Source organism: Acetobacter indonesiensis (genome assembly GCF_000963945.1).
Classification (GTDB): Bacteria; Pseudomonadota; Alphaproteobacteria; order Acetobacterales; family Acetobacteraceae; genus Acetobacter; species Acetobacter indonesiensis.
This window is the reverse complement of record NZ_BAMW01000063.1, coordinates 1-42,738: the sequence shown is the minus strand read 5'-3', so window position 1 is coordinate 42,738 and position 42,738 is coordinate 1. Positions and strand designations below refer to the sequence as shown.

General features: G+C 51.8%; 31 protein-coding genes and 1 tRNA gene. 11 read left to right on the top strand and 21 right to left on the bottom strand.

Going from position 1 to position 42,738, the window contains the following annotated elements; translation table 11 throughout:
* Positions 1 to 289: 289 nt before the first annotated feature.
* The 3 genes from Abin_RS13825 to Abin_RS13815 all read left to right on the top strand — a co-directional run bounded on the left by Abin_RS13825 (position 290) and on the right by Abin_RS13815 (position 4,246).
* The gene (locus tag Abin_RS13825; RefSeq protein ID WP_084593658.1) at positions 290 to 2,617 is read left to right on the top strand and encodes a TonB-dependent receptor; all 2,328 of its coding nucleotides are present in this window, start codon (positions 290 to 292) and stop codon (positions 2,615 to 2,617) included.
* Positions 2,618 to 2,986: 369 nt separating this feature from the next.
* The gene (locus tag Abin_RS13820) at positions 2,987 to 3,358 is read left to right on the top strand and encodes a helix-turn-helix domain-containing protein (RefSeq protein ID WP_048847940.1); all 372 of its coding nucleotides are present in this window, start codon (positions 2,987 to 2,989) and stop codon (positions 3,356 to 3,358) included.
* Positions 3,359 to 3,607: 249 nt separating this feature from the next.
* Positions 3,608 to 4,246, top strand: a complete 639-nt coding sequence (locus tag Abin_RS13815) for a YceI family protein (RefSeq protein ID WP_255319397.1) — start codon at positions 3,608 to 3,610, stop codon at positions 4,244 to 4,246.
* A gap of 21 nt (positions 4,247 to 4,267) precedes the next feature.
* Here Abin_RS13815 and Abin_RS13810 read toward each other — a convergent pair whose 3' ends face one another.
* Complete coding sequence (locus Abin_RS13810) at positions 4,268 to 5,377, bottom strand: serine hydrolase domain-containing protein (protein WP_255319399.1); 1,110 nt, start codon at positions 5,375 to 5,377, stop codon at positions 4,268 to 4,270.
* 331 nt (positions 5,378 to 5,708) lie between these two features.
* On the bottom strand, positions 5,709 to 6,359 hold the full coding sequence (gene alkB / locus Abin_RS13805; RefSeq protein ID WP_048847956.1) for a DNA oxidative demethylase AlkB: 651 nt from the start codon (positions 6,357 to 6,359) through the stop codon (positions 5,709 to 5,711).
* A 194-nt stretch (positions 6,360 to 6,553) separates the two neighbouring features.
* On the opposite strand from alkB, the gene Abin_RS13800 reads away from it, so the two are divergent.
* Positions 6,554 to 6,955 (top strand): hypothetical protein, encoded by a 402-nt coding sequence (locus Abin_RS13800; protein WP_052948238.1) that lies wholly within the window; start codon positions 6,554 to 6,556, stop codon positions 6,953 to 6,955.
* A 108-nt stretch (positions 6,956 to 7,063) separates the two neighbouring features.
* Here the strand turns inward: Abin_RS13800 and Abin_RS13795 are convergent, their stop codons facing one another.
* From Abin_RS13795 to Abin_RS13740, 11 genes are all read right to left on the bottom strand, one after another.
* A complete protein-coding gene (locus tag Abin_RS13795) occupies positions 7,064 to 8,554 on the bottom strand; it encodes a sodium:solute symporter family protein (RefSeq protein ID WP_048847933.1) in 1,491 nt (496 codons plus the stop codon).
* Positions 8,551 to 8,730 carry a DUF3311 domain-containing protein gene (locus Abin_RS13790; protein WP_048847931.1) on the bottom strand — a complete coding sequence of 60 codons (180 nt, stop codon included), beginning with the start codon at positions 8,728 to 8,730 and terminating at the stop codon, positions 8,551 to 8,553. The genes Abin_RS13795 and Abin_RS13790 overlap by 4 nt, the downstream gene beginning before the upstream one ends.
* 182 nt (positions 8,731 to 8,912) lie before the next feature.
* Positions 8,913 to 9,380 carry a hypothetical protein gene (locus tag Abin_RS13785; RefSeq protein WP_048847953.1) on the bottom strand — a complete coding sequence of 156 codons (468 nt, stop codon included), beginning with the start codon at positions 9,378 to 9,380 and terminating at the stop codon, positions 8,913 to 8,915.
* Between the two features lie 53 nt (positions 9,381 to 9,433).
* Complete coding sequence (locus Abin_RS13780; RefSeq protein ID WP_218026285.1) at positions 9,434 to 10,627, bottom strand: anhydro-N-acetylmuramic acid kinase; 1,194 nt, start codon at positions 10,625 to 10,627, stop codon at positions 9,434 to 9,436.
* Positions 10,624 to 10,953 (bottom strand): hypothetical protein, encoded by a 330-nt coding sequence (locus Abin_RS13775; RefSeq protein WP_244895129.1) that lies wholly within the window; start codon positions 10,951 to 10,953, stop codon positions 10,624 to 10,626. The genes Abin_RS13780 and Abin_RS13775 overlap by 4 nt, the downstream gene beginning before the upstream one ends.
* A gap of 250 nt (positions 10,954 to 11,203) precedes the next feature.
* Positions 11,204 to 11,761 (bottom strand): cupin domain-containing protein, encoded by a 558-nt coding sequence (locus Abin_RS13765; protein ID WP_048847928.1) that lies wholly within the window; start codon positions 11,759 to 11,761, stop codon positions 11,204 to 11,206.
* A 135-nt stretch (positions 11,762 to 11,896) separates the two neighbouring features.
* Complete coding sequence (locus Abin_RS13760) at positions 11,897 to 12,631, bottom strand: pyridoxine 5'-phosphate synthase (RefSeq protein WP_048847926.1); 735 nt, start codon at positions 12,629 to 12,631, stop codon at positions 11,897 to 11,899.
* Positions 12,628 to 13,599: a 4-hydroxythreonine-4-phosphate dehydrogenase PdxA gene (gene pdxA / locus Abin_RS13755; RefSeq protein WP_048847924.1), complete on the bottom strand. Its 972-nt coding sequence runs from the start codon at positions 13,597 to 13,599 to the stop codon at positions 12,628 to 12,630. The genes Abin_RS13760 and pdxA overlap by 4 nt, the downstream gene beginning before the upstream one ends.
* Before the next feature lie 14 nt (positions 13,600 to 13,613).
* Complete coding sequence (locus tag Abin_RS13750; protein ID WP_048847922.1) at positions 13,614 to 15,011, bottom strand: M20/M25/M40 family metallo-hydrolase; 1,398 nt, start codon at positions 15,009 to 15,011, stop codon at positions 13,614 to 13,616.
* Positions 15,012 to 15,114: 103 nt separating this feature from the next.
* Positions 15,115 to 15,777 (bottom strand): hypothetical protein, encoded by a 663-nt coding sequence (locus tag Abin_RS13745; protein WP_048847921.1) that lies wholly within the window; start codon positions 15,775 to 15,777, stop codon positions 15,115 to 15,117.
* A gap of 54 nt (positions 15,778 to 15,831) precedes the next feature.
* The gene (locus Abin_RS13740) at positions 15,832 to 16,335 is read right to left on the bottom strand and encodes a protein-export chaperone SecB (RefSeq protein WP_048847919.1); all 504 of its coding nucleotides are present in this window, start codon (positions 16,333 to 16,335) and stop codon (positions 15,832 to 15,834) included.
* Between the two features lie 234 nt (positions 16,336 to 16,569).
* Between Abin_RS13740 and Abin_RS13735 the strand changes: the two genes are divergently transcribed.
* The 5 genes from Abin_RS13735 (at position 16,570) to Abin_RS13710 (ending at position 22,711) form a co-directional block, all read left to right on the top strand.
* A complete protein-coding gene (locus Abin_RS13735) occupies positions 16,570 to 16,917 on the top strand; it encodes a lipopolysaccharide assembly protein LapA domain-containing protein (protein ID WP_048847917.1) in 348 nt (115 codons plus the stop codon).
* A complete protein-coding gene (gene pyrF / locus Abin_RS13730; RefSeq protein WP_048847913.1) occupies positions 16,917 to 17,621 on the top strand; it encodes an orotidine-5'-phosphate decarboxylase in 705 nt (234 codons plus the stop codon). The genes Abin_RS13735 and pyrF overlap by 1 nt, the downstream gene beginning before the upstream one ends.
* On the top strand, positions 17,621 to 18,289 hold the full coding sequence (locus tag Abin_RS13725) for a phosphoribosylanthranilate isomerase (RefSeq protein ID WP_048847911.1): 669 nt from the start codon (positions 17,621 to 17,623) through the stop codon (positions 18,287 to 18,289). The genes pyrF and Abin_RS13725 overlap by 1 nt, the downstream gene beginning before the upstream one ends.
* A gap of 60 nt (positions 18,290 to 18,349) precedes the next feature.
* A tRNA-Ser gene (locus Abin_RS13720) sits at positions 18,350 to 18,440 on the top strand.
* Between the two features lie 1,172 nt (positions 18,441 to 19,612).
* Entirely contained in the window at positions 19,613 to 22,711 is a 3,099-nt protein-coding gene (locus Abin_RS13710; protein ID WP_048847905.1) for a TonB-dependent receptor domain-containing protein, read from the top strand.
* Between the two features lie 216 nt (positions 22,712 to 22,927).
* Here Abin_RS13710 and Abin_RS13705 read toward each other — a convergent pair whose 3' ends face one another.
* The 3 genes from Abin_RS13705 to Abin_RS13695 form a co-directional block, all read right to left on the bottom strand.
* Positions 22,928 to 24,184, bottom strand: a complete 1,257-nt coding sequence (locus tag Abin_RS13705; RefSeq protein WP_048847903.1) for a serine hydrolase domain-containing protein — start codon at positions 24,182 to 24,184, stop codon at positions 22,928 to 22,930.
* Between the two features lie 117 nt (positions 24,185 to 24,301).
* Positions 24,302 to 25,411 (bottom strand): acyltransferase family protein, encoded by a 1,110-nt coding sequence (locus tag Abin_RS13700; RefSeq protein WP_048847901.1) that lies wholly within the window; start codon positions 25,409 to 25,411, stop codon positions 24,302 to 24,304.
* Positions 25,412 to 25,499: 88 nt separating this feature from the next.
* Entirely contained in the window at positions 25,500 to 28,358 is a 2,859-nt protein-coding gene (locus tag Abin_RS13695) for a TonB-dependent receptor domain-containing protein (RefSeq protein ID WP_084593656.1), read from the bottom strand.
* A 454-nt stretch (positions 28,359 to 28,812) separates the two neighbouring features.
* Between Abin_RS13695 and Abin_RS13690 the strand changes: the two genes are divergently transcribed.
* Positions 28,813 to 29,544 (top strand): M15 family metallopeptidase, encoded by a 732-nt coding sequence (locus Abin_RS13690; RefSeq protein WP_255319398.1) that lies wholly within the window; start codon positions 28,813 to 28,815, stop codon positions 29,542 to 29,544.
* Between the two features lie 18 nt (positions 29,545 to 29,562).
* Here the strand turns inward: Abin_RS13690 and Abin_RS13685 are convergent, their stop codons facing one another.
* From Abin_RS13685 to Abin_RS13665, 5 genes are all read right to left on the bottom strand, one after another.
* Positions 29,563 to 31,476 carry a CocE/NonD family hydrolase gene (locus tag Abin_RS13685; RefSeq protein WP_048847944.1) on the bottom strand — a complete coding sequence of 638 codons (1,914 nt, stop codon included), beginning with the start codon at positions 31,474 to 31,476 and terminating at the stop codon, positions 29,563 to 29,565.
* Between the two features lie 69 nt (positions 31,477 to 31,545).
* Entirely contained in the window at positions 31,546 to 34,071 is a 2,526-nt protein-coding gene (locus Abin_RS13680; RefSeq protein WP_048847898.1) for a TonB-dependent receptor domain-containing protein, read from the bottom strand.
* A gap of 268 nt (positions 34,072 to 34,339) precedes the next feature.
* Positions 34,340 to 35,755, bottom strand: coding sequence for a PAS domain-containing sensor histidine kinase (locus Abin_RS13675; protein ID WP_048847896.1), 1,416 nt, complete (start codon positions 35,753 to 35,755; stop codon positions 34,340 to 34,342).
* A 195-nt stretch (positions 35,756 to 35,950) separates the two neighbouring features.
* Positions 35,951 to 37,471 carry a carbohydrate porin gene (locus Abin_RS13670; protein ID WP_237596007.1) on the bottom strand — a complete coding sequence of 507 codons (1,521 nt, stop codon included), beginning with the start codon at positions 37,469 to 37,471 and terminating at the stop codon, positions 35,951 to 35,953.
* A gap of 373 nt (positions 37,472 to 37,844) precedes the next feature.
* A complete protein-coding gene (locus Abin_RS13665; RefSeq protein ID WP_048847893.1) occupies positions 37,845 to 39,521 on the bottom strand; it encodes an alpha-keto acid decarboxylase family protein in 1,677 nt (558 codons plus the stop codon).
* A 626-nt stretch (positions 39,522 to 40,147) separates the two neighbouring features.
* On the opposite strand from Abin_RS13665, the gene Abin_RS13655 reads away from it, so the two are divergent.
* Positions 40,148 to 42,583, top strand: a complete 2,436-nt coding sequence (locus tag Abin_RS13655; protein WP_048847889.1) for a membrane-bound PQQ-dependent dehydrogenase, glucose/quinate/shikimate family — start codon at positions 40,148 to 40,150, stop codon at positions 42,581 to 42,583.
* Positions 42,584 to 42,738 lie beyond the last annotated feature (155 nt).

Here is a 42,738-nt window from a genome sequence, read left to right as displayed (position 1 = left end):
GTGAAAGGGCGGTGTCCTAGGCCTCTAGACGAACGGGACTGGAGGCGTGAGCGGTGCTTTACGGGAATTTAGGTGGGCGCGCAAGGGTGAAAATGGGGTTTCACAGAAAACAGTCTAATTTCTGCGAACATACCCTCAAGTCCCCAGAAACCCGGCTGGGGTAGAGTGCGGCAGAAATGAAACACATCTGAAGAATGAACGTCTTTATGTCGAAATATGATTGAAATGTTATACCATAACAAATTATAGCGACCAGACATTCATTCCTCATGTGTGAAGGCGTTGTTTGATGCGGGTGGCCCGTTTCTCTATTCTTTTGGCATGCTCAACTCTTTGTAGTTCAGTTGGCTTTTTAACATTCGTGAAACAGGCTCATGCCCAAGACGATGCTGTGCAGCCAAAGACGGCGTATACAACGGGCACGGCACCACAGACCGCCAAAGGCAAATCTGCGGTCTCTGGCAAAGCAACTGCACCCGTAACGTCGCAACGGGTGGGGAATGAAACCGTAACAGTGCAGCCGGGGCTGGCGTCTACACCGGAGCGCGTGACTGTTACTGCGCATCTGGACCGTGCACGGTCTGAACTACAGCCTGATACGGGTGCCACGGTTTATAAATTCAGCCGTAAGTCGATAGAGACCATCCCGGGTGGGGATAATGTTCCGCTTAATCAGGTTCTGCTTCAGGCCCCCGGCGTGGCACAGGATAGCTATGGCCAGATCCATGTGCGCGGTGACCATAATGAAGTGCAGTTCCGGTTGGACGGTGTGCAGTTGCCAGAAGGGCTGAACGTGTTTGGGCAGGCGCTGATGACGCGTTTTGCAGATAGCATGTCTCTGACAACAGGTGCGCTGCCGAGCGAGTTTGGGTTTTTACAAGCTGCTGTTGTTGATATCACAACGAAAAATGGCACGACAAATGCGGGCGGGAATGCCTCCATTTATGGCGGTGCGCGCGATTACTTCTTCCCTTCGCTGCAATATGGTGGTCATACGGGCAAGTGGGATTATTTTGCCACAGCCGATTTTGTGCATGATCGTGTAGGTATTGAAAATACGACAAGTTCATTCAATGCCATACATGATTTGACAAATCAGTATCATTTTCTAGGTCATTTGCGTTATACGGCCGATGAAAATACCCGTATCAGCTTTATTGCCGGTGTGTCTAACGCAGAATACCAGCTTCCTAACAACCCGGGCCAGCAGACGCAGTTTTCCGAACCGTCTTATAGCGGTAGTGATCTGGCCCAGAAGCTGAACGGGAGTGTTGACAGTTCAAGCCTTGATGAACGTCAGAAGCAGATTACAGATTTTGCAATTCTGGCTTTGCAGAAAGAAATTGGTCGTTTCAGCCTGCAAAGTTCTGTTTTCTCCCGATACAGCAGCCTGAGATACTCGCCAGACCCACTCGGGGATCTGGTTTATAACGGTATTTCGCAGCGTGCAGCGCGGTCCGTATTTTCCATGGGCACGCAGCATGATGTGACTTGGCGTGCAGCATCTGATCATACCGTGCGGTTTGGATTTCAGGTTTTTGTCGAACGCTCAGTCTCTAAAACAGACTCTCGTGTTTTTGCTCAAACAGGCGAAGACGATGACGGAAACGCCGTTTTTGGTGATAACCCCATTGCCGTTTATGACGGCAGCGGCAAAACCGGAACCGTTTATGGTTTATATGCGCAGGATGAATGGAAGCCGCTGCGTAACCTGACAATCAACTACGGCTTGCGGTTTGATGGTGTTAGCCAATATACCAGCGAAAAGCAGGTTAGCCCGCGTCTGAACATTGTCTGGACACCCTGGCACGGTGGCACACTGCATGCGGGGTATTCCCGCTATTTTACGCCGCCGCCGTTTGAAGTTGTCAGCAGCACATCACTGTATAAATTTGCCAATACCAGCGCGGCTGCGGCAAATTACCAGAACAGCACGGTGCGGGCAGAGCGCGATCACTATTTCGATGCCGGTTTTCAGCAGCAGATTCTACCCGGCTGGCGTGTGTCGTTTGATGCATATTACAAACTTGCGCACAACCTGATTGATGAAGGGCAGTTTGGTGCCCCGATTATCCTGAGCGGCTTTAACTATCGCCGTGGACAGGTCAACGGGTACGAAGTCAGCACATCTTACGATACCGGGCCGCTGTCGCTGTATGGGAACTTTGCGTGGTCTCGCGCCATCGGCAAGGACATTACCAGCGCGCAGTTCAACTTTGAGAATGAAGATCTTGCTTACATCAAGCATCGCTGGGTGCATCTTGATCATGATCAGAGATGGACGGCATCGGCAGGAGCGTCTTACACCTTCTTCCAGAAAGGATGGCATCCGCTGCGGGTGTCTGGCACCATGGTCTACGGCAGTGGCTTGCGTGCGGATGGGGACGTGCCGAACGGCGTTGCGTTGCCGCAATATGCCACGTTCAATTTTTCTGCGGTGCAGACATTTAGAAACCTGTTTGGTCACTCTTTCCTGGGCAACACACAGATCCGTCTGGATGTCATGAACTTGTTTGATCGCACATACATGCTGCGTGACGGCAGTGGCATTGGGGTTGGTGCGCCACAATATGGGTTGCGCCGTACCATCCTGACCGGGATTTCACAGAATTTCTAAACAGGAATGTCAGAGAAAGTCAGACATTAAGCGAATGTTAGAAAAAGCATCAAAATATTGGGAAAATAATAACATTTTTCTGTAATCGTTGCCGCTTTTTTTGAAATGATTAAACTTGGGCACATTATCCTCATCCGGTCTTGGTTATGCCACCTTTATCGGATGAGGATGGTCTGGCAACGCTGCTTCCTTAAGTTCGTTCTTGTGGAGAGCAGCAGCTTGGCTGTAGAAGGCCCGTGGAAAGACACGGGCCAGTGTCCGGTGGTTTCTTTTGGAGAGGCGGAGAGTGCACTCACAAGCATATAGGCTGGAGGGTTTTTCTTTTCCGTGCGCCATAGTCCCCCGGCAGGTGAAGCACAGGATAAGACGATGAATAGCGAAGAAATGGCTTCTCCCGGATCAGACCTTGGTCAGAGAATGAAAATTCTACGCAAAGCAGCCGGGATGACACAGCAACAGGTTGCCGATGCGCTGGGTGTATCACGCCCCGCTATTGCCTTTTGGGAAACAGGGCGGGAAGGCAGCGCGCGCAAGCATATTCCTAATCTTGCAAAGCTGTTTGGTGTTGACCCGGAAATCTTCCTGACGGGCTATGTGCAGGCTGATATTACGCTAACGGTCTCTCCTGATGAAAACGATATGATCAAGCTTTATCGTATGCTTGACGCATCGCGCAAAGTATCAGCCCAGAAATGGATAGAACGACAGGTAAAAATGCTTCAGAAAAGCGGTGGAAAGTAAATTTCTGATCCATAGTTTTTAAGTGCGTTTATTTTAATAAAAGGCCACATCTTTTTCATAGAAAGGATGCGGCCTTTTTATTTGGATTTTTTCCAAAAGTAGAGGTTTTAACATTCCTATCCTTGCATTGTGATTTTATGTCAGTCTTAATCTGACATAAATGAATGGTTAAGATTTTAATGGGAACCAATGTGGTCCTGAACAGTCTTATCCTTTCAAGATAACATGATGGGATGTGCGGATAGAGAAATGGGAAGGGTGGTTTCGACCTGTGTGAGGATGCTGGCAGGATGGAGTGCCGCCCTGACTGTGTTCATCACGACATCTCACGCCGCAGGGGTTTCCTCTGTCATGGCGCGAAGCCCTTTGGTTGAGGCAGGGCGCTATCATGTTGATACCCTGCGCTCGCAGATTGTTTTCTCTGTGTCCTGCCTAGGCACTAGCCAGTATCGCGGGTTGTTCTCCGGCGTATATGGGGATTTGCAGCTAGACCCGCAAAACCCTGAAAAATCGCACGTCGCGCTGAAGTTGCCCTTGGCGTCTCTTGCCACAACCGCGGTGGACGTCTCGCGCATGTTGCGGGGCGAGAACTGGTTTAACGCCAAGGCCTTTCCAATAGCAGAATTCGTTTCGACCGAAATTCACTCGAACGGTGCGTCAATGGCCACCGTTTCCGGTAATCTGACATTGCACGGCGTCACACGGCCCGTGACTCTCCGGGCGCATTTTGTGGGCGCAGGCCAGAACCCGATCAATCATTCCTACGATGTCGGGTTTGAAGCACAGGGTACTATCCAGCGCAGCGCATTTGGGCTGACAAACGCCATGGTCGCGGTCGGGGATGACGTGACCCTGACCGTTAGTGGCGTCTTTGAAAAAGACGAATGATCCTGCGCTGACGGGGTGCAGCTAGCTTTGCTGTAACGCCAGTGCCGCTGCCGTTGCAACGTCACGTCGCAGGGCAATGACATTGCCTTTCCCATCGGGATGCACGCGGTTTGTGAGGATGAGCACAAAGGTTTCGTTCTCCGGCACCAGCCAGAGTGACGTTCCCGTAAACCCTGTATGACCGAATGATGACGCCGGAAAGACCGTGCCGCGCGGGGTGGAATAATGGGTGGCAATATCCCACCCTAGTCCCCGTAGGTCTGATTTCCCTTTTGGTTGCTGGGGTGTGGACATCAACACCAAGGTCTCGGGCTTTAACGGAAAGGCAGATGGTTTGCCCGCTCGTCGTGCCAGAAGGGCTTTTGCGTAAATCAACATATCATCTGCGCAGGAGAACAGGCCGGCATGCCCAGCAACGCCGCCCATGCGGCGCGTTGTCGGGTCATGCACCACACCGCGTAAGAGCGTGTGAGACTCATCAAACTGGGTGGGTGCAATGGCGCTAGCCAGCACGGGGTCAGGGCGGAAGAAAGAGCGTTTCAAGCCCAGTGGCGCAAGAATGGCGCGGGCCGCATACTCATCCAGCGGCAGGCCGGATAGTTTTTCAACAATCAAGCCCAACGTGATGAAGTTGATATCACTATAAACAAATCGTTCGCCCGGAGGGTGTTCGGGCGTTGCGTTCATTGCCAGGGAGACCGCGGTATCTTTCCCGGTCCACGGCGTTGAAAGGTCCACATCGGCAGGCAGACCTGAATAATGGGTCAACAGCAGCCGGATGGTGATATCCTGTTTACCGTTAGCGGCAAACGCAGGCAGGTAGCGGCAGACCGGGTCATCAAGCTGCAACAGCCCTTGTTCATAAAGCTGCATGATAGCAGGAGCCGTAATCAGCACTTTGGTAAGCGAGGCCATGTCAAACAGAGTTTGCCATGTCATGGGTTCTGCTGTGGGCAGAAGCGCCTTGTGTCCGAACACGCCTTTCCACACGGTCTGGCCATTTGCGCCTACGGCAGCGACAGCGCCGGGTGTTTTGCCCTCTGCCACGGCAGATTTGAACAGGGTTTCAACAGGGAGAAAGCGCGTATCGGGGCTTTGGGCCTGCGCCGGAATGGCGCGGCGCACGATCATGCTTCCTACAGCAGCGGTTGCAGCCTGTAAGGCAAATCGGCGAGAGAATGGGGTTGAAACAGGCATGCGATGACGTATCCCGAACCGCTGGAAAGTTGTGTTGGAAGTGTAATAGAAAAATGTCGCCTTGTGCCAGTGCCCGAATGAGAAGGAGTGCCCCCATCGTCTTATAGCGGGCAGTATTTCCGCGTTTGGATACGTGGCTGTCAGTTTCGCTTTTGGTGCGGAAGGCGGCTTTGAGAATGTTTCTTTACGGGGAGGAGAGAAGCGAAGCCGTACGGACGATATAAAAATAGCGGAACGTCCGAGGTAATTTTTGGCATGGTGTGCTTCAGGATCGAGGGGCTACAAACCGGAACGTCAGGTTAAACCGTGCTCTGCCTGTTAGCGGATGAATGCCATCAGCCAAGGGTTTGACGCCATGATAATGCAGTCTGGCCTTGCCTCCCCATACCAGAACATCTCCGTGTTCCAGCAGGATCGAATGGGGTGCTGTACTGCGTTTCAGGCCGCCCCATAAAAAAGCGATTGGAAGCCCAAGGGATACGGACACAATGGGCTGGGAGAAATCGCCTTCATCCTTATCCTGATGCAGGGCCATGCGGGTATGCGGTTCGTAGCGGTTTATCAGGCAGGCATTCGGCGAAAAATTATCAAATCCCGCCGCTTTGGCAGCGCGTGCGGCCAGAGCGTGCCACGCCGGTGGCATGTCCGGCCAAGCCGCCAGTGTCTCCGGGTCAGTTGGGGTGTAGCGGTAGCCAGAACGGTCCGTGACCCATCCAAGGGGGCCGCAATTGCTCATGGCAACAGACATTCTGCCGCCGCCGGGCGTTTGCATGGTGCGAAAGGGCGATAGGGCTGTCAGGTGTAAAATGGCATCCAGAAGTTCGGTGCTTTCTGGCAGGGCGAAGCCACGCAGTAATACAGCACCCGGGCTAAGTGTGACACGGCTTGGCCGCGTATCAGTAAGACCAAGCTCCATCTGCGGAAGCAAAGGGGGCGGGGAAGGGCGCATACCGCAACTCCTGTAAACCGTGGCTTCAGTAATTTGGGCTTCAGGGGCGGTATGGGCAATGTGGCTTGAAAATTTATTTACGCGCAGGCCCTCTTTCTGGCAGAGGACATGGCACTGTAGGCGGGAACAATCCTGTTTTTCAAAGATTGGGGTGGAAATCCATGCGTGACATTCTGATCGTCGGTGGTCTGCCAGCCGTTGTAACGCTTGACCCGCTAACGTTCGTGTTTCGGGGGGTGTTTGTGGGGCTGGATGGAAATGTGGATTTCTATGCGACCCGTCCCTCCGAATTGCCAGAAAAAGGGGCGGAAGCGCTTAGAGTATTTCTGGCCGCATGCAAGGCACGGAACAAACACCCGCTGCAACGCCGTAAGGGAACGCCCCCCGGTTTTGTGCTGGAAGATATTTACGCGCAGTTTGAAGCCATAGCGGAAGAACGCGGCCAAACGCTGGAAAGCTTTGTGCAGGAGCAACGCCGCCCCTTCGTGCCCAAGCGCGAGCCATCTGATTTTGAAAAGCTGATGGCCCGGCAGGAGGCGCTTGACCGTCAGTATTTCTGTTAAGAATTTCTGTTAAGACGGCGTCCCGCTCTGGCGGAAGGGGTGGTGGGTACATGACAAAGGCGGCTTGCGCCGCCTTTGCTATCGTCTGGCTCTGATAAACGCAGGCAGTTAGTGCAGGGAAGGCCCGTTTTCGGCTGAAAAACCAGTGCCTTCAGGTTTTTTATACTCGGCAGAAGCAGCAGGCTTCACCAAGGTCACCAATCCCACCACGACAATATTCACGACCAGAGACATCAGGCCTGTCGAAACATTGCCCGAGAACGGCCCCATATACAGGAAGTGGATGGGTTTCAGGCTGTCCATCCAGCACAGTCCAACCCCGAACACGGTACCCACAACCCAACCGGCAATCATGGCGGCGGAGGAAAACCGGATACGCATCAGGCCAAGGATCAGCGCGGGGAAGGTTTGAAGAATAATCACGCCGCCCAGAAGCTGAAAATCAATGGCAAATTGAGCGTTCAGGAACATGACGCACAGTAGAGCGCCCACTTTCACAGCAAACGCTGTCAGACGACTGTTACGGACCGTCTTGTGGTGGCTGGGTAGCAGATTGTGCGTGACCAGATTGGCCGCGCCAATGGCCATGACCGCAGCAGGAACCAGTGCCCCAACGGCAATGGCGGCAAAGCAGAAGCCACTGAACCACGCCGGAAAGATTTTCTGGAACAGCAGCGGCACCACCAGTGAGTTATTGGTGGTGGTAACACCTGCCACATGCGCCATGAACCCCAGCATGGCAATCAGCCCAAGCACAACCGTATAAATGGGCAGGAAAACGGCATTCTGCCGGATGGTGTCGGCAGACCGTGCGGCCAGAATACCCGTAAGGGTGTGCGGATAGAGAAACGCTGCCAGCGCGGATGAAAGCGCCAGTGTGGCATAGGGCATGCCCATCCCCGGTTTCAGAACCGGCTGCGCGTGGTCGACATTGGCGAACAGGGCGGAATATCCCCCCATGTGCAATGGAATGACTGTTACAGCCACCAGCACTGCAATGTAGATCATGATGTCTTTGATAAAGGCCGTCAGTGCCGGAGCATGCAGTCCACCAAGCCATGTGTAGGCCGCCAGAGACAGGAAGGCGATAATCAGCGGAATATCGCCCGGCAGGCCCAGAGCCTGCACAACAGTGCGGATGCCGATCAACTGGAGTGCAATATAGGGCATGACCGCAACCAGCCCGGTGAGTGCGACAATAATTTCCAGCGGACGGCTGTCAAAGCGCGCGCGGACAATGTCTGCTGCCGTGGCATAACCGCCTTCCTGTGCGATTTTCCACAGGCGTGGCATCACCAGAAAAATGAACGGGTAAACGATAATGGTGTAGGGCAGCGCAAAGAAGCCATAACCACCCGCAGCATAAACCAGTGCAGGCACGGCAATGACGGTATAGGCCGTGTAGAAGTCACCCCCGACCAGAAACCAGGTAACCCACGGCCCGAACTGCCGTCCACCCAGCGACCAGTCTTCACCCGACTGCCCGCTTTTGCCGCGGCTTATGACTTTGCGGATCCATTGTATGGAACTGCCAATGACAATGGTGGCTGCGAAGAACAGAACAAAGACGCCAAGCGCCCACGGATTTACGCCGTTCATGCGTCACGTCCCTTTTTCCAGACAACCCAGATGATAACGGACGTCACGGGCACCCATGCGAACTGGTACCAGTAAAAGAAGGGAAACCCGAGCAGAACCGGATCATACCGATCATACAACGGCGTCCAGAGCAGCCCCAGAAAGGGCAGCAGGAGCAACAGATTCAGAATTTTCATGATGGAAGGCCGGATTGTTATTATTTTTGCGGTTAGACCCACCTAGTCATGCAGAGCAGGCACCGTGGTGTCAATCACCATTCAGGGCCTGTCCCTGCTGCATGACGCCGTTGTGTTGTTTGTGTCGCAAACGGTGGCGTCGGGGCGCAGCAGATCACTCCGCGCCCCCGTATGTTAGATTATCAGGATGATGTTTTGCGATGCTGCAAAACGGTGTTCAGATGGTCACTATATTTGCGGTAGCTGCCTTCTGGCACACAGCCCATTTCTTCCAGATCCTCCAGATCAGCCCCGCGGTTGATCCAGCTATTGACCTCGCGGAAATCAAGGGCGGAGGGAATGGTCCGGTCTTCAAATACCAGCGGGTTTTCTTCTCCCTCGGTGGCACCAAATGGCATGAAGGATGTATTGCCCGGGTTTTTGCTATCTTCCAGACTGATCTCGCCACAGATAATCTGTTTGTCGTTGGTTTTGTGGGTGCTGATCTTGCGGAAGCGCGGATGCGTTTCCGGGAATTTGGAGGCAAGGCTTTTCAGCGTGTTTTTTACAAACGGGCTTGCCGCTTTGTCACTGCCATCCACCACGGTCTGTGCACAGGCCGGAAGGGCAGGGGCCAGCAGGCTCAGGCAAAGAAATAAAGCGCGCTTCATAATCAGGTCCTTCTTACTTATGGCACGTATGGTGGGCGCAGGCGGGGTGGAGATCAACCACCCGTTCTGATGAGCGGTGTTGCAGTCTGTTCTGCTATCAGCAACGCGCAGGCGCGCATTCGGTCTGGTAACAAGCCCGCGCATGTTAGTCGCCCACCTGTTTGTGGGTGTGGAACGCCCGTTGTCGTCGGGAGGGAAAGCGGAAGCCCCAGCAGGCTTCTTGCTGCCAGGAACCCGAAACATTCGGCTTCCAGTGCATCCCCGTCCCACCCCAGATGTTCTACAGGGTGCACGATGCCGGACAGCCGTTGTGCGAAGGCTGCCATCAGCGCGGGGTTGTGACGGCCACCACCACAGACAAACCATTCGGTGGGCTGCTCGGGCAAAGGGGTGCGGGCTACGGCCTCGGCCGTAAAGGCCACCAGGGTCGCAGCACCATCTGCGGCCGACAGGTCTGACAGATACGCCATCCCCTTATGGAAGCTCAGCCGGTCGAGCGATTTTGGCAAAGGGCGTGCAAAAAATGGATTATCAAGCAACCGTTCCAGAACAGCGTCATTCACGCAGCCCTTGAGCGCCAGTGCGCCGTCCTGATCGTAACTTTGGCCGGTATGCTGGTGTACCCAGTCATCCAGCAGGGCATTTCCCGGCCCTGTGTCGCACGCCAGAATGGTGCCGTCTGTGGCTATAAACGTCACGTTGGCAACGCCACCGACATTCAGCACAGCAACTGGCGGTGCATGGTTGCGCAACAACGCGGCATGATAAAGCGGAGCAAGCGGTGCTCCTTCTCCCCTGGCACGGACATCCGCACTGCGAAAATCATGGATAACCGGTGTGTTCGTGGCGGCAGCCAAGCGGGCTGCATCGCCAATCTGCCATGTGCGGCCCGGTTCATGCAGAATGGTCTGACCATGAAAGCCGATCAGGTCAGGCACACTCTTGCCTGCCTTGTGGCATAACGCTGCAACGGCCTGTGCATGTATGTCCGTCAGGGCTTGCTCGGCATCGCGTATCAGGGGATCGTCAGCAGAAAGTGTGGTGGCTTTGTCCAGCAGCGACCGCAATCGGGCGCGAAGCTCCGGCGTATAGGGAACAGTCAGGGACGGCCCATGACGGAGAATATCCGTACCGTTCGTGGTCAGTATTGCTGCGTCCACACCGTCCAGCGATGTGCCACTCATCAACCCGATTGTAACAAGTTCTGGTCGGGTGGCTGTGGGCGTATTGCCTTGCGTGGTTGTCATTGTGGGACATCAAGACCGGGCAGAAGGCTCTGGGTGCTAATACGCCACAGAAGTACCTTTTCATGACCATTTTCTGAAACATGTAGGGCCAGCAGATCATCCTCCACTCGTGTCATGCTGATCAGACGCGTACCGGCTGGTAAGGACAGAGCTGTGTGTGGGGCATCCTGCAACGGAATATGCGCGGACAACGCCGGGTGCGCCGGGCCAGCATTCATGCGGTGGATAATCACGCCAACAAGTGTCACTGTGCCTGCAACAATCAGAAGCCCCATGCCGATGACGGCACCCAGCAAAGCTTTGGACGTGCCCGGTGTCTGTTCCACAATGTAATCCTGTCGGTTCCTGTCAGAGCCACGGCGCAGTCTTCAGGGCTGCGCTGTCGTGACGTATGAGTGCCTTGTCCTGCACATGGGCGCAAGAGCAGCCCTGATTGGGCGCTGCTTCGATAGTGGATGGGGAAGATGTGCGGATAACGCCAGATAGCCCATAAGCAATAGAAAAAACCTGAAAGGGTATTTTCAGGAAATGTATGACTGCCATAAGGATTTTTAAAATAAAGAAGAATTTATTTTTCTACTGAAAGCGGCACGGTTTGTCTGCCGTTGGCGCTTCATCCTCAAGTTGGATGACAAGAAGTGTAACAGGCCCGTTGCCGACATTTCCAGCCAGATGCCCTTTGTGCCCCGCACTGTCCGGGCGCGAAAGCTGGTCTTCCCCTAACGAGATATCGCCGGGCCCCATTTCTACGCGGGTGCCATCCATGGCCTGCACAAACCATGTACCTTTTAACGGGATGATCCACTGCACTTTTGGGTCAGGGTGCCATGCGCCATTCCAGTGGGGCGGCTGAACGGTTGAGATCAGACGTGCTTTCCCCGTTGAAAGAGCATCCTGCCATTGTGGACCGGCAGGCGGCGACATGGATTTTAGGGTGTAGGTGTGGAAGGTGCATTTGGTCATGTGGCTGACACCCTGACTGTCCGTCCAGTTATGCCAATACACGGAGCGAGGAGGCGGTGAACTAGCGGTCGATGCGTCCGGTGTGGCAGCTTGCGGAGCAACAGAAGAGCCAACTAACCCAGCCATCGCCAACACGCTGACTGTTAGACAGTATCGGATAAAGCGGGGCATAACAGGGTCCGTTCCGGTCAAAGAGTCTTGCTCTTAACGGAGAAACGACACAAACGGTTGCGTTGCGTCCGAAGGAGCAAGCGCCCTTCGACACGTCTCCGTCACTTTTTGGCAGAAGATGTGTGGGTTAAACCCTCACGCCGCCGCACCCTGTTTGATACGCTGCCGCATTTCCGCAATGACGGAGGGCAGGCCGTCAAAAATGGCCTGTCCAATCAGGAAGTGGCCAATATTCAATTCCCGTATTTCAGGAATGGCCGCAATGGGACCGACATTTTCAAATGTCAGGCCGTGGCCCGCATGGACTTCCAGTCCCGCAGCGTGTGCCTGTGCCGCTGCGGCCCGCAGGCGGTCAAGTTCCCCAACGCGGCCTTCCGCATAAGCGCCGGTATGAAGCTCCACAACCTGCGCCCCAGCGGTGACGGAGGCCTCAACCTGTATCGGGTCAGGGTCAATAAACAGGGAAACCCGGATCCCCTTAGCAGTCAGGGCACGCACACGGGGAATAAGTGTTGCAAGTTGCCCGGCGACATCCAATCCGCCTTCGGTTGTCACTTCTTCCCGCCGTTCGGGCACAATGCAGCAGGCGTGGGGTTCAAGCGCGCAGGCCAGCATCACCATTTCATCTGTTGCGGCCATTTCCATATTTAACGGGGCCGTCAGGCGTGTGCGCAGATGTTTCATATCCGCATCACGAATATGGCGGCGGTCTTCGCGTAAATGGGCGGTAATGCCATCTGCCCCGGCTTCAACCGCCAGCAATGCTGCGGCCAGAGGGTCAGGGTGAGTGCCGCCTCGGGCATTGCGGACAGTGGCAACGTGGTCAATGTTCACACCAAGCCGAATGGGGGGGCGGGATGTTGTGCTCATGCTGCGTTCTTTCTGTTTTCGCTTAACTGGTGTGCCAGACGCAGGGCGGCCAGCAAACTGGACGGATCAGCCTTGCCAGCCCCCGCAATATCAAAAGCGGTGCCATGGTCTGGGGATGTGCGGATAATCGGTAGGCCAAGGGTCACATTCACACCTTCGGCCATATCCAGTGTTTTCAGGGGTATCAGGCCCTGATCATGGTACATGCACAGCGCTACATCATACTGGCTACGGGCTTGCGCGGTAAAAAGGGTATCAGGCGGGTAGGGGCCGGTAATCTTCAGCCCTTCCTGTTGCAGATGCTGAATGGCTGGCAGGATAATCTCCTGCTCCTCGGTGCCCATCAGGCCGTTTTCACCGGCATGGGGGTTCAGGCCAGCCACTGCAATACGGGGGGAGGATAACCCGAAATCCCGGATCAGCCCTTTCGCCACCGTATGGGCTGTTTTGATAATCAGTTCAGTTGAAAGCTGATCAATGGCTTTGCGGAGGGCGACATGCACCGTCACAGGCACCACGCGGAGTGATGGGCCAGCCAGCATCATAACATCCTGCCCCGGAACCCCGCACAGTTCAGCCAGATAGGACGTATGGCCGGGGTGGGCAAAGCCGGTTTTCTGCACCACTTCCTTGCTGATGGGGTTTGTCACCACAGCCGTAGCGTCACCCGCCAGCACCAGCGCCACAGCGCGTGCAATGCTGTCTATCACACTGCGGGCATTCCGGCTGTCGGGGTGCCCGGCCACTGCCGGGGTGGACAATGTTAGCGGCAACACAGGGATGGCGGTTGGGAAAACTGGCTCAACTTCGGCCATAGTCGCCACAACCTGAATCGGGGCTTTCTCTGCCAGAAGTTCGGGTGCGCCCAGAAACACAAAGCGAGGCCCACTTTCCCGCAGTGCCTGCCATGCCTTGACGGTAATTTCCGGCCCGATACCGGCCGGGTCCCCCTGTGTCAGAACCAGCATGGCACGGTTTCTCCTTACTGTGGGGCCCGCCCTGTCAGAGCGTACAGAACACGGATCCATGACCGAATACCTTTGTGAAAGCATGTCAGGTCATATTTTTCGTTCGGGGAATGTACCCGGTCATCTTCAAGGCCGAAGCCAATCAGCAGAGAGTCCATACCCAATGCGTCCTGCACTTCGGTTACAACCGGAATAGACCCCCCACAGCCAATTACGGCCGCCGGGTGCTGCCATTCTGCTTCCAGTGCTTTCAATGCGGGGGGCAGGAAAGGCATGGTGTCTGACACAATGCTGGCCTTTGACCCACCATGCGCCACAAAGTCTGCCGTGCAGTCAGCCGGCAAGCGCGCCTGCACATGGGCCCGGAAGGCCGCGCGGATTTTCTCCGGATTCTGGTCGCCCACCAGTCGGAAGGACACCTTCGCCATAGCTTTTGAGGGCAGAACGGTTTTGAAGCCCTTGTCTTCATAGCCACCGCTGATGCCGTTAATTTCACAGCTTGGGCGGCACCATGTCTGTTCGAGTGCACTATAGCCGATTTCACCGGCTGGCAGACTTAAGCCGACGGGGGCCAGACCTTCTTCATCGGTCGGGCCAATTTTACGCCATAGGGCACGGGTTTCTTCCGGAATAACCGGCACACCATCGTAAAATCCCGGCAGCGTGACACGGCCAGTCGCACCATCCCGCAGGTCAGACAGAATATCGCACAGCACCTGAATGGGGTTGCGGGCAGCATTCCCGTACATGCCAGAATGCAGGTCCCGGTTGGCGGCAGTAACCGTCACTTCCTCACCCACCATACCGCGCAGCATGGTGGTAATGGCGGGCATACCGCGTGCCAGCATTCCGGTGTCGCAGATTAGCGCAACATCGGCTTTCAGTTCATCCCGGTTGGCCTGCAAAAACGGCATGAGGTTCACGCCGCCAGATTCTTCCTCACCTTCAATCAGAACCGTGATGGACAGTGGCAACGCGCCATCCGCAGCGCGCAGGGCACGGCAGGCTTCAAGGAAGGTCATAACCTGTCCCTTGTCGTCCGCGGCACCTCGGGCGGTGATTTCCATATCTCCCGTTGGGCCTTTGACCATGACGGGTTCAAACGGTGCTGAATGCCACAGACTGACAGGATCGACAGGCTGAACATCATAGTGCCCGTAAAACAGCACATGCGGTGCCCCTTCTGGGCCAGCCGCATGGCCAACAACCATGGGGTGGCCGGGCGTTTCACGCACGCTGGCGTCAAACCCGATATCTTTCAGGGTGCTTACCAGCCATTCGGCAGCTTTGCGGCAGTCATCCGCATGTTCCGGCTGGGTGGAAATGCTGGGGATACGCAGCAGGTCAAAAAGGCGGTTCAGACTGGCGTCCAGCCCTGCGTCTGCCTGCTCAAGTGCGGTTTGTACCGTCATCGCATTGTCCCCTACTGCGTTACATCGTGCAGAGTGGATAACCGAGGCAGCCCCGCTTAGGCAATGGTGCCCACGCCCTTAAAAAGCGGACGGCAGGAAGACTTTAAAGACCGCTCGGCGTAAATTCAGACAGGAACTGATACAGAACATTCGGCATGTAGCCGTATTCAACCATCATGACCGCACTGGGGTGTGTGCTAGCATACCAAACCGGGTCAAAATGTTCAGACAACCGCACAGTGTTGGGGGCGGCCTTGCTAGCCAGCAGCAGGTTTTTGAAAGCGCCCTCAGGTGCTGCATCTTCATCGGCGGCGCATGTCAGTAAATACAACTCAGGGTTGAAAAACAGGTGACCTGACCGATTTTGTTGGTCACCCTGTTTCAGGTAATGGTCATACCCATTCATAAACCCCTGCTCGGTCAGAGACTGAACACTGATACCGTCTGGGCCGGAAGTATAATACCGCTCCGAGAACAGGTAATGGGGGGACTGCGTTTTAAATCCCCGCTGACAATAATGATCAAACCCGGAGGTGTATTGGCCGGACGCCAACCCATCCAATGCTTCAGGGCAAGTGCGCCGATACCATTCTTCATCAAAATAGCAGTTGGGCGAGTGGCCTGAAAAAGCGCCCTGACTTTCATACCATTGCTTCAGGGCGTCATCTGACAGTGATGCGGCCTCCCCCAGAACATCCTTATATTCCTGTCGATACCAGACAGGATCAAAAGTGCGCCACAGCGGGGGGAGGGAAGCTTCAGTCATTGCGCCCTGTTTTTTTTAATGATGAAGAGACACTTACGGACCTGAAATAAGCTCTTACGCCTGCGAACGGCGGCTACGCCAAAGGTCAGCAAAGTCAATTTGCTGCACCAATACAGGCAGGAACCCTGCTTCGCGGCTTAAAGTTGCCAGCATGTGACGGGCACCGGGAAACAGCAGACGCGGGGCTTCAACCAGCAGCAGCGGTTCAAATGTTTCTGATGTGGAGTTCTGAAGTGTGAAAATGCCTGCATAAACCAGATTGGCTTCAAACAGGGCAACGGGTTTTTCCCCGTTTGTGCTGTTAGTCTGGCCCTGACACCGCAAAATGAGTTCAACTTCAAATGTTGGCTGATTTTCACCAAGCTGATGCGCACTGACATCGACCGCAATGGCCACATGCGGACGGTCCTGTACGCGTGTGTAAACGGCGGGTGCATTCAGAACCTGAAAGGTGACGTTCTTGCTATACTGAATCCCCATCAGAAGGCCGGGAGCGCCAGAGGCAGCCTGACTTCCACCGCCAACAGAGTCGATAATGCGTTCGTTATGGCCTGACATATCGCTTAAAAATTCCTTGAACTTCGGGGACCGCAAATGTTTGGGAGGTAAAGGATAAATGACGTCTTGTTGTGGCAAAAGTTTGTAGAGCCGAAAGTGGAAAGAGCACTATCAGATTAATTATGAGTATGCGAGACCTGTAGCGCGTTTTATGCGGTAAGGAATGTTAAGACTTTATAGTATAGTGTTCTCATATTTCTTGCCCTTCCCGTAGTGTAAGGCTACCACAAAACCATGATCAGACTGACCTTAGTTATTCCGTTCTTGCTGGCTCTTGTCGTTTTCAGCGCCAGTAATCAGGACCCGCTGGATATGTGGCTTCTTACATATAGCTGGAAGAGCTCAGCGGGTGTTCTGGCACTCATTGTCGCGGCCGTCGCCTTTGTTATGGGGGCCTTCTGCCTGTGGGCGGCGGAACTCGTGCAACGTCGTCGGGCCCGCAAAGCTGAACAGCGTGTGCGTGAACTCGAAACCCAGCTTGCTCAGGCTCAGGCTGCGGTGGCTACCCGTGTTGGTGCACCTGCGCAGGCCGTCCCAGTCTCCGGCACTGTTGTGCCCCCTCCCGCAGAAGATTCGCTCTAATGACCCGCACAACCGGATTGATTGCCGCCCTTGATACGCAAAGCCCGCAGCAGGCGCAGGCTTGGGCAAAAGCTGTCGGGCCGTCAGCCGGGGCGGTGAAATTGGGGATGGAGTTTGCCTATGCGGCAGGCTTTCAGGCTGTGGCAGATGTTGCAGGCACAACCCCGCTGTTTCTTGACCTCAAGCTGCATGATATTCCGAATACAGTCGGGGCTGCTATCCGGGCCCTGTCGTATCTGCGTCCGAAAATGCTGACAGTTCATGCCTCTGGCGGCCGCGCGATGATGGAAGCTGCCCGCAAAGCGCGTGATGACGCATTCCCTGCGAATGACCGCCCGGCACTGCTTGCCGTTACCGTTCTGACAAGTTTGGATGATGCTGCTCTGGCTGAAACTGGCGTAGGTGACGGTGCCCGTGCGCAGGTGCTGCGTCTGGGTAAGCTGGCTATGCAGTCCGGCATGGATGGTCTGGTGTGTTCAGCCCATGAAATTGCTCCACTGCGGGATAGTTTGGGTGATGCTCCGTTGTTGGTCACACCGGGTATTCGTCCGGCAGGCAGTCAGGCAGGCGACCAGAAACGGGTCATGACACCGGCTGAAGCACGTAATGCGGGTGCTGACTGGATTGTTGTCGGGCGTCCCATCACGCAGGCTGAAAATCCCGCCGCTGCCGCTGCCGCTATTCTGGCTGAACTGACAGCCTGATGTCGTCTGGTTCCTTGCCCTCTCAAGGATTGCAGCGTGGTGTCAAAATCTGCGGGCTGACAGAAGAGGCAGGATTTGACGCCTGTATGGAATACGGGGCTGACTGGGTCGGCTTCGTATTTTTTGAACGCTCGCCGCGTAATATTACACCTCAGCAGGCGAATCGTCTTTCTGCGCGTCATGCGGGCGGTGCCCAGCGCGTTGGGCTCTTTGTGCATCCCGAAGATGACACCTTGGCCAGAGTTCTGGACGTCGTGTCGCTTGATGTTCTTCAAATCTATGCGTCTGATGACCGTGCAGCTTCTATCCGACACCGCTTTGGTCTGCCTGTCTGGCTGTCAAAACCTGTTGCATCGGCAGATGAACTTCCGACAGTTTGTGCTGTTGACCGCCTGCTGATTGAGCCCAAGCCCCCGACGACAGCGACACGGCCGGGTGGAAACGCCCAGAAGCTCGACTGGTCGGTATTGCACGGCTGGAAGCCCACTTTCCCATGGATGCTGGCCGGAGGGCTGTCTCCTGACAATGTGGAGCAAGCTGTTAAGGAAACAGGTGCCCCAGCCGTTGACGTCTCATCTGGTGTGGAAATACAGCCCGGTATCAAAAATCCTGATGCCATAAAACGCTTCATTCACAACGCGCGCGCGCCACTTTTCCATATAAATTGATCTCACAGGCAAATTTCCTCTTGCCACTTTGGCTGATCTTGCTATTACCACCTCCGCGCCGGAGAGATGGCCGAGTGGCTTAAGGCGCACGCTTGGAAAGCGTGTGTACGTTAATAGCGTACCCAGGGTTCGAATCCCTGTCTCTCCGCCATTTGATATATCCCATGACAGCCGTTAGCGCTCATAGCACATAAACAGTGGGGGTTTTCTGCTATTTGTGCACTCTATGACGCTCTGTGATGTTCCTTCAAGCTCAAGCATTGTGGGGGTATCATTTCAAGGGTGGGGGTATCGATGCTGACGGATGTTCAGTTGCGTCGCCTCACGCCACGCGAGAAGCCATACAAGCTGTCAGATACGGGTGGACTGTTCATTTTCGTGCAGTCTAGGTTCAGGACCTATTAATCTATTGAACTGAGCGAGAGGTTGTGATTCACAGGTATACCGATGGAGGTTAGGCTGTGAGTGATGTATGTTTGCTGTCTGAACGCCAGATGGAGCGAGTTGAGCCATTTTTCTCTCTGGCCCATGGAAGTTCCACGCGTAGATGAGCAGCGTGTTCTGAGCGGGATCGTTTATGTGATCTGCAGCCGTCTTCAGCGGAAAGACGCTCCGAAAGCGTATGGCCTGCATAAAACTTTGTATAATCGCTTCATCCGGTAGAGCCACTTAGGTATCTTTGACTGGATATTCGTTGCCCAGACAGAACAGGCTGGCCGTTCGAAGCGTCTAATGATTGATGCGACACATCTCAAAGCGCACCGGACATCGGTATCCCTGCTTAAAAAGGGGCTTCCCCCGCCATATCGGGCGGACAAAAAGGGGGCTTGAACTCCAAACTCCATGCCGTTTTGATGGTCAAGGCCGACCTGTTCGCCTGCATCTGACAGAGTGGGTCAAGTCAGGGACTTTTCAGTGGCGCAGACGTGCTTCTGGCGGACCTGTGGGATGAGACAGAAGAAGTCATCGGGGACAGAGGCTACAACAGCAACCAGATCAGATTATCGCTTGCAGAACGCACTATCACTGCCTGTATTCCGCCGAGGAAGAACCGGAAATCAAAGCAGTCTTACAACTGGAATCTATATAAAAAGCGCCATCGGATCAAAAATATGTTCGCAAAGCTGAAGGACTGGCGACGTGTTGCGATCAGCTTCATAATTCTATCTCAAGGAATGAGCCCTGAGCCTAGTGCCACAGTGTAACAAAAATACCGCACGTTTTATGGGAAAAATAAGCGCCTCTGTTTCTGTATCGACATAAATGAATTTCATTTGGTATCCCAAATGAACGTATATATCGTTCCAAAGGCTGCCAAATCATATGTCCCAGACAGCTCATCACAAACAGCGCTTGCCACTTTCATTCAAGCTGCTTTACGCGTTGCCTGTTCTTGCTGCCGGGATCCCCGCGCTGGCTCAGGCAGAAGCGCCTGCCAGCGTTTCCCACACCAAGCATGCCGCCGCTTCTAAAACGGCTAAGAAACACGTAGCGGGTGCAACTGCATCGACTGCAGCGCCGGCAAGTGTCCAGGCAGGTGCGCCGACTGTTATTACTAAAACAGGTTCGGCAAAGCACACCATTTCACAGGCGCGTGGAACAGCTGAAGAAGCTGGAAAGCCCGAAAGCGTGACCGTCATCGGGTCGCTCTTCAAAGATCCCAATCTGAAAAGCATGTCACCTATCACGCACATCTCTCGGCAGGATATGCAGCGGCGTGGTTTTGCCAACGTGACAGATGCTCTACAATCTCTTTCATCCAACGGCGCAGGCACCCTAAGCAACGCGTTTTCGGCCAACGGGGCATTTGCAGGCGGTGCGTCCGCGCCGTCTCTGCGTGGCCTGTCAACAGATTCAACACTGGTGTTGATGGACGGTATGCGTCTGTCCTACTACCCGTTGTCTGACGATGGCGAACGCAACTTCGTTGATACCAACTGGATGCCATCTTCCATTATGGAATCCGTTGATACCATGGAAGACGCTGGCTCATCCCTTTACGGAGCAGACGCTGTTGCCGGCGTTATCAATTACACCACGCGTAAAGAAATCAAAGGCTTCGAAGGAAACGCCGAAGGCGGTCTGGCTCAGGGCGGATTTGGTGGCCATCAGAAGCTGTATGCGACATACGGCGTAGGTGACCTGAAACGCGATGGTTACAACTTCTACGTCAACTCTGAATACCAGCAGGATGACGCGGTTTATAACCGCCAGCTAGACTACCCCTACAATACATCCAATCTGTCAGGGATTGGCGGCATTAACGGCATAACAAACGTCTCTGACGGTGCTGGTGGTATTGTCAATTTTGGCGCAACGCCTGTTGCCCTTGTGCGTGCGAGCAACGGTAGTACCAGTGGGACTGGTGCGTGGCAACTGCTCAACCCATCAGCAGGTTGTGGTCAATATGGGTCCGTTGTTACGGGCAAAGTTGCCGGTGCAGCAGGAACCAGCCAAGCCTGTTCACAAGATAGTACAAAAGACTATGCGCAGATTTCACCGTCTTTGCGTCGTGTGAGTGCAACAGCCCATCTAACAGTCGATGTGACGCCTCGGTCACAGTTGACCAGCATGTTTACGTATTCTCAGGCGCTTTCAGAATATACCGGCACCCCGTATGCTGCCCGTGCGCGCTCCCAATCACGTAACGCCGATACTTATAGCACTGCTATCCCTGTTACCCTGCCTGATGGTTCTCCCAACCCGAATAATATTCTGGGTGTGCCAGAACAGGTTATGTATTCCTTCAATGATCTGATTCCCAAAACCCAGCAGTTCAGTGAAAACTTTCGTGGGGCTGTTCGCTATAACGGCACTGCGGCCTCTCATTGGGGTTCTGACTGGAATTATGATATTAATTTTACCGGCATGAATACCATGCTCCAGCAGACCATTACTGGGGCACCTACAATTGCCGGCATTAAAAACGCTATTATCGATGGCACATATAATTTTGTGAACCCATCTGAAAATAGCCAAGAAGTTCTCAATTCTATTGCGCCCAAAAACGTCATGAATGCTCGTTCTCAGGAGTATTCGGGTGACATGCATGTTTCCAAAGGCCTGTTCAAACTTCCTGGCGGTATGGCTAACCTCGCTATTGGTGGCAATATTCGTTACGAAGCGCTGAATGACCCTAGCGCCAACCCGTACGACCGTAATAACCCGGATGCTCAGTACGTTGGGTATATCAATCCGTTCAATGCACAGGGTAGCCGTTGGGTCGAAGCTGGTTATTGGGAACTTGCTCTTCCCTTCCACAAAATGGTCCAGGCTGACATTTCCGGCCGTTACGATCATTACGCACAGGGAAGCGGATTTGGCCGTTATTCACCAAAAGCAGGCCTTTCATTTACACCTGTACGTCAGTTTACGCTGCGCGGCACTTTTTCTCGTGGTTTCCGTGTGCCCAGCTTTGCTGAAACAAATGGTATGAATGTTGCATACACCACGTACAACGTAACCAATCAAAACTTCATTAACCAGCATTTGAACGCAAACGGTACACCGAACAGCTATGCTCAGGCCTATAGTCTTGGGCAAAACACGGCAGGTAACCCAAATCTGAAGCCGGAAATTTCAACCAATTTTACGGGGTCCGCCATTATTCGTCCGACGGAGTGGATGAACTTCACATTTGGTTATTATTACGTCAAAAAAAGCAATTACATTGCACCAAACCCCTTGGGTGCAACCGCGATTGCGAATGCATGGCTTAATGGTGGTAATGCAGCATTGCCTGCTGGTACAAGCGTAACGCCAGATCAGATTGATACACAAAACCCCAATGGCCAAGTTCGCCCTTATATGGTCAACCTACAGTATCTGAATACCCGTAGCCTCGTAACTGATGGTGTGGATATGAAGATTAATGCCAATACCCGTCTGCCTGGTATTTTCCGTGATATTCGCCTGATCAGCACAGGACAGGCAACGTATGTCCGCTCTTTCAACCTGACCATGCCAGATGGCCGGGTGCAGCATTGGGCTGGCACACTGGCACCGTATAATGCCGTGTCTGCCTCTGGTACGCCGCGTTGGCGCGCTAACTGGTCGAATACATTTATCTGGAGAAATCTGGCTGTAACACCCACGGTCTATTATACTAGTGGTTACAAAAACGTAGCTGAAGACACTAACGGGCCGGGAACCCGTAGCTGTGGCGATAGTGCAAATCTGCTGGCTGGAAGTGCCTATGCACCAACCAATCAGTGCCATATCCGCAACTGGTGGGATGTTGACTTGAACGTGACCTATCGTATCAACGATCGTTGGCGCGTTTACACCACGGTCTATAATCTTCTGGGTTTCCGTGCTCCCGCTGATTACGGTACTTATGGCTCTTACCTGTATAACTCCTCATGGGCGCAGAAAGGGGCGATCATGCGTTCCTTCCAGTTCGGTGTGAACGTAACGCTGTAAATTTAAGAAATTATAACAAAAGTTTTTGGAAGACTATTTTTAGTCTTCCAAAAACAAAGTAATTTGGGATAATATAAATAAAAAAAGGAAAGAGATAGTCTCTTTCTTTTTTTATACAGTAAGAAAAATTTCTATTATTTGTTTGATAGCATTTAGAAAATATTCAAGAAAAAATAAACTCACAGTAAAAAATAAATTATTTAAAATTTAATTAAATTATAATGAAAGTTTCGTAAAAATATCTTCTTCAATTTTTGAAAAAGAAGAATATTGGCCGTGATGTTCCTGATCATAATCAGGGAAGCCATCTGCGGCAAACAGGTAGGCATCTCCATTTTTCGGGTTATACCAGAACCCTGAGTGGAGTCCATATGCATCACCCAAATGACCACGTAGCCCTCCTTTGTAATCACGATAGGGGCTATCAGGCCGACCATTGGTATCTTTGGCACCCGTTAATAAAAACAGGCTCATACCGTAGGCACTTAACGGATAAGGGCAAGCGCCATTGGTGCCGTTAAATGTCCATGTCGGCGTTTCCATAGCCTGAATCGTTTCTGCCTTCAGTAGTCTTGTGCCGTCCAGTGTGCCGCGTTGAATCATAAAACGTGCCAGACGTGTTAGGCCATCTAGCGAAATACGCAGCCCCCCTTGTGGAGAAAAAAGCGTTCCATTCGTACCGATTTTATAAGCAGACAGAGCATCGGTATTCCAGCCTTTTAGTGGAACAGTATCGACTTCGGCTTCGTATCCGGCAGGTTGATGCTGGTATAGGGTGGCCAGTCGTTCAGGGTGTTCCAATTCCTTTACATTATAGCCACCATCAATTTTCAACGGTTCCAGAACATTATGCGTCTGGTAATGGTCAAACCGTTCTCCACTAACCCGCTCAATGATAGTGCCCACCAAACCATAACAAAGGTTACAATAGGTGAAGTATTCTCCGGGTTTATGATCATCATGGTACGAAAAATGATAATCAGACGTGCCTGGTTTGTGGCTTTCGTCAAAAAACTGACTGACCGTTTTCCCCGGCGGTAGAACATACATGTCTCCATCACGAATGGTGGAGGTATGGTTCAGCAACATACGAACGGTGATGGGTGAAGAAGGATAGTCAGGATTGCGGAGTCTAAAGCCCAGATAGTCAGATACATCATGGTCAAGATTAATTTTGCCTTGCTCAACAAGTTGCATCAGGCCAATGGTTGTCACAACTTTTGAGATTGAGGCAATTCTGAAAAAAGTATCGTGTGAAACAGGTACTGTGCCAGTTGCATCACGACGGGCAAAGCCACCATAATACTGGTAAACAGGATGCCCGTTATGCAGCCTGACTGCGGCAATGGCTGCCAAAGGGCGTGTTTCACCGTGTTCAAGTACAGTGTCCATCGCTTTGTCAGTGGAACTCTGGGCCTGTGCGGAACCAGCCATGAGCGTTAAGAGTAAAGCACTTCCAATCGCATATTTCATATTATTTCCAGTAATTATAAAAATAGCTATGCAAGATAATATCCTATTCTGGAACAAGAATATTTTGGTGTACAGGAAATAGAGTGATCAGATCCTTTCAACGCCATGTTCTTAAACTTAGAGTTTTAGAAAAATCTGTTTGCGATACAAACTATACAGGGGCACAAAAACTATAAAAAGAAAAACTACAGAAAAAAGGAAAGATGTTATGTGTGTGGAAGGATGCCCACCTCGCACCATGTGATACATCCACCCTTGGAAAGAAGCGTGATTACCCATAGGGGATGGCAGCAGCAAAAAGGTTTTAGCCAGAAAGCCGGAAAACAAGAAAGCAAAGATCGCATTCATTCCAAAAATCTGGAAAAAAGCCAGAACAAAACGGAAAAAATGACTTTTTTTCTGCACCTGTAGGATGTCAAAAATCGTATCACAAATACTCAGGCAGCATAAAGCAGCACCCGTCGTAAAAACGGTGAAAGAACTGGTCCAAAGAGATTTATTTAACGGGAAATAAACTCCCCATATCTGCCCCAGAACAAGACAGGTTATACCACAAGCCATGAAAACTGTGGCTCGTACTGATGGACGGATATCCCGATTTTTGAACAGTTGGCCAGCCAGCACACCAGTGAGTGTCGTTACAATAGCGGGCAGAGTGCTCAATAACCCCTCTGGGTCAGATGTTTTGCTGTAGAGAACGCCACTATGCAGCCACTTCTGACACCATGCTGCAAAATGTTGATCAATCCATGCGACCATATTCAGTTGCGGATCAAGGAATGCAAAGTTGTATCCGGGCCATCCTGATCCTGGCACTGGGAGTGCATAGAGAATTGCCCAGTAAGCCAGAAGAACTGCAACGCTTATACAAAAGAGAATGCGCGCTTTTCGTATAAAAAGGTAAAGCGTTGCAACGGCCATATAGCAAAGCGCAATCCGCGTCAGAACACCCAAAAACCGCAAATGCGTGGAATGGAAAAAAGGATACAAGCTTAATAATAATTTCAGAGCGATGAGTGCTGTTCCACGCCACGCAATATGCGCCATGAGCCGATTACGCGGCGTACCATTTTTGAGCCGACGATCAAACGAAAAAGGAATAACACATCCCATTAGGAAAAGAAAAAATGGGAAAACAAGATCAGCCGGAGTGCAGCCATTCCATTCAGCATGTTCTAACGGCGACCATACCTTGTTCCAGTCACCCGGATTGTTGACAAGGATCATAAATGCAACAGTTGCACCCCGCAGAATATCAATGGAAACAATGCGAGGTTGGGAGAAAGCCGTCTGGCCTTTCTCCCCTATCGGTAGCCTAGAAATGAACCTGTGCCTTCAGATAAACATAGCGTCCAGAATAATCGTAGATTCCGGGGGCTGTATTGTAGGAACCGTTTGCATAGAATGTCGGGTCTTGTCCTCCCAGATTTTTGACGCCGCCAGTAATGGTATAGATATTGCCGGTATAGGTAAGCATCAGGTCATGATAAAATGTTGGGTCAACTTTATACCACAGAGACAATCCTGGCCCGTAAGAGGAATTAGGGTAATAGTGGAAACCATCAATATAACGCAGCATGTATGTTAGCGCCCACGGACCATGCGTATAGGTAATGGTACCGTTGGCAACCCATTTCATTGGGCCATAATCAGTCCCAAGATAGCTCACAAAAGGCTGGTTGGGTTGTGTCTGGGTTTTATAGGCCATGACATCCTGAATATCCGCACCAAACGTCAGGGCATTGTTGTAATTGATCGGCACATGATAGCTGGCGTTAATATCCAAACCGTCTTCAATGAACGCTCCCATGTTGCTCTGATATCGGTTGACCGGGTTAAGCTGCCCATTCAGGTCTCGACCGTTCAGAATAGAGCAGTAGGAGCTTGAAAGATTTACGCTGCTGTAACAGCCATTCAACTCGGTTGAAAGGGTAGGGTAGCCAATGGTCTCGGTAATGTGGGTATGGAAGTAATCAACCGTTGCCATAAAGCCGGGTAGGAAGCGTGGCGTGATGACTGTACCAATAGTATAAGTGCGTGAGATTTCAGGTTGCAGATGGATGTTACCGCCCGTCTGATACTTGATAACACCGTTATTCTGTTTGAACGTATTCGGGTTGATGCCTTGTGCGCGGCAGTTGCTCGCTACGATTGACTGCAAGGAACTTGGGAAGGTGCCGATATACGCACACGGATCACGCGTGCCCGTCAGGCTGATCAGATTACCCTTATAAAGCTCCTGAATGGTGGGGGCGCGGAACCCGGTTGAGATATTCGCCCGGAAACTGATATCAGAAACCGGGGCGTAAATGAGGCCCGCGTGCCAGTTATAAGTTTGACCATAGGTGTTGTAGTTTGAAAAACGCCCTGACACTTCAGCGGATAAAGCCTTCGCACCTGGAAGATCCTTCAGAAGCGGGATACTTAGTTCTCCAAAAACTTCTGTCACATTGTAGCCACCGCTTGTATCCGTGCGGTAGGAGTTTGAATTCAGCCCAGCCTTATCTTCCCACGAAGCATGCCAGTAACCGTCCAGACTACGGTGTTCCACACCAACAGAAAGACCCAATGGTCCATAAGGAAGTTTTGCAATATGTTTGTTAGAGAAAGTCAACTGCACATCACGTAGTTCCTGCGCAGAAGGATAGGTGTCTGTAAAACCGATATAGTCTGCTGCTTCGCGTGACATGCCGCCCGAGAAGGGATTATACGATGCACAGCCAGCAGTGTTGGCGCATAAATTAGGGTCATAATACCCTTCTGTCGAACCTGCGCCACCAGTCTGATGAAACCCGAGTGAATTCTCCAGGTTTCTCCAGTTTACCTGATTGCTTAGGCTGGAAGAGGTCGCTGTTTTTCCGTAGGAGAAAAAGCCATCATAGGTCCATCCGCCTGAATGCGGTAATGAACCGCGCACCCCGCCGGTGAACTGATACATATTGACGTTGCCGTAACCGTATTCTCGGCCCAAGCCGAACATACGTTGGTACATGGCCACGTCTTCACCAAATGGGTTGCCGGGTGTGCCAGACGGCACCACAACAGCCCCCGAATTGCCCGTCAGCGTTGTTGCAGGAGTGGCCACATACATAGGCGTGCCAACATCCTGCGTCTGGGTGTGGGTATAATTGGCCGTCATGTAAAGCTGAACAAACTCGTTAACGTCAAAATGGCCTGTACCAGATAAGGCCCCCCACTGCTGTTGAGAGATAATCTGATTATCTTTGGAATAATCGTAATTATCATTCCAGCTATAGGGGCGGTATCCACCATGTCCGTCAGAAATAACAGATTGCGCAATACCGTCGCTTTGCGCTGTTAGCGGCGCACCGCCGTTCAAGGCGGCAAAAACAGGCTGGGGTCCATATTGTGACCCAAAATATTGGGCCTGACCGGGTGGATTGTTAACTTTTGCTTCTTCCATTGCCCATTTGCGCTGATCCGCTGCCATGGGGGCCTGATAGTTATAGGAGCCGGCGATTGTAAAGTTGCCGCGGTCGTGCATGAAGTTGAAACCATGCGCAATGGTTACGTTAGCCGTCTGGTTATCACCATATTCACTAATGCCACCGTTGCTGGTAATCGTAGTGCCAGTAAAATTCTTTTTGAGAATAATATTGACCACCCCTGCAATCGCATCTGACCCATACGTGGTTGATGACCCGTCTTTTAGTATTTCAATCCGGTCAACCATTGCAGGAATGATGGAGTTAACATCAGGGCAATCTACAGATCCGTTCCCATTCACCATACGGTGGCCGTCAACCAGAACAAGTGTTCGGGCAACACCTAAACTCCGAATATTCAGGCACGAACCACCATCGTTGCTGAACGTATTGCCCGAAAACCCCATGGAAGGAATATGAGCAAAAACGTCTCCCAATGTCATGGACGATGATTTTTGAATCTGCTCACCCGTAATCATGGTGACAGGCTGAATCTCGGCTGTTTCTTTGGCTCCCAGATGCGTGCCCACAACAGTAATGGTCTCGTTTTTACCATCTGCTGTTGATGAAACCTTACTGCTTTTAGAGGATTTGTTGGTAATCGCCTTGCCTGTGGTTGTGCCGGGTAAGGAGATAATCTGGGCATGCGCGTCAGTCGCCCATCCATAACAGAAAGCAGAAATGCCTAATAATAGCACTGTCTTTCTACAAAAAACTACGCTCCGCATAACCTTCCGCCTCCGGCAATGCCATTTAAATACGATATAGAAATATTTCAGAAGAAAACGGGGATGTGTCTATTTCGAAATTATTGCGTGTCATTAGCCAAGGGTTAAGGCTGCCTTTTACAGGAGCATGCTATCAGACGCATATAAACCGCTGAACTGTCATAATTTATTAAAAATTAAGAATAAAAACGGAAGCGAAATCCTTACAAATTATGTCCGCAAGATTGCGAGAAAGTTATGATAAAGAAGGGTGTAGAATGCAGAAAACGTAAAATAAGAGTGGTTTTTCATCATTTTGACGAGGGAAAAAGGAGGATGGTCGGCAGTTAACCTTGGTCTTACGGATTCTCTTATATAAAAACTATAAAATATTAAATATATTTTTAGTATTTTCTTGGGAAATGGTTTGTCTGTGATAGAATTGGCATGACACACAGACGCAAAGGGAAATTATGTGAAGAAAACCATTCTTGCAGCCTCGTTGCTTGCCATGAATATCCCTTGCTTTTCTGCGTATGGTCAGGAGGCTCAATCGACCATGATTTTTCGTATCACTCCTTTGAAACCTGTTGCGCAGCTTATGGAGCAGGCGCGCAAAGAGCGCCCTCCTGAATCCGGGCCTGGGCTGCGGCAACCCGAACTGGTCGATTTGGCAGCGTTATCACCGGACTTCAAATTTGATGTGCGCTACGCCACAGACAGGAATTTTCTAGGTGTGCCTGTTTATGCGTCCTCGCACGCTTTTCTGGAAAAACCGGCAGCGGAGGCTCTTTCGCGTGTTTTGGCGTTTCTAAAAACGAAAGGCTACGGGCTTTTGATTTTTGACGCCTACAGACCATGGTTTATTACAAAGGTTTTCTGGGATGCCACCCCCGCTGACAAACACCAGTATGTTGCTAATCCGCAGACAGGATCGCGTCATAATAGAGGCTGTGCTGTTGATCTGACGCTGTATGATCTGAAAACCGGCGCACAAATTGAGATGCCTAGTGGCTTTGATGAAATGACGGAACGGGCGCATTCCGACTACGCCGGGGCGACCGCTCAGCAGAAAGCAGCGCGGCAACTGCTGAAAGACGCAATGCAGAAGGAAGGCTTCACGCAGCTTCCGGCTGAATGGTGGCATTTTGATTATAAAGACTGGGCGCTTTATCCAATCCAGAACATTCCGTTTGAAGAGCTATAAAAAGCTCTTCAAATCCGTTTATTTCCCTTGATGTAGTGTTAACCAGCTACCGGCGACATCAATACCAATCGTTGTTGGTTTGTAGGCTTCTGGCGGCGCGGTGAAAATATTATCCACGTAGGTCTGTGGGTTTCTATCATATAGTGGAAACCAGCTTGACTGGATCTGGATCATAATCCGGTGGCCCGGCAGGAACGTGTGGTTGGTGAGAGGAAGCGCCATTTGATAAACCTGTGGCACGTTTGGAGTAATGGGTTTGGGGTGTTCAAAACTTTCTCTATACCGGCCGCGTAAAATATCAGCACTTACCATAAGCTGGTATCCACCCATTTCCCGCTGATCCGGCACTTCGTCAGGGTAAACATCAATCAGTTTAACAACAAAATCTCCATCTGTGCCCGTGGTTGTGGCTGTCAGATGCACTTGGGGTTGCCCTGTGACGGAAACAGCTTTTGTCAGGACATCCGACGTAAAGGTTGCAACATCCGTGCGTGATGACGCCGCTCTCTGGTCTGTTACCAACCATCCATCCCATTCAGAATTGGGCGCGCCGCGGGTTATGACAGGTTGCTTAACATAAGGCACAGGGTGTTCAGGGTCAGACACATAAGACACAACTCCGGCTTCCCCTTTTGGGGCATCCAGCCCCAAACCATGATGGGCTAAAAGGTGAAGTGTTACACAGTTGGTTATGCAATCCTGTTTTGGCAGAGCAGGGGCTGTCTCCCACTCGTTTGTCCCGGTATGAAAGGCCGTGACGTGTGCCGGGAGCGGTATTGAGCTGTCTTTCAAATAATGCGCCAGAAAAGGGGCCAGAATATTCTTGCGGAAATACAAGCCGGTATCAGAGTGAAATTTTACAGGGCCAAGTGTGCTCCCGTCCTTGATTTCGCCCCCATGATTCCACGGTCCTACGGCCAGCCATAACAGTGGGTTTGATGCAGCCTGTTTCTGAACTGTGTAGTAAAATGAAATAGCGCCGTAATTATCTTCCTGGTCCCACAGGCTGTGAACAAGCATTGTGGGTACTGTCAGTTTCTGGTCTGCAAACAGACGATCCATTGCCTGTGTCTGCCACCAGCTATCATAGGCTGGGTGCGCCAGAATCTGTCGAAAAAAGCCAATCTGGTCCATACCATGTGCTTTACCAATGGCACCGGCTGAAATACCATTTAGAAAAAGCTGGTAGTTATCAAAACTGTTCGTCCACCATTTGAACGTATTTTTTTGCGATGCATCCTGATTATAAATATAGGAAAGCATTTCTTCTCGAAATGCACCATGATGGAACCAGTCATCCCCCATCCATCCATCAACCATGGGGTTCATGGGAACCGAGACTTTTAAGGCCGGGTGAGGGTGGAACAAGGCTGTTATGCTGGTATATCCGTCATAGGAAACACCGATAATGCCAACTTTACCGTTGCTTTGCTGCAGATTGTGCACCAGCCATTCTATTGTGTCCCACGTATCCGTGCTGTGGTCTGTCTGACTGGTATTCAGCGGCCCACGCATGGGTTTGTTCATGATATACTGGCCTTCAGACCCGTATTTGCCACGAACGTCCTGCACCACACGAATATAGCCGCCTTCTTTAATAACATCTGGCATGTTGTCATAGCCTTGCAGAACGGATGCCATTGATCCGCTTTCTGCCTGAGATGTCATATGGTCGGCATTGTAGGGGGTGCGTGTCAGAAGAATTGGGGCATTATGTGCTGTTTTTGGAATCAGAATAACGGTGTGAAGTTTGACCCCATCGCGCATGGGAATCATGACTTCTTTACGAATAAAATCGAAACTATCTGTATTGACTGTGAAATTTTTGGGCATGTCATACTGAATGGAATTATTCGCGTCTGACGCCTGCTGTGCGTAGGCAGGGAAAGCTGTAGTCGCCAGAACAACCAAAAGGGAAAGCTTTTTTTTCATAATTGCCCCTAAACGCAAAAAAGTCAGGGCAGCGTAGAAATGCTGCCCTGACCACTCTAAAGGAAAGTATTAAAATTCAGCAGAAACAGTGCCAAAGAACTGGCGTGGTGCGGCTACGAACAGGTTGGCGTTATTGTCGCCCTGAACCGATGCTGCACCATACACCCCACCAATATAGTTTGAATCAAACAGGTTGGTAATACCGAAGGTCGCTTTCAGGTTCTGGGTAAAGCCGATTTTCCCAAAATTGTAAGCCAGATTCATGTTTGCGACCCAGTAAGACGGAATTTTTTGGTCATTCAGATAGGTCATGGGGCGGGAGCCAATATAGTTCACGTTGAAGTTGAACATGGCGCGTTTGTAGGTGTAGTTCAGGTTCGCTTTATACATAAACTTCGGATAGTAAACCTGATGTTTTCCTTTAATGTTGTAGTTTGTGCCACCATAATTGATTGACCGGCTCTGGTATTCAGCATTGTTCCAGCTAAAGCTGTTGGTAATTTCCAGCCCTTCAAACGGGCGGATTGTGCCCATCACATCCGCACCGTTCATGGTTTCACGGCCGACGTTCAGATAAGCACTGTTGGCGTTGTTAGCTGTGCCTTCTGTGATTGATGCAAGACGGTTGTAGTAGTCCGTGTGATAGAAGTCAGCCGATGCAGAGAACAGATGTGTGTCGTACCGATAGCCCACAACGTAGTTCCATGTTCTTTCGGGTTTCAGCACTTTTTTGTTGGCATTGAACACCTGCTGTGCGGTGTAAGACGAATTACCCAGACCACCCCACGCAGTGCTGGTCGCAGTCTGTGAATAATAGTCATAAGCCCGCATATTTTCAGCAATATCCCAATAAAATTCATGATGATCAAGAAAGTGATAATCAAAATTGAAATGGGGCAGGAAGGCCGCAGATGCGGTCAATGTGCCGTTAGCCGCGTGGCGGTAATAGGTGTTCCAGCCTTCTGCTGTCAGTTGCTGTGTGTAGTCATCTTTCGTGCCGCCATGGGTTGTCTGTGTCAGGGATTTGAAACCTGCCAGCAGGTTCATGCCCGGAATAATGGTCCAGCGGTCTTGCAGGAAGAACTGAAACGTATTGGTGTTGAATGAGTTATTATACCAGGTATGACCCGTGCCCTGCTTGAAATCTGACAGCCAGTTATGGGCAGATGTCAGGCCGTCTTCATACAACCGCTGATTGTAAATCCAGTGATTATTTTCATACCAGACACCGGTTTCAATGCGGTTATGGTGTGGTGCTTCAATCGTAAATTTCTGCGTTCCCCCCAGACGCCGCATGAATGCATGCGCCATGGAAAGCGCCATGGGTACGCCAGAGACAGTGCCGTCGGCCTGAAGTTCTGGTGTGCCATAGGTTGGGGATGTCACAAAATTGTTTGTTCCACCATGCACAGCACTACTTACGTTGCCGTAAATAACAGTGTCTGACTTTACGTTTTTGAACAGATCATAATGGGTGTTGATGGAAGACAGATAGGTACGCTGAATCTGCGATGCATCCCAGGCGTAATCGCCAATTTCATCGTTTGACAGCAGACCTTCATAGCCCGGTGGCACGTCAGATGTGTACTGTGCGTAATAGGCCCACAGTTTTGCTTTTTCGTAATCAGGTTTCAAATATGTGGAATAACGCCCCATTGTTTTCCACATATTTTTTGTCATTGTCAGGTAGTTACCCTGCGTAAAGTTACCGTAGCCAAAGAAGGCTGTCACTTTACCGCGGTTGCCCAGCGGCTGAACCACTTTGGCATCCGCCTGCAATTCGCTCTGATAACCCTGACCTTTCCACATATTGGTTTTGGTGCGGGCGAAGGACGCATAGAACTTGGTGCCGGTGGAATTCAGCACACCACTATCGACGCGCCCATAGGTGCGGAATGCATTATAGCTGCCAAAAGTCTGGCTGATTTTACCACCCGCTTTGTCTTTTGGGTCTGACGATACATACGTCATGGCTCCACCCAGATTCTGGGCCGAGAAGGAGTCAAGCGCGCCAGCACCCTGAGACATGGTCATGCCGCCAATGTCGTCCTGAATCATGGCCTGCGTGATGGACACACCGTTATAGTTGGCAAAACCCTGCGTTCCCATCGGGATCCCGTCCAGAGTTGCGCCAATCTGCATTTGCGTAAACCCGCGCATGTAGAATGTGTTGCCATACGTATCCAGACCGAAGGCATCGGTTGACGTAAAGTTTGCCCCCGGTGTGGTCTGGGCCAGAATTTGCATCGGGTTTGTGCCCTCTACAAAGCGGTCCATGACTTTGCGGGTCACAGCAACTTCCGGGCCACGGCTGGCGACCCTGCGGGTGCTGACGTTGATTTCTTCACTGTCTTTGCTGTGCATTGGACCTGAGCGGCGGTGCCGTGCCGGGGCTGCACTTGCGGTGCGAACGGGGGCTACGGCCGCCGTTTTGCCGGACTGGGTGTGCAAAGGCTGCTTTTTGGTGTGCGCATGGGTATGTGCGGTTGCGGCGACAGAAAGGGAAGGAGTGAGCAGAAGAGAAGTGAGTGCTGTGCCAAAAAGCAGAACTGACCGGCTATACTGTCCACAGATTGCCGCACATCTGTCGCTCATCTCATATCCCTTTTCATATCGTAACGATATATTGTGTATAAATCCCATGCGGGCTGAGTATAATCCGCAAAGGTTCCGATCACGTTTCGGTCACATTATGTTGTTAATACGCAACGTATTCTGTCAATGTGAAAAAATTTAATACGCTATAACTTCGTGTTAAGTGTTGCGCAAAAGAGACATTCGATGCGATATAAAAACAATTAGGAAAATTGAAGCATTGCTATGTTATAAGCTTTAATCAGTATTCTTCTGTTGTTTTTTCTTGTTAAGAAATGTGTGGTGTCTGCAACATAATGTCAGCCGGCACACTAAGGGCCCACTTCACACCGCCTTCTGGGAAGGTGTAGCTTATTTTCACCCCCTTGGCGTTAGCCGGATGGCGGGCAATCAATATACTTCCGAAGCCAGTCTGGTCAGGCACATGCACATCTGGACCATGGGCTTCCTGCCAGTCCATGCGGAAAATTTTGCCAGTCTCTGTTGTCTCAATATCCCACGAAATGGTCACAACACCCTCCAGATTGGAAAGTGCGCCATATTTGACCGCATTTGTTGTGAGTTCATGCAAAGGAAGGCCGATAATTTCAGCCATATTTTCCTTCAGGCGCAAAGAAGGGTCTCCTTGCAGAATAATCCTGCTACCCAGCAGATCCCCCGCAACCGCTGTCTGAGACAAAATCAGATCATGTACGGTCATGGCGGCCCATTCGCCTTTGACCAGAACATCCTGACTTTTTGCAACGGAAATCAGGCGTTTATCGAGCACACTGACGTAATCCGCTTTCGGGTCAGGCACAGTGCGGCGAATCAGCGCCTGAATGACTGCCAGCGTGTTTTTAGAGCGATGATTCAGCTCGTGCATCAAAAGCTCAATTCGCTGCTCGCTATGGTGCTGCACCGTTACATCGCGCGAGATGCACAGAATGGCATCTACCGCGCCAGACGCATCAGGGACGGGGCTGAGCAGATTGTCCCAATAACGAGGGTCTTCATCAGGCACGCAGCTCATGCCGGAAAAACGGGCATGTTTACCGTTGCGGGCTGCGTGTAATGCCTCTTCTCCTTTTTCACGCACTTCCTGCGGAAGGAGCGGAAGCCACTGCATGCCAAAGCCGGAGTGTTCGTCCACGCCCAGTGCCATGCAGCCACTTTTGTTCATGTGTTGCAGGCGTCCGTCAGGGGTCAGCACCTTGATGCAGTCCTGACTGATATTGAGCATATCCATCAGAAGCTTGTTTTTTCTGACCAGCCCCAGTTCGGTCTGTTTCCGGTCTTCAATATCAGTCAGGGTCAGAAGCCATAGCAGCACCTGCCCCTCGACCACCCGATACGGTGTCAGCCTTACCATCCGCCAGAATGCGTCATTCCGCGTGTTGCGTAACAGTATGTCCTGCGAAAAGGGCAGTCCCTGCGGAAGCGCCTGTTTTACAATCTTCTGAAGGGTGACGCTATCTTCGTCAGAAAGAAGAGTTTTCCAGTCTTCAGGATGATCTTTTTCTATTGTTTGCAGGTCGCTATCGTTGGCCCATGCCTGATTGAAGAAGACAGATTGTCCGTGGTGTGTCAGCACGGAAACGGCGTCTGATAGGGTATTCAGGATTGTTTTTTCGGTTAAATCTAAACAAAATGTTTTCAGATTATTGGTATTAAAAGCGTCTTTGGGAAGTATGGATTTGTTCATTGTAAAATTCGTGACACGTTCAACTCACGCTCCCAAAGGATCTACTTAAAGTAGGCTAGGGGTATTTATAGGAAGAAAGGTCAGAATGGAATGAATTTTACAATATCGACGCATTGTTTATAGTTTGCACCTGACTGATATATCAAAAAAATGGTGAGGTTCCTGAAAGAACCCCACCGTGTAATTGCCAATTTCTTACAGGTTTCCAATGACTTTCAGCCCGACCAGCGCCGCGTCAGGAATACGCGATGTCTCACCGGGGCGGATCATGTATTGAAATTCCGGTTGAACAAGAATGCCCGGAAATGCGTCAATCGCGTAGTAGGCTTCAATAACGTGGGAATCTGTCTGTGGAGCCAGAACCTGTGCACCCAGCGATAACCCTGCATTCTGCGCGTAAATCTGGCCAAGTTCTTTGCGGTGGCTGACGTGATACCACGAATACAGAATACCCAAACGGTCCGTGACCCGTGACGGAATAACCCCGTTAAAAGACAGGCCGCCATAAGCTTCATCAGAAATGGATGAAACATGCGGGGTGTTATGAATATAACCTGCCATCAGATAGCCGCCAGCCATCTGGTTACGGCCCCCTTTACGGTAAATCATCTGGTCGCCTTCAAACCAGAACATATCCATTGGGGCGCTGCTTAGACGGTGCGGGGCAACAACTTTGTTGGCTGGCGCAGTGCCCAGAACATCCGGGTAGCGTGATGTGTCGTGGGCATAGCCAAACACATAATGCCCCGGTAGCCGGTTTCGTGTCAGGAACGGCTGCCACGTAAATTCAATAGGCAGCATAACACCCGTCGTATTTTCACTCCCCCACGCCCAGCCGCTTGGGTTGTTCAATAAAGGACTGACCTGATAAGCGCCCAACTGCATCATGGTATCGCGCGTCGGGCGGAAGCGAATGCGGCTGCCCCATGTTGCTTTCGGGTAAACTGCAAAGCCCGGATCAACTTTCAGAGCCACAGGCGCAGAACACGTGACCATGAACGAGCAGATAAGCGGCGATGTCGCAAAAACGTGCGTCAGGGACATACGGCCGAAAGTAATGTCCATGCGGTTATTCATGAACTTCTTTTCAGCGTAAAAATCGACCAGATGGGCAACAACATGCCCGGATAATCCGTAAACTTCCATCAGGTTTACGTAATAATCGCCTACGCGGTCATGTGATACCTGGCGGCCTGCACGGTTCATCAGCAGGGTATGGATAGACCATCCGTTCCAACCGGCCATTTTCCCCAGATCAAAGTTCATCTGAAGGGTTAATTCATGCACGTAATCCATGCCACGCTGCATGCCGCCATGAATGTTGGCCATCGCTTCCCCTTTGTAGGAGAACGAAAACACAAACCCTTTTTTCTGCAACCGTTCCCGAAAAGGCATGATCGGTTGAAAAAGATGCCCGCTCCCTGCCGTAGGCACATAATAGGGGTCATCCATGTCAGTGCGCCGCTGGGCATCGACTTCCGAGGGCAGCAGCCAGGAAACGCCCTCTTTCCCGGACAGATCATCCAACTCCATTTTATGAAAGTTGTTTCTACTGCTGTAGTTATCCGTACTGGGTACCACCATGGTTGCAAGTCCGGGCCAAGGTGAGATTGGCACGCCGCTTGCAGGCAGAGGGGAGTTCTTGGGGCGCACCAGCACTTCCGGGTCTGGCCCCAGATCCGAACTGGATTGAGAAATGGTCGGCTCAACAGCCAAAGGCTTTGGCGGGGATGGTGTGTCGTCAGCGTATGCGGCGGGTGCTGCGTAAAGACCGCACAAGCCAGAGGAAAGGAGCGCGGAAAAAAGGACAAACTTCTTCCGTCGGCGTAAAGAATGAAAGGAGGAATACATTATCTGACCATTGTAGATAGGTGGCTCACCGGCCAGAAAAGGAACTATAAAATACCAAGGCAGAATCAGGGTTTTTCTGCTTCAAAGCATTTGAGCCGAGATATCATGAAACTGAAAAAAATATTTAACTATAATGAAATACAAAGAACACGTTCTCGTGACATCAAACGAAAAAAGCTCTTCCGGCATTTGCCGGAAGAGCCCTTCCTAACGCGTCTTTTTATGAAAAAGCGTTAAATCAGACAGCCTGTGGTTTGCGAGAGTTTGCAGAGGCAACCTTCTTGCCCCACTGAACCAGCGTATCGGTGCAGTCCTGACGGTCAATCTTGCACTCAATAATCGTTGGGCCACGGCGGTTGGCCTGTGCTTTCTTGATGGCGTCTTCTAGTTCTTCCGCTGTGGTGGCGTGCAGGCCAAGCCCATGCCCTTCACCCGCGTTGAACACTTCCATCAGCCCTGCATAATCCCAGTTCTTGATGTAGTTGTATGGGCCATCATGAATTGCAATTTCAATGACGTAGCCACGGTTGTTCACCAGGAAGATGATAACAGGCAGTTCGTAACGAACCATCTGTGCCACTTCCTGCGCCGTAAGCTGGAAGGAGCCGTCACCAACCATCACAACATGCTGGCGGTCCTGAGACCCCATGGCATTCCCGAATGATGAGGGAACAGACCAGCCAATGTGGCCCCACTGCATTTCCAGTTCCACACGGGCACCGCGCGGCAGCGTCATGCGCATTGCGTTGAACCAGGAATCGCCGGTTTCAGCCACAAGCGTTGTGTCAGATGTCAACATTGCGTTGATCTGACGGGCCATTTCATCATTCGTCAACGGCGCTTTGGCATCCGCTTTCGGGAATGCTGTTGGCGTATGGGATGATGCTTTGGCAGAAGCAGGACGAGCCGGCGCTTTGGCAGCCAGAGCTGTCAGGAAGTCGCGCAGCGCAAAGCCTTCAAATGTCTGCCCTTTGATGGTCACGCGGTTGGGTTCTGCCAGCAGAACTTTGTCGCCCTTGGGCCATGCTGTCCAACCGACGGTTGAATAGTCATTGAAGACTGGTGCAAGGCAGATGATGGCGTCGGCTTTTTCAACCAGTTCCTGCGTGCCGGGGGAGGAGACTTCACCCCAGTAAAGGCCACGGAAACCGGCATGGTCTTCGGGGAAAAACCCTTTTGCAGCAGCCATGATTGTGACAGCGCATTCCAGCTTGTCAGCCAGTTTTTCAGCTTCTGCCTGTGCACGTGCGGCACGCAGTTTGCTGCCAACCAGAATGACTGTGTTTTCTGCGCCTTCAATCAGCTTTACCGCAGCAGCAACAGCGGCATCCAAGCTGGTTTTATCGGGTGCGGGTTCAGACAGCAGGCTGGAAACAGGGCCGGGGCGGGGGCATTCCTGCGCAGAGACGTTACAGGCAATTTCCAGATACGCTGGTTTGCTTTCACGCAGGGCAGTCCGAATGACATGATCAATTTTTGCAGGTGCAGATGCCGCATCCGTAATGCTTTCTGCTGCACAGGTAACGTGCTTTACCATTTCCATCTGGTAGCCGTAATCGGTGCTACCAATGGTGTGGTGCAGAATATGGCCTGAACCATAGTCATTGCTGTTGGGGGAACCTGAAATCAGGATAACCGGCAGATTTTCAGCATATGCACCGCCAATGGCGTTCATTGCGGAAATAGCGCCAACGCTGAAGGTCACAACAGCCGCAGCAGCGCCATGCGCGCGGGCATACCCTTCTGCACTGAAGCCACAGTTCAGTTCGTTACAGCAGTAGATCTGCTGCATATCCTTGTTGGTCAGCAGCTGGTCGAGAAGAACAAGATTGTAATCTCCAGCGACAGCAAAATGATGTTTCAAGCCAATCTGTGCCAGACGGTCGGCAAGATACATCCCAACGGTATAAGTCATGATCAATCGTTCCCAATTCTCTTGCGGAGAAATAGCTACACCGCCTTCTAAAACACCCACTTCATATAAATGTCCACTATATCAAAAGCACCTTATCCATACATAAAACATATACCAAACAACGGTTACGTGCTTTTTGCAGTGGCACTCATTCAGCCTGAAACACAGGGGAAACAACAGGATAGGAAGATTTTCCGGGGTAAAGGATGGGGATCAGCATAAAAATAGATATTGAGAACAATTCTCATTAAGTGTATGACGCGCTTCTAACGTATCGCTGAATGGATGCTGTCCCTGCGTCGGGAAAAGAAAATGGCAACAGCAATGTCGTGTTCATCATGCTTTTCAAAATGCGGGTAATTACAAAAAATTTTGATTTTTACTTCGTCTTGACAGGACGAAGTGAATTGGACACAGAACAAATTCCATTCCTCTGGAAAACAATGAGAGATCTCCAGCCAGCGCAGGCTGCCCGGCCCTGCCTGAAAATGGTTGCTTTCCCGTAGCGGAAAGGTTGCGGGTTACCCGCATGCTCTCATTCAGACCCCAGTGTATCTGGATTGAATTGTAACCGTGCCCTGTCAGCCTGCTGTCGGGGTCATATTTGAAAACACTGGAGTGACAACATGGGTGGCGTTCAACCCGTAGATCACCAATCCCCCATAGCGGGCGCGTATCGCGTCTTATTTTCTCTTATCAGTCTGGCCGTTGGGTTGGTGCTTGCTTATGGCGGCAGCAAACTGCTCATGCTGGGTGGGTCAGCATACTATCTTCTTGCTGGGCTTGCTTATTGCGTGCTGGCTGTTCTGGTTTTCCTCAGGCACCGTTTCACGCTTGCATTCTCTATTGTCACGTTTGCTGCGACGTGTGTCTGGGCATTCTGCGATACGCCTGAAATTGGCTATTGGGCATTGTTGCCCCGTCTTGTGGTGCCCGCCATCCTGTTTACGCTCAGCCTGTGGGCGGCAGCAACATTCCCGGCAACCAGTCTGACCGTTCGTCGCGGTAGCGTGGCAACGGGCCTTGGCATTGTCGGCTGTCTTGTGGTCACTCTGGTCGAAGCGTTCTTCCCGCACGGGCAGATCAGCAATCCAGACGCAACGCCAGCTTCTCCGCAGGTGGCGCAGGCTGACAAAATCGATGCCCCGGAAGATTGGGAATTCTTTGGTCGGAATGCTGCGGGCACACGCTACGCGCCTTACACCCAGATTACGCCAGACAATGTCAGCAAGCTAAAAGTGGCATGGGTGTATCATACGGGCAGAAGAACGCACGGGGCTGGTGTCGGGGTTGATGAAAACACGCCACAGCAGATTGGCAACGTGCTGTATTCCTGCACACCGGAAGATCTGATTACCGCTCTTGATGCCGATAGCGGCAAACCGTTGTGGAAGTATGACGCCAAGGCCCGCACTGCCGAACACGTCACCTGCCGCGGTGTTGGCTATTATGATGCCGATAAAGATGCCAGCCTGACGGCTGAACAGAAAGCCGCCGACACCAACCCGATGTGCCGCCAGCGTGTTCTGGTCTCAACGGTTGATGCACGTTTCATTGCGCTTGATGCCCATACGGGTGCCCTGTGCTCTGGCTTTGGTGACAACGGGATTGTCGACCTGAAAAAGCAGATGGGCCCGGTTGAAGCTGGCAAGCGTTACCACCCAACCTCTATTCCTGTGGTCATGGGCCATGTTGCCGTTATCGGTGGCTGGGTGCGTGACATTGTGCATGGCGAACCATCCGGTGTGGTCCGTGCCTATGACGTGCGCGACGGCTCTCTGGTCTGGGCGTGGGATGTAGGCGACCCTGAAAACACGCAGGCTCCGGCAGAAGGGCAGACCTATACACTTGAAACGCCCAACGTCTGGACCATCCCGACGTATGATAAAGACCTGAACCTCGTTTACCTGCCAACCGGCAACGGGCCGCCTGATTATTGGGGTGGGGATCGTACGGTTGCGAAAGAAAAATTCGGTGCTGCTGTTGTCGCTGTGGACGCCACGACAGGCAAAACCAAATGGGTCTTCCAGACCGTGCATCATGACGTCTGGGATTATGACCTGCCGTCACAGCCCGTTCTGTTTGATGTGACAAATGCGCAGGGCGAAAAAGTTCCGGCGCTGATCCAGACTACTAAAACAGGCCATATCTTTGTTCTCGACCGCCGCACCGGCCAGCCGGTGACCGAGGTTCAGGAACGCAAGGTGGCCACAACACCCGCAGCACAGGGCGAGCACCTTTCTCCCACCCAGCCGTTCTCTGTTGGTATGCCGACCATTGGCGCAGACCCGCTGACCGAAAGCTCCATGTGGGGTGTCAGCACGTTTGACCAGCTCTATTGCCGCATCATGTTCAAAGATTCCGTCTATGAAGGTCCGTTCACCCCACCGGGTGAAAAACCTTACATTGAATGGCCCAGCCTTCTGGGTGGCATGAACTGGGGTGGTATCTCTATTGATGAAGCCCGCGGTGTCATGTTCGTCAATGACATGCGTATGCCGCTGCGCATGACGCTGGTGAACAAGGAAGAAGCCAAGAAATATAAGGTTTCAACTGACGAGGTTCCCGGCTTCATGGGCACCATTCGTCCGCAGGTTGCCGGTCCTTACGCCGGGGTGCGCATTGATATCCTTCAGTCTCCGTTGCAGGTGCCGTGCAACACGCCGCCTTTCGGCACCATGAGCGCGATTGATCTGCACACCAAGAAGCTACTGTGGCAGGTGCCTATGGGCACAACACAGGATCTGGGACCAATGGGTATCAAGACCCATCTGCCAGTGCCTATGGGTATGCCCACACTGGGTGGCCCGACAACCACAGCATCCGGGCTACTCTTCTTTGCAGGCACGCAGGACTACTATCTGCGGGCACTTGAATCTGCCACAGGCAAGGAAGTCTGGCGCGAACGTCTGCCCGTTGGTGCAGTCGCAGCACCGCTTATCTACCGCTCGCCCAAAACCGGAAAGGAATACGTCGTTATTTCCGCCGGGGGGATGAGCCACTCTCCAGATGTAGGCGATTACATTATTGCCTACACACTGCCTGAAGGCGCAGCCCGTTAATTTCTTTTCGTTTTAGTCTGATTGGTAGGAGCCCCCCGTTTTTAAGCGGGGGGTTTTTTGTTTGTTTTGCTTTTTTTTTGTGTTGTTTGAGGGTGTTGAGGGGTGGCTTGGTCCGATTCAGTGTTGGTTTTCTGGGTTTTTTGGTGATTTTTGTG

Excerpts from the sequence above, each read along its gene's own strand:
- Abin_RS13825 (WP_084593658.1), top strand. The coding sequence starts at position 290 with ATGCGGGTGGCCCGTTTCTCTATTCTTTTGGCATGCTCAACTCTTTGT.
- Abin_RS13820 (WP_048847940.1), top strand. The coding sequence starts at position 2,987 with ATGAATAGCGAAGAAATGGCTTCTCCCGGATCAGACCTTGGTCAGAGA.
- Abin_RS13815 (WP_255319397.1), top strand. The coding sequence starts at position 3,608 with ATGGGAAGGGTGGTTTCGACCTGTGTGAGGATGCTGGCAGGATGGAGT.
- Abin_RS13810 (WP_255319399.1), bottom strand. The coding sequence starts at position 5,377 with ATGATCGTGCGCCGCGCCATTCCGGCGCAGGCCCAAAGCCCCGATACG.
- alkB (WP_048847956.1), bottom strand. The coding sequence starts at position 6,359 with ATGGAGCTTGGTCTTACTGATACGCGGCCAAGCCGTGTCACACTTAGC.
- Abin_RS13800 (WP_052948238.1), top strand. The coding sequence starts at position 6,554 with ATGCGTGACATTCTGATCGTCGGTGGTCTGCCAGCCGTTGTAACGCTT.
- Abin_RS13795 (WP_048847933.1), bottom strand. The coding sequence starts at position 8,554 with ATGAACGGCGTAAATCCGTGGGCGCTTGGCGTCTTTGTTCTGTTCTTC.
- Abin_RS13790 (WP_048847931.1), bottom strand. The coding sequence starts at position 8,730 with ATGAAAATTCTGAATCTGTTGCTCCTGCTGCCCTTTCTGGGGCTGCTC.
- Abin_RS13785 (WP_048847953.1), bottom strand. The coding sequence starts at position 9,380 with ATGAAGCGCGCTTTATTTCTTTGCCTGAGCCTGCTGGCCCCTGCCCTT.
- Abin_RS13780 (WP_218026285.1), bottom strand. The coding sequence starts at position 10,627 with ATGACAACCACGCAAGGCAATACGCCCACAGCCACCCGACCAGAACTT.
- Abin_RS13765 (WP_048847928.1), bottom strand. The coding sequence starts at position 11,761 with ATGCCCCGCTTTATCCGATACTGTCTAACAGTCAGCGTGTTGGCGATG.
- Abin_RS13760 (WP_048847926.1), bottom strand. The coding sequence starts at position 12,631 with ATGAGCACAACATCCCGCCCCCCCATTCGGCTTGGTGTGAACATTGAC.
- pdxA (WP_048847924.1), bottom strand. The coding sequence starts at position 13,599 with ATGCTGGTTCTGACACAGGGGGACCCGGCCGGTATCGGGCCGGAAATT.
- Abin_RS13750 (WP_048847922.1), bottom strand. The coding sequence starts at position 15,011 with ATGACGGTACAAACCGCACTTGAGCAGGCAGACGCAGGGCTGGACGCC.
- Abin_RS13745 (WP_048847921.1), bottom strand. The coding sequence starts at position 15,777 with ATGACTGAAGCTTCCCTCCCCCCGCTGTGGCGCACTTTTGATCCTGTC.
- Abin_RS13740 (WP_048847919.1), bottom strand. The coding sequence starts at position 16,335 with ATGTCAGGCCATAACGAACGCATTATCGACTCTGTTGGCGGTGGAAGT.
- Abin_RS13735 (WP_048847917.1), top strand. The coding sequence starts at position 16,570 with ATGATCAGACTGACCTTAGTTATTCCGTTCTTGCTGGCTCTTGTCGTT.
- pyrF (WP_048847913.1), top strand. The coding sequence starts at position 16,917 with ATGACCCGCACAACCGGATTGATTGCCGCCCTTGATACGCAAAGCCCG.
- Abin_RS13725 (WP_048847911.1), top strand. The coding sequence starts at position 17,621 with ATGTCGTCTGGTTCCTTGCCCTCTCAAGGATTGCAGCGTGGTGTCAAA.
- Abin_RS13710 (WP_048847905.1), top strand. The coding sequence starts at position 19,613 with ATGTCCCAGACAGCTCATCACAAACAGCGCTTGCCACTTTCATTCAAG.
- Abin_RS13705 (WP_048847903.1), bottom strand. The coding sequence starts at position 24,184 with ATGAAATATGCGATTGGAAGTGCTTTACTCTTAACGCTCATGGCTGGT.
- Abin_RS13700 (WP_048847901.1), bottom strand. The coding sequence starts at position 25,411 with ATGATCCTTGTCAACAATCCGGGTGACTGGAACAAGGTATGGTCGCCG.
- Abin_RS13695 (WP_084593656.1), bottom strand. The coding sequence starts at position 28,358 with ATGCGGAGCGTAGTTTTTTGTAGAAAGACAGTGCTATTATTAGGCATT.
- Abin_RS13685 (WP_048847944.1), bottom strand. The coding sequence starts at position 31,476 with ATGAAAAAAAAGCTTTCCCTTTTGGTTGTTCTGGCGACTACAGCTTTC.
- Abin_RS13680 (WP_048847898.1), bottom strand. The coding sequence starts at position 34,071 with ATGAGCGACAGATGTGCGGCAATCTGTGGACAGTATAGCCGGTCAGTT.
- Abin_RS13675 (WP_048847896.1), bottom strand. The coding sequence starts at position 35,755 with ATGAACAAATCCATACTTCCCAAAGACGCTTTTAATACCAATAATCTG.
- Abin_RS13665 (WP_048847893.1), bottom strand. The coding sequence starts at position 39,521 with ATGACTTATACCGTTGGGATGTATCTTGCCGACCGTCTGGCACAGATT.
- Abin_RS13655 (WP_048847889.1), top strand. The coding sequence starts at position 40,148 with ATGGGTGGCGTTCAACCCGTAGATCACCAATCCCCCATAGCGGGCGCG.